The following is a 55530-nucleotide window of genomic DNA, read 5'->3' as shown; positions in this document are numbered from 1 at the left end:
GACGATCCTGCCGGCGGTCGCCGGCGGCATGCGCTGATCGGTCGCTGAGCAGCGATGCGCTACGACTCCCCGCTGGCCGCGGTGGGCAACACCCCCCTGGTGCGCCTGCCGCGGCTCTCGCCGTCCCCGGACGTCCGCATCTGGGCCAAGCTGGAGGACCGCAACCCGACCGGCTCGGTCAAGGACCGCCCCGCGCTGCACATGATCGAGCAGGCGGAGAAGGACGGCCGGCTCACCCCGGGCTGCACGATCCTGGAGCCCACCTCCGGCAACACCGGCATCTCGCTGGCCATGGCGGCCAAGCTCAAGGGCTACCGCATGGTGTGCGTGATGCCGGAGAACACCTCGCAGGAGCGCCGGGACCTGCTCGGCATGTGGGGCGCCGAGATCATCTCCTCCCCGGCCGCGGGCGGCTCCAACACCGCCGTGCGCGTGGCCAAGGAGCTGGCCGCCGAGCACCCCGACTGGGTGATGCTCTACCAGTACGGCAACCCGGACAACGCGGGCGCCCACTACGCCACGACCGGCCCGGAGATCCTCGCCGACCTCCCCTCGATCACCCACTTCGTCGCGGGCCTCGGCACCACCGGCACCCTGATGGGCGTCGGCCGCTTCCTGCGCGAGCACAAGCCGGACGTGAAGATCGTCGCCGCCGAACCGCGCTACGACGACCTGGTCTACGGCCTGCGCAACCTCGACGAGGGCTTCGTACCGGAGCTGTACGACGCCTCCGTGCTCACCACCCGCTTCTCGGTCGGCTCGGCGGACGCGGTCACCCGCACCCGTGAACTCCTCCAGCAGGAGGGCATCTTCGCGGGCGTCTCCACCGGCGCCGCCCTGCACGCGGCGATCGGCGTCGGCAAGAAGGCCCTCAAGGCGGGCGAGAGCGCCGACATCGTCTTCATCGTGGCCGACGGCGGCTGGAAGTACCTCTCCACCGGCGTCTACACGGCGGCCACCACGGAAGAGGCCATCGAGACCCTCCAGGGCCAGCTCTGGGCCTAGTGCCTCACTTGCCTCAAGCGCGTGTCAGCCCCCTCTCATGAGGGGGCTAAGTCATTCCTATAGCCGAGCAAAGATTTTCTTTGGGTACTGCCGGTGATTCCCGGGCCAGGGCTACGGTCCTCCCGTAGTGTCATGGTCATGGCTGCGCGGTCGCCGCCGCTACGCGCGTCACGGGCCTGCTCCAGTGCGAAACCCCACGTCAACCGGAGGCAGTACCCCATGCGTGAGTCACGCCCGAGCAAGCGGAGACGGAGCCTGCGACGACTCGTCGCCGTCGCTCTCCCCGCCCTCTCCCTCACCGTCGCCGGCCTCGTCGCCGCACCGACGGCCGGGGCCCAGCCCACAGCGGCGCACCCCCACACCACCAAGGCCACCCAGAACGCCAAGGCCCTCACCGCCCCCGAGCGGCAGACCTTCCACACCACCGGCAAGCCCGGCCAGAAGGTCCCCACGACCCATCTGTGCGCCACCGCCGAGCCGGGCCACGCGTCCTGCTTCGCCCAGCGCCGCACCGACATCAAGCAGCGGCTCGCCTCCGCGCTGGCCGCCGCGGCCCCCTCCGGCCTCTCCCCGGCCAACCTGCACAGCGCCTACAACCTGCCCTCCACGGGCGGCTCCGGCATGACGGTCGCCATCGTCGACGCGTACAACGACCCCAACGCCGAAGCGGACCTGGGCACTTACCGCTCCACCTACGGCCTGTCCGCCTGCACCAAGGCCAACGGCTGCTTCAAGCAGGTCAGCCAGACCGGTTCGACCACGAACCTGCCGACCAACGACACCGGTTGGGCCGGCGAAGAGGCGCTCGACCTCGACATGGTCAGCGCGGTCTGCCCCAACTGCAACATCATCCTGGTCGAGGCCAACTCCGCGAACGACACCGACCTCGGCATCGCCGAGAACGAGGCCGTCGCGCTCGGCGCCAAGGTCGTCTCCAACAGCTGGGGCGGCTCCGAGGCCTCTTCCCAGACGACCGAGGACACCCAGTACTTCAAGCACCCCGGCGTCGCCATCACCGTCTCCTCCGGTGACTCCGCCTACGGCGCCGAGTACCCGGCGACCTCCCAGTACGTGACCGCCGTCGGCGGCACCGCGCTCACCACCGCGTCCAACTCCCGCGGCTGGAGCGAGTCGGTGTGGCACACCAGCTCCACCGAGGGCACCGGCTCCGGCTGCTCGGCGTACGACCCGAAGCCGAGCTGGCAGACCGACACCGGCTGCTCCAAGCGCATGGAGGCCGACGTCTCCGCGGTCGCCGACCCGGCCACCGGCGTCGCGGTCTACGACACCTACGGCGGCTCCGGCTGGGCGGTCTACGGCGGCACCAGCGCCGCCGCCCCGATCGTCGCCGGCGTCTACGCCCTCGCGGGCACCCCGGGCTCGACCGACTACCCGGCGAAGTACCCGTACCAGCACACGAGCAACCTGTACGACGTGACCAGCGGCTCCAACGGCTCCTGCTCCACCTCGTACTTCTGCACCGCCGGCACCGGCTACGACGGCCCGACCGGCTGGGGCACCCCGAACGGCACCACCGCCTTCACCGCCGGCACCACCAGCGGCAACACGGTGACCGTCACCAACCCCGGCAGCCAGTCCACCACCACCGGCGGCTCGGCGAGCCTGCAGATCCACGCCACCGACAGCGCGGGCGCGGCCCTCACCTACAGCGCCACCGGCCTGCCGACCGGCCTGTCCATCAACAGCTCCACCGGCCTGATCTCCGGTACGGCGTCCACTGCGGGCACCTACCAGGTCACCGTCACCGCGAAGGACTCCACAGGCGCCTCCGGCTCGACCTCCTTCACCTGGACCGTCTCCTCCACCGGCGGCACCTGCACCTCGGCGCAGCTGCTCGGCAACCCGGGCTTCGAGTCGGGCAGCACCACGTGGACCGCGAGCAGCGGCGTCATCACCAACGACACCGGTGAGGCCGCGCACGGCGGCTCGTACAAGGCCTGGCTCGACGGCTACGGCTCCTCCCACACCGACACGCTCTCCCAGTCGGTGACCGTCCCCACCGGCTGCCGGGCCACCTTCACCTTCTACCTGCACGTCGACACCGCCGAGACCACCACCAGCACCCAGTACGACAAGCTGACGGTGACCGCCGGTTCGACCACCCTGGCGACCTACTCGAACCTCAACGCCGCCACCGGGTACGCGCAGAAGACCTTCGACCTGTCCTCGTTCGCGGGCCAGACGGTCACCCTGAAGTTCAGCGGAGTGGAGGACTCCTCCCTCCAGACCAGCTTCGTCGTGGACGACACCGCCCTGACGACCAGCTGACCCGTACGCCACCCGGTCCCGCACACGGAAGCCGTCCGTGTGCGGGATCCGCGCGTCGCGAGGGATCCGTTCGCGCCGGTGGTACGTCTCATCCGCACACGACCGAAGCGGAGACGGAAGCGGAAAGGCGGACCCCATGCGCCGTACGACGCCCCTCGCCCTCGCGGCGGCAGCGCTGCTCCTCGCGGGCTGCGGCTCCCAGAGCGGAGGGGGCCCCGGCAGCGGCACCGACGACAACGGCAAGGTGTCGCCGTCACCCTCCGCCACGACGTCCGAAGGCGGCGCCTGCGTCAGCCACGCGGAACTGACCGCCGCCGACAACGGCCGCACCGTCTGCCTGACCCTGGGCGGCGAACTGCGGCTCACCCTCGACGGCACGAAGAGCCGCCCCTGGAAGCCGGTCATGACGAGCGGCACCGCCCTGGAGGCGATCAACGCGGGCTTCGTCATCCAGCCGGGTGACGCCACGGCCGCCTACAAGGCCGTACACCCCGGCACCGCGAAGCTGACGTCCTCCCGCCCGCTGTGCGCCGAACCCACCGCCCCCGGCCAGGTCTCCTGCGAGGGCATCCAGGAGTGGACGGTCACGGTGACGGTGAAGCAGTAGGAGGCGGTCAACGGGCGAGGTGCCGTACCTGGTCCCACAGAACGGGGTCCACCACACCCACCCGTCGCCGGAAGTCGCCGACCGGCACCTCGCGCAGCTCGTCGGTCCGCAGGAAGCTGGGGCGGCCCTGGGCGTCGCCGACCGCGCCGGGCGGCAGCGGGATCACCCCGGCGCGCTCGTCGTGGTACTTGCTGGTGATCTTCGCGACCGTGGCCCGGTTGCCGCGCACGGCCAGCACCAGACAGGGCCGGTCCTTCACGTCCGGGCGGTCCTCGTAGGGCACGCTCGCCCACCAGATGTCGCCGGGACGCGGGCGGGCCGCCGTCCGGTCCCGGCCGCCGGGGAGCCCGGGCGGCCGCAGCCGTCGCCCGCCGGGCCGGCGGCCGCGGCCCCAGCCGTCGACGAGCGTGGCGACCAGCGCGAGCAGTACCACCGCCGCGAGCGCCAGCCACCAGGACGTGTCCATGGTCTCGACGTTACCGGCGCGCGCCGCACAACGCGCGCCCTCTGTCTGTTCTCACGCACCCCGGGTCCAGCCGAACCGGTGACAGCACAGGTGAGTTCGCCCACAACGGCCCCTGGCGGAGGAGCGACCCGTGCTTTCGCGCCTTACGCTCGACGAACCGCACGACCCCTGTCATCCCCCCTGCCCATCGGTTTCCGCCAACGGAGGTTTCTGCTTCATGAAGCTCACCGTCGTCGGCTGCTCGGGGTCGTTCCCGTCCGCGGAATCGGCCTGTTCGAGCTACCTCGTCGAGGCCGACGGCTTCCGGCTGCTTCTCGACATGGGCAACGGCGCCCTCGGCGAGCTGCAGCGCCACTGCGGTCTCTACGACCTCGACGCGATCTTCCTCAGCCATCTGCACGCCGACCACTGCATCGACATGCTGGCGTACTTCGTCGCGCGCTACTACCGCCACGACGGCGGCCGCTGCGAACCGATCCCGGTGTACGGCCCCGAGGGCACCGAACACCGTTTGACCACGGCGTACGACGACGTCCCCTCCGCGTCCTCCATGAGCGAGGTCTTCGACTTCCACACGGTGAAGCCGTCCACGTTCGAGATCGGCCCGTTCACGGTGCACACCGAGCGGGTCCGTCATCCCGTGGAGGCGTACGCCATCCGGATCGAGCACGCCGGGAAGTCCCTCACGTACTCCGGTGACACGGGCGTCAGCGAGGCGCTGGACGCGCTGGCCCGCGACACCGACCTGTTCCTGTGCGAGGCCGCGTTCACGCACGGCAAGGAGAACATCCCCGACCTGCACCTCAACGGTCGCGAGGCGGGCGAGTCGGCGGCCCGCGCGGGCGCCCGCCGCCTCGTCCTCACCCACATCCCCCCGTGGACCGACCCCCAGGTCAACCTCGCGGACGCCCGCGAGGCCTTCCCCGGCCCGGTCGAACTGGCCGCCCCGCGGACGACGTACGAACTCTGACCCCCACGCACGCCGAAGGCCCCGGAACCGAACGGCGGGTTCCGGGGCCTTCGTCATGCCGTGGCGGCGGGCCTCACGCCTTGGTGAGGTCCTCGACCTCCTCCTCGGGCTCGCGGCCCGGGGTGGGGAGGTTGAACTTGATGATCGCGAAGCGGAAGACGACGTAGTAGATCGCTCCGAAGACCAGGCCGATCGGGATGATCAGCCAGGGCTTGGTCGCCAGGTTCCAGTTGAGCCCGTAGTCGATGACGCCCGCGGAGAAGGTGAAGCCCGCGTGCACCCCGAGCGCCCAGGTGATCGCCATGGACAGGGCGGTGAGCACCGCGTGGATCGCGTACAGGATCGGCGCGATGAACATGAACGTGAACTCGATCGGCTCGGTGACACCGGTCACGAAGGAGGTCAGCGCCATCGACATCATCATGCCCATCACGGCCGAGCGGCGCTCCGGGCGGGCGGTGTGCGCGATGGCAAGGGCGGCGGCCGGGAGGCCGAACATCATGATCGGGAAGAAGCCGGACATGAACTGGCCCGCGGACGGGTCACCGGCGAAGAAGCGGGTCAGGTCACCGTGGACGATGGCGCCGGACGCGTCCTTGAAGTCGCCGATCTGGAACCAGGAGACGGTGTTCACGAACTGGTGCATGCCGACCGGGATCAGCGCGCGGTTGATCAGACCGAACAGACCGGCACCGAAGGCGCCCAGACCGGTGATCCACTCACCGAAGTTCGAGATGCCCTCGCCGATCGGCTCCCAGACCAGGCCGAAGAAGACGCCCATGAGCGTGCCCACGAAGGCCATGATGATCGGGACGAGCCGGCGGCCGTTGAAGAAGCCCAGCCAGTCCACCAGCCTGGTGCGATGGAAGCGCTGCCAGACCACGGCGCCGAGCAGACCCATCACCAGGCCGCCCAGCACACCCGGGTTGTTGTAGGTCGCGGCTATGTCCGCGCCCTTCTGGACCTGCGCCTCGGTGACCGGGAACGCCTTGAGGACGTTGCTGTAGACCAGGAAGCCGACCAGGGCGGCCAGCGCGGTCGAGCCGTCCGACTTCTTGGCGAAGCCGATCGCGACACCGATGCAGAACAGCATCGGAAGGTTGTCGAAGATCGCGCCACCCGCCGTGGCGAACACTGCCGTGACCTTGTCGGGCAGGTGCAGCTTGTCGTGGATGTCCTGCTGGCCGAAGCGGAGCAGCAGACCCGCCGCCGGCAGCACGGCGATCGGGAGCTGGAGACTGCGGCCGACCTTCTGCAGGCCCTGGAACAGGCCAGATCCCCACTTCTTTGTGGGGGCCGCCGTTGCGGTGGCGGTGCTCATGGTTCCTCCAACGGGTGGTGGTCTACACCACTCAGTGGTGTAGACCTGTTGTAGCACGAGGGTCCGGGTATAAGGAACCCGTGAAATCCGCAACCGGAGGGCTACGCGGAGTGCCCGGCCGGAGGCTCGTCGTGGCCTGGCGGGGGCATGACGAAGGCCCCCGGACCGGGTGGTCCGAGGGCCTGGATGCCTGGTGAGGCCGGGGCTGTCAGAGCTTGGTGACGTCCTCCACCTCCTCCTCCGGCTCCCGGCCCGGCGTCTTCAGATCGAACGTGGTGATCGCGAAGCGGAAGACGACGTAGTACACGACGGCGAAGCACAACCCGATCGGGATGATCGCCCACGGCTTCGTCGCCAGGTTCCAGTTGATGACGTAGTCGATCAGGCCCGCCGAGAAGCTGAAGCCGTCGTGCACCCCGAGCCCCCACGTCACCGCCATCGACACCCCGGTGAGCACCGCGTGCACGGCGTACAGCACGGGCGCGATGAACAGGAAGGAGTACTCGATCGGCTCGGTGATGCCCGTGACGAACGACGTCAGCGCCACCGACAGCATCAGCCCGCCCACCTCCTTGCGCCGGTGCGGCTTGGCGCAGTGCGTGATGGCCAGCGCGGCGGCCGGCAGCGCGAACATCATGATCGGGAAGAAGCCCGAGGTGAACTGCCCCGCGTTCGGGTCGCCCGCCAGGAACATGTTGATGTCGCCGTGCACCACATGCCCGTCGGGCGCCCTGTAGGTGCCGAACTGGAACCAGATGGGCACGTTCAGGAACTGGTGCAGACCGATGACGAGCAGCGCCCGGTTGGCGACCCCGAAGATGCCCGCGCCCCACGCCCCCGCGTCCCGGAGCCAGTGCCCGAAGCTCTCCAGCGCGCTGCCGACCGGCGGCCAGATCCACAGGCACAGCGCCGCGAAGACGATGGCCACGAACGCCATGATGATCGGCACCAGCCGGCGCCCGTTGAAGAAGCCCAGCCAGTCCACCAGCCTGGTGCGGTGGAAGCGGGCCCAGAAGAACGCGGCCAGCAGACCGATCACGATGCCGCCGAACACCCCCGGGTTCTGGAAGGTGAACGGCGTCACCGACCCGTCCCGCACCACCTGGCAGCCCACGTCCTGGATCGCCTTCGAGCCCACCGGGCAGTCCGCCGGGAAACGGTGCAGCACGCCGTAGTAGACGAGAAAGCCCGCCACCGCCGCCAGCGCGGTCGAGCCGTCCGACTTCTTCGCCATGCCGATGGCCACGCCCACGCAGAACAGCAGCGGCAGTCCGAGCGACCCGTCGAGCAGGGCACCGCCCGCGCCCAGCATCACGTTGGAGACGGTCGTCCAGCCCAGCCCCTTGGCGCCGACCAGGTCCGGCTGGCCCAGGCCGATCAGAATGCCCGCCGCCGGCAGCACCGCGATCGGCAGCTGCAGGCTGCGGCCCATCTTCTGCAGGCCCTGAAAGAGGGTGTTCCATCGGGCGCGCGCGGGGCTGACCGTGCTGTCGGCGCTCATGGACGTCCTCCCGGACCGCTCGACTCGGACGCGGTTTGGCGACCGTCCCTACGGTGGTGTAGACCAGTTGGCGGACGGTTCCGCTGTCGTGATCGCCATCCTTCGGCACGCACGGCATGACCGCTCGCGAAGATGGGCCAACTGTGGGTTACTGCGACAAAGCGGTTCGGATCAGGGAGTACGAGCATGGCCAGCAAGGCTGAGAAGATCGTCGCCGGCCTCGGCGGCATCGACAACATCGAGGAGATCGAGGGCTGCATCACGCGGCTGCGCACCGAGGTGTCCGACCCCGCGCTGGTCGACGAGGCCGCCCTGAAGGCCGCCGGAGCCCACGGCGTCGTCAAGATGGGCACCGCCATCCAGGTCGTCATCGGCACCGACGCCGACCCGATCGCCGCGGAGATCGAAGACATGATGTGAGCCCACCGGGTTCACCAGGACAGGGGCTCTTCCCGCCGCGGGAGGAGCCCCTTCCGTCGCTCCGGATAGGCTCATCGCCATGTCTCGAATCGACGGCCGTACCCCCGAACAGCTCCGCCCGGTCACCATCGAACGCGGCTGGAGCAAGCACGCCGAGGGCTCCGTCCTCGTCTCCTTCGGCGACACCAAGGTCTTCTGCACCGCCTCGGTCACCGAAGGAGTCCCGCGCTGGCGCAAGGGCAGCGGCGAGGGCTGGGTCACCGCGGAGTACGCCATGCTGCCCCGCTCCACCAACACCCGCGGCGACCGCGAGTCCGTCAAGGGCAAGATCGGCGGCCGCACCCACGAGATCTCCCGCCTCATCGGCCGCTCCCTGCGCGCCGTCGTCGACTACAAGGCGCTCGGCGAGAACACCATCGTCCTCGACTGCGACGTCCTCCAGGCCGACGGCGGCACGCGTACGGCGGCGATCACCGGCGCGTACGTCGCGCTCGCCGACGCCGTCGCCTGGGCCCAGGGCAAGAAGCTGATCAAGGCCGGCCGCCAGCCGCTCACCGGCACCGTCGGCGCCGTCTCCGTCGGCATCGTCGGCGGCGTCCCGCTCCTCGACCTCTGCTACGAGGAGGACGTGCGCGCCGAGACCGACATGAACGTCGTCTGCACCGGCGACGGCCGCTTCGTCGAGGTCCAGGGCACCGCCGAGGCCGCACCCTTCGCCCGCGATGAGCTCAACTCCCTGCTCGACCTCGCCGTCGCCGGCTGCGCCGAGCTGACCGCGCTCCAGAAGGCCGCCCTGGGCGCCGCCCTCGCAAAGTAAAGGGCGCGCCAAAACGAGGGGTACGGGACGGCAACCCCCGTCTCCTCCCCGGCGTCCCTATGGATACGGGCGCACGGCGGATCACCGTGCGCCCGCCAACCATGAAAAGGGGAGGAAACACCACCATGGCCGCCAGTCGTCGCAGAGGCCGTCTCACCACCGTCGCCGCCGTCGTGGCGACCGCCGCGTTCACCATCGGCCTCACCACCGGCTGCGACGCCGTGAACAAGGCCCTGGACTGCGTGCAGACCGCCGACTCGATAGCCGACAGCGTCACCGACCTCCAGCAGGCCGTGGAGAACGCCGCGAACGACCCGACCCAGGCCGACGACTCCCTGGACTCCATCCAGCAGGACCTCAAGAAGATCGGCGACAAGACCGACAACGCCGACGTCAACAAGGCCGTCGACGACCTCAGCAAGGCCGTCGACAACGTCCGCACCGCCATCAAGAACGGCGACAAGAACCCCGACGTCAGCCCGGTCACGGACGCGGCGGGCGAACTCACCAAGGTCTGCACGCCGTAAGGCGGATCGACCCCGGACGAGCGGGAACGGCGCCTACTCGGTCTCAGTGCCCCTCGAGCTTGCGCCGCTCCTTGCGCTCCAGCCGCTCCTGGCGGCGCTGCTCCTTCAGGCGGCGCCGTTCCGCACGCGTGATCTTGCGCTCCACACCGACGCCGCCCCAGAAGGCGAAGCCGCCGATGATCACGCGCGGAGCGCCCGGCTCACCGGGCTCGTCCCAGTCGGGGTGCTCGAACCCGCCCATGACGCCGATGCCGCGCACGACGACCTCGACGCCCGGCGGCACGATCACCTGCATCCCGCCCATGATCGCCACACAGTTGATCTCGACCTCGCGGTCGGCGAAGTTCGCCTCCCGCAGATCGATCTCGCCGCCCCCGCAGAACGCGAAGCAGTTGAACCGCTTCGGCACCGTCCAGCGCCCCCTGCGCTCGAACCCCGACAGCACCGCGAACGCACCCGTGGACGTGCCCTCACCGCCCACGATCCGGCCCGCCCAACTCCCGCTCTCCACCGGCTCCTTGCTGAAGGAGACCGGGCCCGGCGCCACGACCCCGGCCACCGGCAGATCACGGGTCAGCGGCGCCAACTCGGCGTACGTACGCGCCTTGTACGTCGCCTCCAGCCGCTCCTCGAACTCCTCCATGTCCAGCCGCCCCTCGGCGACGGCGTCCCGCAGCACCTCGGCCACCCGCTCACGATCGGCGTCGGAGGCACGAAGGTCCGGAGCGGCAGCGGAGGCAGGAAGGTCCGGGGCGGCAGCGGAGGCACGAAGGTCCGGGACTGCGTCGTCGGTCATGAAATCAGCCTACGAGACCGCCTTCTCGGCGTACATCTTCGCGATGACGGCCTCGATGTCCGGCTCCCGCACCGACAGGTCCACCAGCGGATACCCCGCCGCGATGTGCGCCACGAGCGGCGCCGCCGACTGCCCCGCCGGGAACGCCAGCCACTGCCGCGGCCCCTCCACCCGCACCACCCGCGCCGACGGCACCTCGATCGGCGGCAACTCCCGCTCCAGGTCCACCACCAGCGTCCGCTCACCGTCCCCGGCCTCGTGCAGCCCGGCGAGCGGGCCGTCGTACATCAGCCGCCCGTGGTCGATCACCATCACCCGCGAGCACAACTGCTCGATGTCCTGCAGGTCATGGGTGGTCAGCAGCACGGTCGTCCCGCGCTCGCCGTTCAACTCCTTCAGGAACCCCCGCACCTTCGCCTTCGACACGACATCCAGACCGATCGTCGGCTCGTCCAGGTACAGCACCTCCGGATCGTGCAGCAGCGCCGCCGCGATGTCCCCGCGCATCCGCTGCCCCAGCGACAACTGCCGCACCGGCACGTCCAGCAGCGCGCCCAGCTCCAGGAGTTCGACACACCGGTCCAGGTTCTCCCGGTAACGGGCGTCCGGGATCCGGTACATGCGATGCGCCAGCCGGTACGAATCGATCAGCGGCAGGTCCCACCACAGCGTGGTCCGCTGCCCGAACACCACCCCGATCCGGTGCGCGAGCCGCGTCCGCTCCCGCGACGGATCGATCCCCGCCACCCGCAGCCGGCCCGCGCTCGGCGTCAGGATGCCGGTCAGCATCTTGATCGTCGTCGACTTCCCGGCGCCGTTCGGACCGATGTAGCCGACCATCTCGCCGCGCGCCACGGTGAACGAGATCGAGTCCACCGCCCGCACCTGCCGCCGCTCCCGCTTCAGGAACCCGGTCTTCTTGCGCACCTCGAAGACCTTCTCGACCTTCTCCAATGCGATGAAGTCACTGTCCGCCATCGCGCTGACTCCTAGCTCCCCGTGCTCCGATACGAACGAAGTCCCGCCCGCCACGCGAGCCCCGCCAGCGCGCAGCACGCCACCGCCACCAGCGGAGACGTGAACGCCGTCCACTCCGGCAGCCCCAGCGGATACGGCCGCCCCAGCACATAGGTGCCGGGCAGCCAGTTGACGAAGGCCAGCGGCAGCACGAACGTCACCCCGCGCACCAGCTCCTTCGCGAAGATCGTCGGCGGATACTGCAACAGCGTCGTCCCGCCGTACGTGAAGGCGTTCTGCACCTCGGAGGCGTCCTGCGCCACGAACTGGAACGCCGCCCCCGCCACGAACACCGCGCAGAAGATCCCGAAGCCGCTCACCACCATCACCGGCATCAGCAGCAGCTTCGCCGCCGTCCAGTCGATGTCCACCCGGGTCAGCGCCCAGCCCAGCACCAGCGACCCCTGCAACACCCGCCCCAGCCGCCGCAGCCCGAACCGGTCCGCCGCCACCTGCGCCAGCACCGGCGCCGGCCGCACCAGCAGCGAGTCCAGCGTGCCGTCCCGCACCCGGCGCCCCAGCCGGTCCATCGAACCGATCATCAGATCGGCCAGCCCGAAGGACAGCGCCGACATCCCGTACAGGAACGCCACCTCCGGCAGCGCATAGCCGCCCAGCGCGTCCACCCGCGAGAACATCAGCATGATCGCGACGAAGTCGAAGAAGGTCGCCGCGAAGTTCCCGAACGTCGTCATCGCGAACGAGGCGCGATAGGCCATCGTCGACCGCACCCACATCCCCGCGATCAACCAGTACGCCCGCGCCCCCTCCACCAGGCGGCCGCGCTCACCCACCCTGGACCACCACCCGCCGCGTCGCCACGGACTGCACCAGCCGCCCCAGGCCGAGCAGCGCCACCGCCCACGCCGTCTGGAACAGATACGTACCCAGCGGATCCGCCTGCCCCAGCAGCACATCCGCCGGCGCCTGGAGCAGCGAGGACCACGGCAGAGCCCGTACGACCTCCCCGAACGCGCCCGGGAAGACGTTCAGCGGCAGCAGCATGCCCGAGCAGAAGAACGCCAGCAGCCACGCCATCTGCGACACCCCCGTGCCGTCCAGCAGCCAGAACGCGCTCAGCGCCACCAGGTACCGGATCCCGAACCCGACCAGCATCGCCAGCACCACGGCCACGGCGAAGGCCGCCCAGGTGCCCGCGTCCGTCGGCAGATACGCCGGGAAGAACAGCGCCCCGAACAGGAACGGGATCACACCCCGCCCCACCAACTGGAAGAAGGCCCGGCCGAGATCCGCCGCGAGCCACCACAACTGCAGATCGACGGGCCGGTACAGATCGATCGCCACATCCCCCGTACGGATGCGTTCCATCAACTCGTCCTCGACGCCTCCGCCGCCGATCGCGAGCGTCGACAGGAGCGCCTGCCCCAGCCACACGTAGGTCACGGCCTGGGCCTGGTCGTACCCGCCCAGATGCGGCCGCTCGTCCCACAGCGCGCGATACGTGTAGACGAGGATCAGCCCGAAGACCGTGTTGGTGAACACCCCTGCCGCAGTGGCGGCCCGATACGTCGCGTACCGTCTGAATCCCCCCGCTGCGACGGCCACGTACAACCGTCCCGCGCCCACGCCAGTCCACCTCCCGGGACCGCTCGACACCGAAGCGCAGGAGCCTAGTCCGGAGGCGAGGCTGCCGGCCACGCAATTTCCGTCCCGGAAGCGTGCCGGAATCCGGGAACGGATCGCCAGGTGCGAGAGTCTTCAAACTGGGGGCGCAGAAGGCGTACGAGGCGTACGGGAACGTACGACGAAACAGGAGTCCGTGCACGACATGAGCGACGAGCCGCAGCCGCAGCAGCCGAACGAGGGCGGGGCGCCGAGAAAACCGCTGCCGGCTGAGGAACCCGGAAAGCCGGGCCACCGCGAGAACCCGCCCACGGACGCGGCGATTTCGCCCACCCGGCGCCGGCCCGAGGGAGCCGACCGAGGCACCGAGCGAGGCGTCGAGCGGCCCGCCGCAGCGGCCGAGCGATCCACCGAGGACTCCGGTTCCGCCAAGGACTCCGGCAAGGGCGCCGGTGCGGGCTCAGCCAAGGGCGCCGGTGCGGGCTCAGCCAAGGGCTCCGGTGAGGACTCCGCCAAGGGCCCCGGTGAGGGGTCCGGCAGGGGATCGGGCAATGGGTCCGGCGAGGGTGCCGAGCGGAGCGGCCGGAGGCCGGGCGGCCCGGGCGAGCAGCGCGAGGCCGAGGGGCTGGGCGGCCGGGTACCCGGAGCGGACCGGCCGGAACGGAATCAGTCGTCACGGAATCAGGCGGAACGGAATCAGGCGGGGCCCTCGGGCCGTGACGGCGACCGGGCGGATTCGGCTGCCCGGGCACAGTCGTCGGGTTCGGCGACCTCGGGTGGCGGGGCGCAGTCGGGTTCGGCGGCTTCGGGTGGCCGGGCCGAGCGCGGCCCGGCGGACCGAGATGGTCGGCCCGGTGCCGGTCGTCCGGCCGCGGGCGAGACGTCCCCGGCGGAGGACCGGGCAGCCCAGGCGACCCGGACCTCCCAGAACCCGACCATTCCGGCGGCCCGCACCGGTCGGCTGGACCAGGTGCGCCGTGCGGCGCAGGCGGGCCGGGCCGGGCGGCCCGACGCGGGCGGCCAGGCCGCCGAGCAGTCGCAGGCGCCGACGCAGCAGCCTTCCACACCGACCGGCGCCGGCCGCTCCGACACGGGAGGCGGCCGCGCCGCCGACCAGGGGCCGGCCTCCGAGAAGCCCGAGGCACCGAAGAAGCACCAGTCCTCCGACCAGCCCCAGTCGGCGGAAAGCACCCAGGTTCTGCGGCGTATCAAGGCGCCGCAGGGAACCGGCGTGCCCAAGCAGGCGGGGGAGGGGCAGGCTCCCGAGACGACTCAGGTGCTGCGGCGGGTGAACGCGCCGCGGAAGGGCGACTCGGCGCAGCCCGGCCAGGGCGGCAAGCCCGCTTCCGGCGCCTCCCAGAGCGGAGGTATCGGTGCTGGTGCCGGGGCCGGTGCGGCTCACGCAGCCAGTGCCGGCGCCGCTGCCAGGGCTGCCCGGGCCGGACTCGCGGGTGCCGCCGCCCAGGCGGGCAAGCCCGCGGCGGCGAGCCCGTCCGGACCCGCGTCCCCGGCCGCCTCCACGGCCCCCTCGCCCCACGCCTCCCGTACCGGCGCCACCCCGGCGGCCTCCGCGGCCTCCCCGTCCGCCGGTGCCCCCACCACCCCCGCCACCGACCCCGCCGCCCCCGCGACCGGCGGCAGCGGCGACGGCAACGGCAAGAAGCCCAAGCGCCGCAAGCGCACCGGATGGCGGCGGATCATCCCCACCTGGCGCATGGTGCTCGGCACCTTCCTCGTCGGCGTCCTGCTGCTCATGGGGCTCTTCTTCCTCGGGTACTCCCTCGTGAAGATCCCGCCCGCCAACGCCATGGCCACCAAGCAGAGCAACGTCTACCTCTACGCCGACGGCTCCCAGCTCGCCCGCGACGGCAAGATCAACCGCGAGAACGTCACCCTCGCCCAGGTCTCCAAGGACGCCCAGCACGCCGTACTGGCTGCCGAGGACCGGGACTTCTACACCGAGTCCGCGGTCGACCCCAAGGCGATGATCCGCGCCGGCTGGAACACGGCCACCGGCAAGGGCAAGCAGTCCGGCTCCACCATCACCCAGCAGTACGTGAAGAACTACTACCTGGCCCAGGAACAGACGGTCACCCGTAAGGCCAAGGAGTTCTTCATCGCCATCAAGCTGGACCGCAACAAGTCCAAGGACGAGATCTTCGAGGGCTACCTCAACACCAGCTACTTCGGCCGCAACGCCTACGGCATCCAGGCCGCGGCCCAGGCCTACTACAGCAGGGACGCCATCGACCTCGACCCGGCCCGCGCCGCCTACCTCGCCGCGCTCGTCAACGCGCCGAGCGAGTACGACGTCGTGGCGCACCCGGAGAACAAGCCCGCCGCCCTCGCCCGCTGGAACTACGTCCTCGACGGCATGGTCTCCAAGGGCTGGCTCAGCGCGTCCGAGCGTGCCGGCATGAAGTTCCCGATGCCGAAGGAACAGACCATCTCCACCGGCCTGTCCGGCCAGCGCGGTTACCTCGTCGAGGCGGTCAAGGACTACCTCACCGAGAACAACATCCTCACCAAGGAGCAGCTGGAGCGCGGCGGTTACCGCATCACCACCACCATCCAGAAGGACAAGCAGGACGCCTTCGTCAAGGCCGTGAACGACCGGCTGATGTCCAAGCTGGACAAGAAGAACAACAAGGTCGACGCCTCCGTCCGCGCCGGCGGCGCCTCCGTCGACCCGAAGACCGGGAAGATCGTCGCCCTGTACGGCGGCATCGACTACGTGAAGCAGTACACCAACGGCGCCACCCGCGGTGACTTCCAGGTCGGCTCCACCTTCAAGCCCTTCGTGTTCACCTCGGCGGTCCAGAACGGCTCGACCACCCAGGGCGGCCAGACCATCACCCCGAACACCTACTACGACGGCACCAACAAGCGGCCCGTCCAGGGCTGGAGCGGCGGCCCCTACGCCCCCGAGAACGAGGACTCCAAGTCCTACGGCGACATCACCGTCCGCAAGGCCACCGACCTGTCGGTGAACTCCGTGTACGCGCAGATGGCCGTCGACGTCGGCCCCGCCAAGGTCAAGCAGACCGCCGTCGACCTCGGCATCCCCGAGGGCACCAAGGACCTCCAGCCGTACCCGTCCATCGCCCTCGGCACCGCCAACGCCAGCGTCCTCGACATGGCCGAGGCCTACGCCACCCTCGCCAACCACGGCAAGCATGGCACGTACACGATGATCGAGAAGATCGCCAAGGAGGGCAACGAGCAGGTCCAGCTGCCCGACCGGAAGATCAAGCAGGCCGTCAGCCGCGAGGCCGCCGACACCACCACGTCCATCCTGCAGAGCGTCGTCCAGAGCGGCACCGCCACCGCCGCGCAGGCGGCGGGCCGCCCGGCCGCGGGCAAGACCGGCACCGCCGAGGAGGACACCGCCGCCTGGTTCGCGGGCTACACCCCCGACCTGGCGACCGTGGTCTCCGTGATGGGCCAGGACCCGGTGACCGCCGCCCACAAGCCGCTGTACGGCGCGCTCGGCCTGCCGCGCATCAACGGCGGCGGCGCCCCGACCGAGATCTGGGCCCAGTACACGCGGGACGCGCTGCAGGGCAAGCCGGCCACCGACTTCGACCTCCAGCTGCAGCAGGGCGCCGAGATTCAGGCTCCGGGCACCCGGTCCCCGAGCCCCACGCCCGGCACGGACAGCGGCGGCCAGGACAACGGCGGCACCACCGGAACCCCCTCCGGCACCCCCACCGGCGGCGGCACGCCGACCGACGGCGGCCAGGTCAACGGCGGCACCACCACCGGCACCACCACCGACGGCGGAGCGACCACCACCGGCGGCGGGACCACGACCGGCGGCACGCCCGCGGGCGGCACCACCACCGGAGGCGGCACGGCCGACGGCGGAACCACCGCCGGCACCCCGGGCGGCGGCACGATCGGCGGAGGCACCACCGGCACGACCACCGACGGCGGCACCACGACAGGCACCACAGCGGGCCCCGGAGGCCAACAGCTCACCAGCCGACGTCAGTGACCGCTGGTCGCCTTCAGCCCCACCACGGCGACCAGCAGCAGACACACGAAGAACACCCGGGCGGCGGTGACCGGCTCACCCAGCACCACCATGCCGAGCACCGCCGCCCCAGCCGCCCCGATCCCCACCCACACGCCATAGGCCGTACCGATGGGAAGCGACCTCGCGGCGTACGACAGCAGCACCATGCTGGCGGCGATCCCGGCACCGGTGAGCACACTGGGCACGACCCGCGTGAACCCGTCGGTGTACTTCATGCCGATCGACCAGCCGACCTCCAGCAGACCGGCGACGACGAGCAGAACCCAGGCCATGACAGGCACCTCCGAGACGAACGACGACACTTCTTCCGGTGCGTCGTCTTTGCCTGCATCCCGGTACGGCGCGTCTCGTCGGGCTCCCTTCCGAACATAGCAAAAGGCATGCAAAAGGGGCCGGTGACGACGATCACCAGCCCCTTCGGTCGCTGTCGCTGTCGCTGCTCTACAGATACAGGCCCGTGGAGTCCTGCGACCCCTCGAACCGGTCCGCGGCCACCGCGTGCAGATCACGCTCACGCATGAGCACGTACGCCACGCCCCGCACCTCGACCTCGGCCCGGTCCTCCGGATCGAACAGAACCCGGTCACCGGGCTCCACAGTCCGTACGTTCTGCCCGACCGCGACGACCTCGGCCCAGGCCAGCCGCCGCCCGACCGCCGCGGTCGCGGGAATCAGGATGCCGCCCCCGGACCGCCGCTCACCCTCACCGGTCTCCTGCCGCACGAGAACCCGGTCGTGCAGCATCCGGATCGGCAGCTTGTCGTGCTGGGGGGTGCTCTGCTCGTTTCTCTTGGCGCTCACGCCTCGAACCTACCTGTCCTCACCACACCTGTACGCGTCCGGGTCAGCCCCTGCGCCGCCGGGAGCCCACGGCGAGCAGCCCGACGACACCGACGGCCAGCAGCGCGGCCGGCACGACCCGCTCCATCCGCAGCCCGCCCTTCTCGTCGACGAACTGCGCCCGGACCTCGCTCACCACCCGATTGACCTGCACATACGCTCGGCCCACCGTGTGGTCGAGGTTCGCGACGACCTTCGCCTTGGCGTCTCCGACGATCGTCTTCGGATGCACCCGCACCCCGATCTCGTCGAGCGTCTCGGCCAGCACGTCACGGCGGCGCTTGATGTCCGCCTCGATCTGCGCCGGGGTTCTGGTGTCCGACGTGTCCGCCACCGTACGGCCTCCGAAGTCTCCTGATGCTGTTCCGGACAGTCTGTCAGCTTCTCCTCCCGGCGCACCGCAAGGGGCCCCGGTTACGCTGGCCAGATGAGCGAGCGACTCCAGCCGGGGGACGTGGCCCCCGCCTTCACCCTCCCCGACGCCGACGGCAACGAGGTGTCCCTTTCCTCCCACAAGGGCCGCAAGGTCATCGTCTACTTCTACCCCGCCGCCCTGACCCCGGGCTGCACCAAGCAGGCCTGCGACTTCACGGACAACCTGGAGGTCCTGGCCTCCGCGGGCTACGACGTGATCGGCATCAGCCCCGACCAGCCGGAGAAGCTCGCGAAGTTCCGCGACAAGGAGTCCCTGAAGGTCACGCTGCTGGCCGACCCGGACAAGAAGGTCACCGAGGCCTACGCCGCCTATGGCGAGAAGAAGAACTACGGCAAGACGTACATGGGCGTCATCCGCTCCACGATCATCGTCGACGAACAGGGCCACGTCGAACGCGCCCTCTACAACGTCCGCGCCACCGGCCACGTAGCCAAGATCATCAAGGACCTGGGCATCTGAGGACCTGAATCCCCCACAGGCGGCTCGCACCGGAACAACCCGGCACGAGCCGCTTCCTCATTTCCGTGCGTGACTGTCCGATAACCGGTTCGTTACTCCGTACGAGCTGCGAACGTGCAGCCGGAACGGAGGGGGCATGGCCGTCAGGTACACCCGCGAACTGCTGGAGGAAGCCGCCCGCGAGACGGGGCACATCGACGACGCCGTTCGGTGGTGCGGCGGCAGACCAACTCCCGGGAGCAGGCGCTACCTGCGCGAGAAGATGGCCGAGGCGGGCGTAGACATCTCGCACCTCGCGACGAACCAGATCCGGCATACGGAAGAGCGCCTACGCGCGGCCGTGGCGGTGTCGACCAGCATCAAGGACGTCGTGCGCCATCTCGGAATCAGCCAGGTAGGGGGCAACCAAACGCACATCAGTCGCCGCATCGCTGCGCTCGGAATCGACACCCGGCACTTCACACCTGCAGGCAAGCGGCGCCCGAAGGGATCACTCGGCGGCCTGCTCACCCTGCGCAGCCCCGAAGACGGAAGGCTCCCTGGTCAGCGGCTGCTCCGAGAGCTTCTGCGAATTGGAGTCCGTGAGGTCTGCGCGGTGTGCGGCACAGGACCGGAGTGGAACAGTAAACCGCTCCGCCTCGAGGTCGACCACATCAGCGGTGACTGGTGGGACAACCGCCCGGAGAATCTGCGGCTGCTGTGTCCCAACTGTCACGCTACGACCGACACTTACCGGGGACGCCGGAGGCGGAGGGGCGCATGAGTACTCCCAAGTACCCCAGGGACCAGCTGATGAGGACCGCCGCCGTCTCGGCCAGCCTGGTGGATCTGATGCGACGGCTGGGCACGCCATTGGGCAGCGGTCCTCGGAGCTACCTGCGCCACAGACTGGAGCACTACGGAATCGACACCTCGCACTTCGTCGAAGAGCCACTCCCGCCCCGGGAGAAGCGGTCCTACGCACGCGAACTGCTGGAAGAGGCGGCAGCCCGGTCGCACAGCATTCGCGAGATGTTCGAGTACCTGGGCTATCCGCCCGAGGACAGTCCCTATGGGCTCGTCAGAAGGCGACTGGACCAATTCGGAATCGACACATCGCACTTCACCCGTGGACGGGGGCGCAGTCTCGAAGACCTTCCCCGGGACGTTCTCGCTTCGGCGGCCGCACGAGCCACCAGCGTTTCCAGCCTGCTCAAGATCCTCGGCTACCGCGATACCAATGGCGCCGCCCGCGCACGAGTAAAGCGCAGTCTGGAGGCGCACGGTATCGCCACTGGTCACTTCACCGGGCAAGGCCACTTTCGCGGCTCCGTATCTCGGCATCGAAAGTCCGCCGACCAGATTCTGCGACGAGAGGAACCAGGTTCGAACCGCACCAAGACCGCCCTGCTGCGACGCGCCCTCGACGACCTCGGTGTGCCGCACATCTGCGCTGGGTGCGGCATCAGCGACATCTGGCAAGGCAAGCGCCTGGTGCTGGAGATCGATCACATCAGCGGTGACTGGCTGGACAACCGCCGCGAAAACCTCCGGTATCTGTGCCCTTCCTGCCACAGCCAGACGGACACCTACGCGAATCGATCTTGTCGCACACTGGCTCGCCGAGGGCCGGTAGAGTAGGCGGCGCTGCGGGCCCGTACCCCAGCTGGCCAAGAGGGCGCCGGTTTAGGTCCGGTGTGTCGTGGGTTCGAGTCCCACCGGGCCCACAGAAAAAGTAGGCCCCGCACCTTCGTTTCAAAGGTGCGGGGCCTCTCCGCAATCTCAGCCCATCAGCTCCCGAACCACCGGCACCAGGGCCCGGAAGGCTTTGCCGCGGTGGCTGATCGCGTTCTTCTCGGCCGGGGTCAGCTCGGCGCACGTCCGCGTCTCGCCGTCCGGCTGGAGGATCGGGTCGTAGCCGAAGCCGTTGGTCCCCGACGGGGCATGGCGCAGGACTCCCCTCAGCTGCCCCTCGACCACGCGTTCCCGCCCGTCCGGCAGGGCCAGGGCCGCGGCGCAGGCGAAGTGGGCGCCTCGGTGGGTGTCGTCGATGTCGGTGAGCTGGGCGAGGAGCAGGTCCAGGTTGGCCTTGTCGTCGCCGTGGCGGCCGGCCCAGCGGGCGGAGAAGATGCCGGGGGCGCCGTTCAGGACGTCGACGCAGAGACCGGAGTCGTCGGCGACGGCGGGCAGTCCGGTGGCCTGGGCGAGGGCGTGGGCCTTGAGGAGGGCGTTCTCGGCGAAGGTGACGCCGGTCTCCTTGACGTCGGGGATGTCGGGGAAGGCGTCGGCGCCGACCAGTTCGTGCGGCAGTCCTGCCTCGGCGAGGATGGCCCTCAGCTCGGCGATCTTTCCGGCGTTGCGGGTGGCGAGGATCAAGCGGGTCATGGGGCCAGTATCCCGGGGCTCGCGGGGAGCCTGCTGACCCGGCCGGCTACAGCTCGGCCTGCCCCGCTCCCTTCAGCGTGCTCAGGTCGAAGACCTCGCCCATTCTGCGGAAGCCCAGGTCGCTGGGGTGCAGATGGTCGCCGGAGTCGTACTCGGGGCGCAGCCGGCGGGGGTCGTACGGGTCCCTCAGGGCCCGGTCGAAGTCGACGACGGCGTCGTACACGCCCTCGGCCCGGATCCGGGCGTTGACCTGCTGGCGTACCGCCTCCCGGGCGGGGGTCCAGCCGTCGCGGCCGCGGAAGGGCATCAGGGTGGCGCCGACGACCTTCAGTCCGCGGGCGTGGGCCTGCCGGACCAGGGTGCGAAGTCCTTCGGTGATCCGGTCCGGGTCGGCGACTCCGGGCGTGCGCAGGATGTCGTTGATACCGAGGTCGATGACGACGACCTTGACGTCGGTGCGGGAGAGCGCGTCGCGGCCGAAGCGGCCGAGTCCGCTCTGGTTCTCGGCGGGCCGGCCGAGGCCGTCGGTGAGGACGCGGTTGCCGCTGATGCCTTCGTTGACGACGCCGTAGCGGGGCAGGGTCTGGCCGCTTTCCAGGGCGGTGCGCAGGCGGCCCGCGAGGACGTCGGTCCAGCGGCGGTTGGCGCCGACGGTGGAGGTTATGCCGTCGGTGATGGAGTCGCCGAACACGACGACCGTGCCGTCGGCCTCGTTGCTCAGCACGTCAAGGGCCGTCAGATAGCGCCAGTACTGGGTCTGTTCGGTGTACGGCGTGCCGGTCGCGTCTTCGGTGCGGTCGCCCTCGGCGACGTACGACACCTGCCGGGCGTGCGGGTGGTAGGTGACCGGGCCGGACGGGGTGGGGGAGTAGGTGGTGACCAGGACGTCCGTGTCGTGCGGGATGACGATCCGCACGGCGTCGCTGAGCACCTGGCCGCCGGGCGGGATGACGACGCCGGTGCCGCCGTCGAAGGTGAGGCGGCGCATCGTCTCCGCGTCGGCCGCCGCGGTGCCGGTTCCGGCGGCGAGGGCGAGGGAGGCGTGCGTGATGGTCAGCGGGGTCTGGCCGTAGAGGTTGGACAGCGTGATGCGGGCGCTCGTCCCGCCGGTGCTCGCGTGGACGACGTTGCGCACCGAGTGGCCGGCGAGGCCCTCGGTCTCGGTGCCCGGTTCGCCGCCCACGGGCGCCGTGGCCCAGGAGCCGACCCAGGTGCCGGTGGAGGCGGGGGCGACCGTGGAGCCGCGGTGGGGGCGGTTGCCGGCGAGGGTGTTGCGCGGGGTGCCGTCGTCGGCGGCCACGGTGACGTAGATGGCGGCGGACAGGGCCACGACGAGCGCGACGAGCGCACTCAGCACCGCAATGTGCCGTGCGGGGGTCATCCCCGCACCGCCGTCATGACGCTTGGTCACGCTTTTGTTGTTCTCCTCGGGAGGTGGGAGCCCGAGGCTCCGATGTGATGAGCCCATGATCCTTCATGGGTCTGGCAGAGCTGACAGGACCCTGCCCAAAACTCCTTTCCGACAGACGCCGGGAACTCCTGTTCCGTTCCGGGAGTCGTGCAGGAAGGGACAATGTGTGTGCGGGATCACCGAACGGGCGGAGCGAGATGGAACGCACGGAAACGGAAACACGGGGAACACCAGGGACGCCGGGGGCCCCAGGAGCCTCGGGTGGCACCCCGTCCTACCGGACCATGACCGCCTTCACTCCCGCCGACGAGGAGCGCCGGCGCGGGGTGCGGCGCATGAAACTCACCGCCACCGGGATGCTGCTGTTCGTGGCGGTGGTGTACGTCCTGGCGAAGTGGGCCTCCGAGGAGGGCGCGGGCGCCTGGGCGGGCTATGTGGCGGCGGCCGCCGAGGCCGGCATGGTCGGCGCGCTGGCCGACTGGTTCGCGGTGACCGCGCTGTTCCGGCACCCGCTGGGCCTGCCCATCCCGCACACCGCGATCATCCCCACCAAGAAGGATCAGCTCGGCATCTCCCTCGGCGAGTTCGTCGGCGAGAACTTCCTCTCAGAGGACGTCGTACGACAGCGCCTGCGCGCCGTCGGCATCGGCAGCCGGCTGGGCGCCTGGCTGGCCGAGCCCGAGCACGCCGACCGCGTGACCGCCGAGCTGGCCACGGCGCTCAGGGGCGCCCTGACCGTGCTGCGCGACTCCGATGTGCAGGCGGTCGTGGGGGAGGCGATCACCCGGCGGGCGGACGCGCAGGAGATCGCGCCCGGCATCGGCAAGATGCTGGAGAAGGTCGTCGCCGACGGCGGCCACAGACGTGCCGTGGACCTGCTGGTGACCCGCGCCCACGACTGGCTGGTGCTGCACCAAGGCGAGATCATGGACGCCGTGGAGGGCGGGGCCCCGGGCTGGACCCCGCGCTTCGTGGACCGCAAGGTCGGCGAGCGCGTCTACAAGGAGCTGCGGCGTTTCGTCACCGAGATGCGCGACATGCCCTCCCACCCGGCCCGCGGCGCCCTCGACCGCTTCCTCAACGACTTCGCCTCCGACCTGCAGTCCGACACGGACACACGCGAGCGCGTGGAGCGCCTGAAGACCGAGGTGCTGGGTCGTGGCGAGGTGCAGGACCTGATCGCGTCCGCGTGGGGCGCCGTACGCTCCATGATCGTCGCGGCGGCCGAGGACGAGCGCAGCGAGCTGCGCCTCCGCGTGCGGGCCGCCTTGCTCTCCCTCGGCACGCGGATGGCGACCGAGCCGAAGGTGCAGGACAAGGTCGACAGCTGGGTCGAGGGCGCGGCGGTCCACGTCGTGACCACGTACCGCAAGGAGATCACCTCCCTGATCACCGACACCGTGGCCGGCTGGGACGCCGAGCACACCACCCGCAAGATCGAGGCCCACATCGGCCGCGACCTGCAGTTCATCCGGATCAACGGCACGGTGGTGGGATCGTTGGCGGGGTTGCTGATCTACACGGTGACGCAGACGCTGGGTGCGTGAGCAGCGGGGTGGGCCGCGTGTGCCGTGTGAGCTGCCTGAGCTGCATGAGCTGCCTGAGCCGACTGTCCGCTCAGGCTCCGGTCGTCGACCCCGGTCGTACGACCATCAGGACCGTCACCGCGGCCCACAGCAGGTTGAACACCCCGGTGAACATGGCCAGCCGCACGGTCTTCGCACGCGTGCCCATGCCTTCCATGGGACCTCCCACGGGACCTTCCCCGAGGCCGTCCCCGAGACCCTCCACGAGCGCGGTCTGGGCCGGCAGCACCAGCGCGGCCAGGACGACGGCGGCGAGGGCCGTCAGCGCGATCGACACGATCAGCCAGGCACTGCCGAGCACCCCCATCTCGCTCGCGGTGGCGAACCCGAACACCGGGACGACGACCCCGGCGACGGCGTAGACCCGGCAGATCCGGTGCAGCAACTGGAGCGTCCCGGCGGCGCGGGCGTCGTCCGGGTCGGCCAGGACCCGGCGGGCGGCCGGCGGGAACATGCTGGCGGCGACGGTGACGGGCCCGATCGCGACGATCGCGGCGAGGACGTGGACGGCGAGGAGGAACTTGGTCACGGGCCGACGGTAGGCGGGCGGCGGATCTTGGAGAAGTGGCGGGATTGCCAGGGGTCGACGGATTCTCGCCAAACCCTGCCGGGGACTCGGCAGGTCGGCAGGGGCCGGGGCATCCGTCATGGGGCGGCGGCCATCAGGTGTGCCAGCGATGGCCGAGGTGCCACGGATGGCGTAGGTGCCAGGGGTGGCGGCAATCCGTCGTACCGCTAGGTTCTTGCCATGCACACCGTGGCCGTCCTGGCGCTGGACCAGGTCATCCCGTTCGACCTCTCCGTCCCCGTCGACACCTTCGGCCGGGCCCGGCTGCCGGACGGCCGCCCCGCGTACCGGGTACGGGTCTGCTCGCCTGCCGGGGAGGTGAATGCGGGCGCCTTCGCGGTGCGTGCGCCGTACGGCCTGGAGGCGATGGCGGACGCGGACACGGTCGTCCTGCCGGGCGTGGCCGACCCGACCGCACCGCTGCCGCCGGGCGTGGCCGAGGCGTTGTGCGCGTCGGCGGCAAACGGCACGCGGATCGCGTCGATCTGCGTGGGCGCGTTCGTCCTCGCGGCGACCGGCCTGCTGGACGGGTGGCGTGCGACGACGCACTGGATGGCGGCCGGCGACCTCGCGGAGCGGTACCCGAAGGTGACCGTCGACCCGAACGTCCTCTACGTCGACAACGGCCAGCTCCTCACCTCGGCGGGCGCCGCCGCGGCGATGGACATGTGCCTGCACATGATCCGCAAGGACCACGGTTCGGCGGTCGCCGCGTATACGGCCCGGATGTCCGTGATGCCGCTGGAGCGGGAGGGCGGGCAGGCCCAGTTCATCGTCCAGGACCCGCCCCCGACCCCGGCCGGCGCGACGCTGGAGCCCTTGCTGCGCTGGCTGGAGGACCACTGCGACCGCGATCTCACGCTGGACGAGATCGCGGCGCAGGCGGGCATGAGCGCCCGCACCCTCAACCGCCGCTTCCGCGAGCAGACCGGTACGACGCCGTTGCAGTGGCTGCACCGGGCGCGGGTGCGGCGGGCGCAGTATCTGCTGGAGACGACGTCGTACCCGGTGGAGCGGATCGCCGCCCAAGCGGGCTTCGGCTCGCCGACGGCCTTCCGTGAACGCTTCCGCAGGGTGGTGGGGACGAGCCCGCAGACCTACCGTCGCTCCTTCAGACCGACGGGAGACACGGCGACACCAATCGCCTGACCTGGGCCTTCCGCTCTCATCCCCGCCGGTCGGCGATGGCCCAGGAGGCGAGGGCGACGGCGCCGGCGACCCCGAACACGGACGGCCAGGCACCGACCTTCTTGGCCAGCGGGTGGGACCCGGCGAACGCGGCGACGTACGCGGCGGTCAGCGCACCGGCGGCCTTCCCGCCCGCCTGCTTGCGCCACTGCTGCGCGGCGGCGGCACCCGCGACGGCCAGGACGGCCCCGCCGAGCTGCCGCTTCTTGGTCCAGCGGGCGACCCCGTACCCGCCGACGAGCCCGGTGGCGGCGACGACCGCGCTGGGAACCCTGGCCATGAGTGCCTCCTGTATGCCTGTGTCTGCCCGTGTCCGACGTTTCGTCCTATCTCGGCCGAGGCTAACGCGCGAGGGTCGTCAAGCTTCCGGCAGCCCCCAACCAACAGACTCTTTCGGCAGAGATCGCTCAGACCCGCTCGAGCGGCCACAGAGGCCCCTCGGGAAGCTCCACGACGATCCCGTCCCCCGGCCGCACAACACCCCCCACGGTCACGACACCCATGACCCCGCCCTTGTAGACGACGCGCCCGTCTTCCCCTCGTCCCACGACTTCCTTCAGCAGTCCCCGCTGGAAGTTGTCGATCTGAGCACACGGATTCCGCAGCCCTGTCACTTCCACGACAGCCTCGTCCCCGATCCGCAACAACGCCCCCGTGGGCAGCCCCAGCAGATCGATCCCCCGGGTGGTGATGTTCTCCCCGAGCTCCCCGGCCGCCACCCGGAACCCGTTCCCGGCGACCGCCTCGAACAGCTCCTCATGAAGGAGATGCACCTGCCGCAGATTGGGCTGCGTGGGATCCTGCGCCACCCGAGACCGATGCTTCACGGTCACCCCGGCATGCACATCCCCCTCGACCCCGAGCCCGGCGAGCAGCCGGATGCTCTCCCGGTTCGGCTTGGTGAAGGAGTACTCCCCGTTGCTACTGACAGCCGCGACCGTGGCACCCATGACCCAACCCCCGCTTTCCACTGACCACTTCAAGACACCCGAAGCCTAATTCGTCGATGACACCCCCATGCCATCCTTCCCCAGGCCCGTCCCGTCCCCGAACAGACCGGCGGTGAATCCCTGTGAGCGACCACGACCTGGTTCCCGACCTCGACCTCTCCCAAGCCCTGGCCGTCGCAACCGACCTGGCCACCTGGGCATCGGAGGCGATCCGCGGTCCACGTGGCGACGACGGCGTACGGGAGAAGGCGAGCCCAGCGGACCTCGTCACGCAGACGGACGAGACAATCGAGTCACACGTCCGCTCGGTCCTGAGGGCAGTCTTCCCGTCCCATGGAATCGAGGGCGAGGAATACGGCACCGACGAGCCGGCAACCCCGAACGCCCCCTACTGGGTCGTGGACCCGGTCGACGGCACCACGAACTACGCCCACGGCATCGGCTGGTGCTCCTTCTCCCTCGGCCTGGCCGCCCCCGACGGCACCCCCTTGCTCGGCCTGGTGACCGACCCATGGCGCGCCGAAACCTTCACCGCGATCAAAGGCAAGGGCGCCCACCTGAACGGCCACCCCATCCACGCCGCCACCCATACCACCCTCACCGGCCACCTCTTCCTGACCGAATGGGCAGCCCACTCCCACTGGCCCGGCCTCGACCCCCTCCTCACCACCCTCTCCGCCCGCCACTGCACAGCCCGTGTCATGGGCTCCACCGCCCTCTCCCTAGCCCAAGTAGCCGCCGGCCGAGCCACCGCCGCCGCCATCGGCGAATTCCACGCCGTAGATGGCCTCCCGGCCTACCTGATCGCGACGGAGGCAGGCGCGGTGGCACTCCCATCGGTCCCGGCATACGACGAACCCTTGCTGCTCTCGGCACCAGGGGTTGCGGCGGAACTGGCTGACCTCTGGCACAGGATCCTCACGCAGTGAGGAATCGGACATTCCCAAGCGGAAAGGAGCCAGAACGGAACGCCGTCCCGCCCGGATTTGATCTCCCCTCACGCAGGCTGACGACGATCAGTCAGCTCATGATCAGGAGGTCTCATGCGTCCTGCGCAGCGCGGACTCGCCTTCGCCACGCTCGCGTTACTGGCACTGTCCGGCTGCTCGTCGGACAAAGTCGGAGCCACACCCACTGCCTCACCGACCGACGGCGCACGCCAGGCCGTCACCGACTACATCTCCGCTCTCAACGCACGCAGTACGACCGGCCTCGTCCGGATCGCCGGCGTCAAGGACGAGCCCTGGTCGCGACGGGAAGCAGCGAAGATCCTCGCCGACAAAGGCGGACGAGGATGGAAGATCAGCAACCTCGAGATCAACCACGACATGGGCCCCAACACCGGAAGCGCCCATCTCTCCGCCACCGACAAGGTGGGCAAACCCATGACCGACACCTTCACGGTGACCCGGGACAACGGAATCTGGCACCTCGCCGTCTTCACCGGGCAGCCCACCCAGCCCGGGAAAACGCCGGCCTCAACCGGCACACCGACAGCGTCCTGACGGGCGACCAAGCGCGAATCGGCCCACTCCGGGCTGTGCGGGCCGATGCCCAGGCCCGCCGTGACGTCCGTCACCGGCAGACATTGGAGGTGGCCGCAGAAAGCCACTGACAGGCCACCCGGCCACGAACCGCAACTCATTGCCCAGCATCTCCGCCGCCCCCACCCCTGGGCCGCCCGGCTGCACATAACTCCGCGGTGGAGGGGCGAGGGTCAAGAGTGAGCGAAGCGAGTCGGCGAAGCCGACGCCCGAAGGGCGCTCTTGACGCTCGCCCCGGAACCGCCACCCTCAGAAAAGCCGGGCGGCCATGGGCACGTCACAGCCAACGGTCAGTCCAGCATCGCTCTTCAGGCTTCGAGCGGATCCGGCCGCGAGTTACTCCAGGTAGAGAGCAGCCATACGCGGCAGGCGGCGAGCCATTTCGTTCGAGTCGGAGCAGTCGAAGGCCCAGGCAGGGTCCAACTGCGGGTAGCGGATGGTGGGTGAGCCTGGGGGAAGCTGATCACCGGTCGCTGTGATGTGCGCGTTCCAGGCGATGCCCAGCATGTCCTCCCCCTCCAGGTCGACGCCGTCGACCGCGGAGGCTTGAACGACGGGCAGTTCCGCGAGGGCATCAGGATCAGCAACTGCACGCTCGAAGACCTCACGCCCCTGAGCGATCAGCCAGCCGCGGAAGTAGTCGAAGCCGTCGTCGGAGCATCCGCCGTTGGCGATGTAGGCAGCGGCCCAGAGAGGGCTGGTGTAGGACTCAACCATCAGGTCCCACAGCACCTGCTCAGCGGCGACGATCTCCTCGACCGGCCGGCTGGACAACAGCGAGGTCGCCTCGCGAGCGACTGCTTCGCTTTCCTGCGGGTCGATCACCTGCTCACGGGCCGCCGCGATGAGCTCCCAGAACTGCTGCTTGTTCATGGCGGCAGAGCATGTCACCTGGCACTGACAGAGCAGTTCTCGACGGTTGGAGATCACGGTGCCGCCTTCTCCCCCCTCCAGGCTCGGGGCCGGATAGGCGGACTCTTCCCGATCAGGAGAGTTGGTAGTCGGCGTGGGGGATTCCCAGTTCCCACACCACCTCAAAGGCGCTCGCGCAAAGTTTGATCTCCTGGGGGTCGGAGCTGAGAGCGGTCTCCAGCCACTCGCCCTCGCCATCGAAGTGGTTCACCAGCAGCAGGGACGAGTCGAACAGCCAGAAATCGTTGCCTGGCAAGGCGACGCCGGTGGCCTTCCTGCGCGGCAGCCAGCGCACTTCTTCGCCAGCGGCGATGTTCAGGCCGTTCGTCACCTCGTACTCGAACCGGATGTACTTGCTCACCGGCTCGGACACGATACGGGCGCGGCGGACCGTCACTCCTCGGCTCGTCGCCTTGGACACCAGGGCGAGCCAGTCCGCCCACCTTTCGCCGGGTTCGATCACCACGTCGGCGTCCCAGTCGACGTACGCCGGGTCCGACTTCATGTAGGCGTCCCGCATCTCCAGATGGACAGCCGATTCACGGCAGTCGCGGAACAGTTCCTCAAACGTCGGAACCGCGGTCACGCTGTACCTCCACGAAGAACTGGATCACGAGTCGGGGGATCTCCACCACGAACGCGTGACCGGTAATGCCAGAGTCGTGTCGTACATGGTGAAGGTGTTGAACGGAGCCTCGGAGGCCTGGGCCGACAGTGGAAGCACCTTGAGTTGCTCACGCATGACAGCGCCTCCCGAGGGCGGTCGACGTCGGCCCGCTTTCCTCAGGTGTCCTGGCCGGCTACGTCAGCGACCGTAGGACCGCCTCGACCAGTATCGCCGCACGCTCATCGCCGGTACCGCCGATGACGTGGTTCATCACGTAACCGAAGGCGATGCCGTGCTCCGGGTCGGCGAAGCCGAGCGAGCCGCCTCTGCCGGTGTGGCCGAAGGAATCCGAGCCCGCCATGGGGGTGGCCTCGGTGGGAAGCATGTATCCGGAGCTGAAACGGCTCGGGATGAGCATCACCTGGTCTCTCCCGCAGGCCTGTTCTTTGGTCGCCGACTCCAGGGTTTCCGGGGTGAGCAGGCGCACGCCGTCCACCTCGCCTATCAGCGCGGCATACATGCGAGCCAGTCCGCGTGCCGTGCCGATGCCGTTGGAGGACGGGAGCTCCGCGGCCTGCACCTCGGGCGAGTCGAAGTTGATTTCGGGAGGGTTGGTGACCGCGTACGCCCTGTTGCTGAACGAGTTCGGGTCTCGCCAAGCGGCGACCACTTCGCGGAGTTCTTCGGGAATCGACTCGGCGGGCACGGTGGTGAGGTCGACGTCCGGGCGCTGGTACACCATGCGGCTGACCCGGTCGCGTTCTCCCGTCGGCAATCCGATGAAGAAGTCCAGCCCCAGGGGGGCTGCGATCTCGTCGGCGAAGAAGCGGCCCGGCGTGCGGCCGGAGACTCTGCGGATCACCTCGCCGACAAGCCAGCCCCACGTCCGGCCGTGGTACCCGTGAGCCGTGCCCGGAGTCCAGAGGGGGCGCTGCGCGGCCAGCGCGGCGACCATCGGGCGCCAGGCCAACGCTTGGTCCAGCGGCACAGGTCGGTCCAGTGCGACCAAGCCGGCCTGGTGGGCCAGGAGCTGGCGCACCGGGATGTCCGCCTTGCCGTTCGCGGCGAACTCCGGCCAATACTTCGCCACCGGCGAATCCAGGTCCAACTGGCCGCGCTCCGCCAGCATGTGCGTCGCAGTCGCAGTCGCCCCTTTGGTCGCCGAGTAGACCAGCTGCAGCGTGTCGCGCGTCCACGGACGACCGGTCTCCGGGTCGGCGACCCCGCCCCACAGGTCCACCACCGGTCGGCCGTACTGGTACACGCATACCGCCGCGCCGATGTCCCCGTTCCGGACGAAGTTCTCTGCGAACGCCTCGCGCACCGGTTCGAACCCTGCCGCGACCTCACCGTCGATCGTCGTCATGGTGCCAATCCTGGCATTCGAGCTGCCTGCTGCGACGGGTCGGGCTCGCCCTCGAAGGCCGAGTCAGCGACTGTCAGGCTGCGACGGACAGCGCCTGAAGACGCTCGCGGAATTGACGGACGAACGAGACGTCCTTGTGTGCTTCGAGCCGCGCGGAGAACTCCTTCAGACGATCCAGGGCCCGGACGGAGCTGACACTGTCCTCCAGGAGGCGGGCACCGTAGTTCGCGGCGTCCAGTGCCCCCTCCAGGTCACCGCCGGCGAGCCTGGCCTCGGCCAGGCGGCTGGACCGTACGGCCTTGTCCCGAGGAGCCGCGCTCTCCACGGAGGTCTCCAGGGAACTCGTCGCGCGCTCCACCTGCCCGCAACGCAACAGGACTTTGCCCTCGGTCGACTTCAACTGAGCCTCGCCGAACCAGTCGAGCCAGTCCGGGTTCTCCTCCGCCGTGTGGCGGTCCCAGAGGGACACGGCACGGTTGAGTGCCGTTCCGGCCTTGCGATGGTCGCCGTCGCGGGACAGTGCCTCGGCCTGGTGCAGGTAGAGGAAGGACTGGGTGTAGGGCGACAGCGAGCGGGGAGCGTTGTCGACGGCGGTCGAAATGAGGTCGACGCGCTCGGCGGTCCGTCCGGCCTCGGAGACGTGCACCCCCATCTCCGCGAGGACGAAGGCGCCGAAGGCATCGTCTCCAGCAGTGCGGGCGCTGCGCAGCGCTCCGACGTAGTACCGCTGACCGGCGGACCGCAGACCCGCGTCGTAGGCCATCCACCCAGTCAGGTGCGAAACCCGGGCTGCCAGTGCGTAGAGGCGGACCCGGACCCTGTCCGTGTACCGTCCGGCGCTGAGGAGACCGGTGACCAGGGCGAGGTCGCCGCGTGCCTGCTCGAGGAGGCGGGCGCCTCCCAGGTGGTCGTCGAGCGTGCGAAGCGTGCCGATGCGCTGCTCGATCGTCGTGACCATAGTGTCCGTGACTCGATCCCCGTTGAGCGCCGAGGCAAAGGCGGAGGGCGCTTCCACCCAGCTCGCCGCGAGCCCTGTAAGGGCGGCGCCGGTGATGGTGAGAAAGCCTCGGCGATCCATGCGGCCGCTCCCCACCAGTTCGGACAACGCCTCAACGGTGCCGAGCTCGGTCCACGGGGCGGCGAGTCCCGTCACCTCCCAGACAGGGAGCCAGCGGGGCCACGTTTCCACACGCACCTGCTCGTACGGGACGCGCAGCAAGTCAGCGAGTACGCGCTGGGCATCCGTGTCCGGCTCCTGCCCCTGTTCCCACTTCCATACGGTCGTCCGGTTGGTCGCCAGTGGTATTCCGAGTGACCTTCCGTGCGCCTGCATGAGCCGCGCGAATTCAGCCTTCCCCCATCCGTGGGTCTGACGGACAAAGCTCAGCGGGTGGACCGCTAACGGCTCACCAGGCACGTCATCACTCCCGTCATCTGCTCATGGCCTAGATGGTGGGTTACTCCCTGTGCCGTTCACGGGAAGGGCGTCCCCAACAGAAACCCCCTGGAAACGTTCCGGCATGCGTTCTGGGGCCGTTGACTGGGCTTCAGCCGCCCAAGGGGCATCGGTCGGGCAGTGCCACTGATCGGACCCGCTCTGCCGAGCGGCATGCACTCGATCATTGGGCCGCGAGCCGCTGACTTGCCCGGTCGTCGGTCCAGGACTGCGGCTCATCGCGCAGCCCAATGACCGCCGTCCCACTGCAGCCCACCCTTTCCCACGGCTGCGGGCGGCCACCCACCTCCCGCCGTAGCTCCGGCGGGACAACCGAAGAGGAAGGAGCACGAGGTGGCAGAGCGTACGACACCGCCTCCGGCCCGGAGCGGCCTCCTGGTGGCGGTGGAAGAACTGACCGCCGTCCACGATCGGTACGACAGCCTGCGGTCCGACAACACCGGAAGTTCCGGCGACGCGCCGTGGCCGGGCGGTGACGGCAACCTGCACGACAGCGAGTAGGCACCGAGCGGTGGGGTCGGAGCGGTCGGCTGCGCCGGCCCCACCGTGTCCGTGACACGAGGTCGAACCCATGGAGGACGCAGCGATGGAACATCGGTTGATCAGCGCCATCGAGACAGCGCTCGGGTGGAGCGGAGTGGAGGAGCTGGGCGAGGGCTTCGTACGCGGGAGCCTGGGTGACCCCGCACTCGTTTCCCGCGTCATGACTCCGAACCGCCTGCTCGACATCGCGATGCGCAGGAGCCTGAGCCGCCCGCAGTTCCGGTGCTTTCAAAAGGGCGAGGAGGTCCATCCGGCCATCTACTACACCGACAGCGTCAGTCCCAGGGGACAGAGTATCCCCATGGTCAACATGCGCAGCCTGGGCCGGGTCTTGCGGGAGGGCGCGACGCTCATCCTGGACCAGGTCAACGTCTTCGACCCGACGATGGAGGTGGCGTGCCGGGCCTTGCAGTGGTGGTCCCACGAACGGGTCCAGGTCAACGCGTACCTGACGACGAACGACGCCGCCGGCTTCCCCCTGCACTGGGACGACCACGATGTGGTGATCGTCCAGGTCGCGGGTGAGAAGGAGTGGGAGGTGCGCGCGCCCTCCCGCACGGCCCCGATGTATCGGGACTCGGACCCCAACAACACCCCGAGCAGTGAGATCATCTGGTCCGGCGTCATGCGGACCGGCGATGTCATGCACATCCCCCGAGGCCACTGGCATCAGGCGACACGGACGGGCAGTGGCTCCGGCAAGAGCCTTCACGTCACCTTCGGCATCACCAAGCGCACGGGAGCGAGCTGGCTCGCCTGGCTGGCCGACTGGTGCCGCGAGCGCGAGATCTTCCGCCACGACCTCGACCGCCGGCACGGAAGGGGCGGTGAAGCCCTGACTGCGGCGGCCGCCCAGCTCGTCGGCGAACGCTCTCCGACGGACTTCCTGACCGCGTACGAGCAGGAGACGACGCTGCCTCGACATGTGCCGTACCTCGACATACTCGGGCCGCTCGACGCCGTGGTGTGCACTACCCACTTCCCTCCCCGGATCCAGGAGTGCGGGGAGACCGTCGATGTCGTGGCCTCGGGGAAGAAGCTCACCCTCGCGACAAAGGCCCTGCCCGCACTACGTCTGCTGCTGAGCGGCAGGCCGGTGGAGTTGGAACGTGCTGCGGCCGTCGTCGGGGCGGAAGTGACGGAGGTCGCCGAGATCCTGGTGAAGGAGGAGCTGTGCGCGGTGCTGACCCCCGAGTTGTCCTCGGGCTACACCGGTCTCGTCACGAACGCCGTCTCCTGACCGGAGCGCTGGACCTCGGCGTCATTGCGCTCGACACCAGCACCAATTACCTCGGCTTCAGCTCGCATCGGGTCCTGGCGCGGACGGCCGGTGACCTGCTGCCCAAGTTCACGATCTCCACGAAGGTCGGCTACTTCCTGGGGCCGGATGGGGTGGAACACTCCCTGGACCCCGTACGACTGCGCGCGGCTGTGGAACAGGCGGCCGAGGACCTCGGACGGGAGCCGGACCTGGTGTTCCTGCACAACCCGGAACACTCGCTCCGCGAAGCCGCGTCTCACCACCGGGACGTACTGGCACAGGCATGCACCGCGCTCGATGACGCGACAACGGAGGGTCTGTGCGCCGCATGGGGCGTGGCGTCCTGGGACCCGTCACCGGTGCTCAGCCTGATCGATGCGACCGCACCGAGGCCATCGGTCCTCATGGTCCGCGCCGGCCTGCTCGTCGGAGGCAGAACGCTGGATGCAGCGGAGGCCCTCATTCAGGCATGGGACCTCGGCGACGGTGATGTGTGGGGGATGAGCCCCTTCGGAGGCAGCACCGGCGCCCCGGTGTGGGCCAGGATCGACCCACGCGTCTTCCTACGAGACCGCAGCAGGCTCTCCCGCGTGCAGGCAGCCTTCAGGGCCGCCTACCACTTGCCGAAGGTCGACTCCATCGCCGTGGGCACCGATGAACCCACCCATCTGGGCGAACTCGTCGGCGCCTTGGTCGGCGAAGTCGAGGAGCGGACCATCCAGGAGTACCGGACTCTCCTTCGAGACCGCCTGCGCGATCAGCCCGCCTGAAGCTCCTTGACGACCTGCTCCGCCATGCGCCGCGCCGGCTTCAGCCGAGGGTCTTCCGGGTGCGCGTACGGCCCGAGGATCTTCGAGCAGACGAACAGCGTCATCAGCTTGCCGTCCCGGCTCTCGAAGTCGGACCGACGCTCGTGCCGTACACGATCGGCCAGAACCGGGACGGCAAGGGAACTTGCCCACAGCGAAGCGGAGTCCAACCCCAGGGGTGCGATCCCCCAGTCCTCCCAGTCGAAGAGGCTGAACGTCGGCGCGGTCACATTGGCCCAGTTCAGATCCGCGTGGGCAGGCACCCACCGCTCGACTGTCGTATCGAATCCGTCAGAGAAGACGCTGCGGATGGACTTGGTGACGAGCGCCTGGGTGATGGTGACGGTGTCGGGCGTGGCGACGCGTTTCGTGTTCTGGGCTGCGAGGGCGTCCAACGAGGCGTTCAGCCCTTGCCACCATTCAGCCGGCAATACCGGGGCTTCGCTGAGCACGGCGGTTCCGACCGGCGTTCCAGGCAGAAGCCCGGTCTCGTCGGCCCGCCACATGACGGGCTCCTCCGCGTCCTGCCAGACCATGCACCCGAGCCATGCGGGCTGCGCAATGCCTTCAAGGCGAGCGGCGCACTCCGTGCCGTTCCACCCCTGGACCCCGATGCTGTCGATCGCCCGTCTCTCGACACGCACCCAGGTGTCGCGGTCCGTTCGCGCTCCGACGGTGCGGCGCTTACGCACCATCGTGTCGCGATCCAGGACAGTCCGAAGCGACCGCTCCACATGGTCGAGCACTTGATCAACCGAGTCGACCCGTAGGTCGACGGATCGAGCTGATGCCGAGAGCGTCATGAGGGTGACCGTAGCAGCGGGACTCATCCAAAGGCTCTGCTCGCTGAGAACGGGTGTCGTATCCAGGATGGTCTCACTGCAGCAGGTGATCCGTCTTGCCAACGGCGGAGACGTGTGATGGGAACCCCGAGCCAGTCGGCCCGAGCTCCATGCTCTCGGGCCTCGTCTGAGAGACACTCACCAGCGAAGACGACTCCACTGATCACGCGAGAGTTCAGTCTTCGAACGTCCCATTTCGCAGTGCCCACGAGAACGCGTGCCAGGCCGGGCCCCGGACAGTGACGACGGGTCCGCTGCCGCTCTTCGAGTCACGTACGAGCACGCCAGAGGAAACGAACGCCGCCTCCACGCACTCAGTCGCGTTGCCACCGCTGTACGACGACTTGAACCATCTGGGCTCGGAGGCGGGCTGGGGGCCGGTGGACATTCACAGCTCCTTGAGGGCGCGATGGATCATGGCGGAGGATGCCTCCATGTCCAACGCTTGAGCCTGGAGGTACTCGAACGCAAGTCTGTATCGGTTCAGTTCCTCGTCCTTCTCCAGGAACAGGGAGCCTGTGTGGAAATCGACGTACACCACATCGAGGGCCGGCTCGGGGCCGCCGATGATGACGAAGCTCCCCAGCGCGGCGGCGTGGGCTCCCTTGGAGAACGGCAGCACCTGGAGAGTGATGTGAGGGGAGTCGTTCGCGTCGAGCAGGCGCGCGAGCTGTTCCTTCATGGTCTGGGGTGACCCGACGACGCGGCGGATGACGGACTCGTCGAGGATTGCCCACAGTCGCGGTGGCTTCGGGCGGGTGAGGATCTCCTGCCGCTTCATACGGATGTCGACCAGGCGCTCGATCTCCGTTTGGTCCAGGGGCACTTCGTTGGCCTTCTGCAGTGCCGTGCTGTAGGCACGCGTTTGCAGGAGACCGGGGACGTAGACGCAGGAGAAGTGACTCTCGCGTACTGCTTCGTCCTCAAGGGTGAGCAGCAGGTTCATGCTCTCGGGAATGGAGTCTGCGAAGGAGTTCCACCAGCCTTGTTGCTTGGCATCCTTCGCCAGGCCTACAACGGTCTTCCGCTCGGCATCAGTTGCTTCGTACGCGCGACACAGCGCCTCAACGACGATCCACTTGACTGGTCCCGCCTGGGTTTCGTAGCGGCTGACCGTCGCCTTGGAGACGCCGACGAGTCGTCCGGCCTCTTCGAGGGTCAACCCCTTGCGAGCACGCAGCTTGCGCATCACGGCGCCTAGTTGGCGGCGACGCGTTGTGGTCCGCTCGGACATCTGACTCCTTCAGCGTGCGCCGGGGTGATAGCCCGGAAATCCTCATCAGGCTAGGCAGCGGCGAACCAGGCGCACCATCGGTTTCACCCGATCGATTCTCATGAGAAGTTACATGGCAAGACTTCTCTTGTGCCATGCTCGACTCCAGACCGCTACGCACTGCAGCCGTTCAGATACGGCGGGCGCAGGCATGTGTGTGGCCTGGGAGGGAGGACTGGGCATGCCCGTCTCCGGAACGACCGATCCCCGACTCCGTTGCGTCCTGCCCTTCGAGGCCGTCCCGGGAGAGGTAGTGCTCTTGAGAAGAGCTGCCGCAAGGCAACTGGTCAGGTGGGGAATGCCGGTAGCTGTCGACGAAGCCGAAGTCATCGTCACGGAGCTAGCGACCAATGTCGTCAAGCATGTAGGGGAGGGCGCCTTGGCGACATTGGTGCTGGAGTGGAGGGGTGACCGGCTACGGCTGGAGGTCCACGACAGGAGCCCTGCCCTCCCGTCCCCCAGGACCGCGGAGTGTTACGAGGAGTGTGGCCGAGGCCTGCACCTCGTGGCAGGACTGGCCATTGACTGGGGTGCGGTTCTCACCGCCATCGGCAAGGCGGTTTGGTGCGAAATGCCGCTCAGCGCGAGGAGGGGCTGCCGACGGATCCAGCGAGCCGTGGAGGTGCTGGAGAGCTACCAGAGCGTCGGGAACCATGCGAGCCGGCAAGGTCGGACCCGGGATGCCGGCCTGGAGGAGTCGGCAGTCGAGCTGATCGCTGACTTGCTCCACTGGACCGCTGCACGCGGGCACGACCCGGACGACATCCTCGACCGTGCCCAGATGCACTACGAGGCCGAAGCGGATGCGGCCTGACAAGTAGGTGCGGCGCCGACGTGCTACCCAAGCGCGGCTCGCAGTATGGCGCCGGCATCATCTGTCGCCCCTTCCTTGTGCAGTTCCAGTGCCACTGCCATAACGTCCTCTTTCTCCTGGTCCCGCCCGTAGACGTGGATCAGGTCGTCGGCCAGCCGGCCTCGCTCACGCTGCCTCAGCTCCACCACGACCTGCGCGGTCTCAGCCGGGGTGAGTAGCTCTGTCGTGCTCTGCCGGAGCAAGGTGAACGCGAGGTCCTCCCGTCCGTCGCTGTCCAGCTCCCCGGCCTGTGCCACCAGCTGCCGTGCCGCCGACACGTCTTTCATGCTCTGCTGCCGGTCCCCTGGCCGACGGGGGACCGGCAGCAGAGTCCTGGTTGCCTGTGCCGCCGCCAGACGCTCTCGCAGGCCGGCTTCATTGGCCAGCATTTCAGCTTGCTCGGCTTTCATGTCCGTCACCGCTGCCCGCAGTCTTGCGGCTTCTCTCTTGGCTGACCGCAACCGCATGGCGTCCTGTTTCCGCTGCCGCCGACAGGTTTCCTGCTCTCGCTGGTGCGCCATGCATGCCGGGCACGGGGCGTTGAGCTGCTGGGTGAGCGAATCGATTCGTCCGCCCAGCTCCGGGCAGTGCTCGCAGCCTCGCCGCTCCCCTGCGGCGCTGGCGTGGAGGGCCAGCAGCGCTTCGCGGGTGAAGCCGACGTTCTGACCGCTGGCGGCTGCGTCAGCGCAAGCCTCCTTGTACAGACGCTCGACGAAATCCCGGCCCGGAACCCTGAGGCGGTTCAGGTACCGCGACAACATATCCGCGGTGCAGCCCAACCGTTTTGCCGCCTCTGCCTGTGTAGGTAGGCCTTCTCCTGATTTATCCGGGTCTTCCGGTTTCAACAGACGGCACAACGCCCGAAGAGCGAACGCAAGTTGTCGCTTCCTGGGGGGTACGTCGTCTGCGAACCCCTTCGCGGGGGCCAGCCAGCCAAGTCTGCCAGTGCTGCTTCCGGCTGATGACATGCGATTACCCCTCCCTGGACTACTCAGGCAGGGTGAGGCCAGCTGCCCCAAGCTCTGCCTGTGACTGGGCAATTGTGCCTCAGGGTGGTGTCGCTACTCCTGTAATTCCCGGCTTTCTTCGAGGTGCCGGACTTGCTTTTCGTGAGCAAGTCCGGCACCTCGGGATTGCTTTACTCGAGCAAGCCGTGAAGGGCTGGACGTCTGCCCGTGTTGTGGTGTCAGCTGGACGAGCCGCTGAGGAGCGGGGGGAACGCGGAGTCCATGTGCCGTGTACTGTCAGTCGCAGTTGCTGCACTCTCCGAAATAAAAAGCGTGTCATTGGCGCGAGTTCGCGGAGGCGTTAGTGGAAGCAATGCCGTCCTTTCAGGACAAGAAGCTCGGAAGCATGGCGCGGGCCGCGCTGTGGCTGGCCACCGTGGTGGGGGAGGGGAACATCTTCACCAAGGCTCAGCTGCGCGAGGCGATTCCGGACGTCGCGCAGATCGACCGCAGGCAGCGGGATCTGCGTGACCACGGCTGGCGCTTCGACACGAGCCGGGACGACCCCTCCCTGCGCCAGCAGGAGCAGCGGTTCGTGGCCAGGGGTGCCGAAGTCTGGATCCCCGGCAAGTCGAAGGCGCCGAAGCACAAGGTCGGCCTGACCGCCGCCCAGCGTGCCAAGGTACTCCAGGACGACAACCACCTGTGCCGGTCCTGCGGGATTGGTGCCGGCGAAGCGTACGGCGACGACGGCGGTGTTGAGCTTTCCAAGCTCAATGTCTCCCGGCGTAAGGTGCTCCACTCCGACGGTACCGCTGAACATCAGCTCGTCACCGAATGCAAGAGGTGTGGGACCGGTGGAGGGGCTGACCGTGAGGTTGACCTCGGGGCTCTGCTGGAGCTTGTGGAGAACCTCTCCTCGATGGAGCTGCGCCTCTTCGCGAAGTGGATCGACGCCGATCAGCGCTCGTTCAGCCCCATCGAGAAGATCTGGGGCATCTACCGGACGCTGCCCCAGGAATCTCGCGCTGCGGTGGCGCAGGCCATCGACGACATGGCCGACTGATCCAAGACCGGCAACGGAAGCTGACAGGACCGGCGACAGAAGGGACGGGGAAGACATGGTGCGGGAGTTTCCGCCGCCGCCGCGGGCGGGGCAGTTCAGTGAGCTGATCAAGAAGAGGCTGGAAGAGGTAAGGGCTACCGGAGGCACCCGGGAGACGGTCACGGTCGACTGGAACGGGCAGCAGATCCACGTCGATGTGATCGACCTCCCTTTGAACGACCTCTACCTCAACCCCGGTACGCACCGGATCCGCGCCCAGCGCTCCCACAAGCCGGACCAGGACCGGAATCTGGACAAGGACCCGTTCGGGGAGGCTGGCCAGGACTACCTGCGCAGCCTGCTTCAGGCGAAGCCCTCTGACCCGGAGCTGCGAGACCCCGACTTCGACAAGCTGAAGGAGGATCTGGATAAGTTCGGCCAGAACGAACCGGGGCTGGTCACCCATCACGGCGTACTGGTGAACGGGAACACGCGCGCCGTTGCCCTGCGGGAGCTGCGCAAGAAGTCGATGAGGGTGGGCGTACTCCCCTCGTCGTTCACCCGGGACGACATTGACGCTGTAGAGCTGGCGCTCCAGCTCCGCCAGGACCAGCGGCGTGACTACTCGTACATCAACCGGCTGCTCGCCATGGAGGAGCAGGCGGCGCTGGGCCGGACGCCCGAGCAGATTGCCAAGGAGTTCCGGATCCGGACGGCGACGTACCACCAGGAGCGGTGGATCCTCAGCACCATCAAGGAGTTGAACGACCGCAGCGCGAGCGGTGGGGGCGTCGCGCTGAGGCTGGTTGACTGGGAGGGAGCGCAGGAGCGCCTCAAGGAACTCCAGCGGCTCTACATGAAGTTGGAGAACCTGGACCGGGACCAGGCCGAAATCCTGAAGGAGCGGCGTCTGGCGGCGATCCTGCTGAACTTCTCGAAGACGGACGTGCGGCACATCGACGAGACCTTCCTGACCGAGGGGTATCTGGAGAAGGAGCTGCCGACGGAGCTGGCGGACAACGGGACGGCCGCCCAGCCCGAGTCGGTGTCCATCCCGGGGCTGGGCCTGGAAGTGCCGGCCGCCTCGTCGGCCGTATCGGCGGCCCGTGCGTTGAATGACCGTATCCTCCGGGCGGCGGCTGCCGTCCGGAGTACTACTCCGGGGCTGCCCGACAGCGAAAAGGCCTCGGCTCAGGTGCTGCTCGATCAGGCCAGGGACGCCTTCGACCGGGCGATCGAAAACTCGGGCCGCGACGCCAGGCTCCGCAAGCGCAAGCAGCTCGCGCCGGCCCGGCTCGCGGACGCGTGCGTCAACATCGACCAGTGCGTCATCGAGCTGGTTCAGGCCCGTACTTCGAACAGCCTGGATGAGGAGGCCTTCGACGAGGCCGTACTCAAGCTCCGGGGGAGTCTGCTCAAGCTTGCCCAGCAGGCTGGGCGCGGGATCCCGAACCCCGGCGACGGCGTCTCCTGGCTCCTGGCGGCCGTCGCTGCGGAGGGCACCCGGTGACGGAGACGTCCCTGCACCTGGGATTCGACGATTCGCGAACCCGTGTGGTCCTCCGGATCACCGACCGGTACCGGCAGGACCTCGTCCAGCTGGCCGCCCGGTTCCGTACCGGCGGCCAGCTTGGCCCACTGGCAGCCTCGATCGCGCTCGATGACCTCCTAGCCAACTTGACCTTCCTCAGCAGCTGGCCGGACCCTGCGGGTGTCGTGTGGGCTCCGGAACTGCTGGACCTCGTGTCCGGTGTGGTCAAGGACGCCAGACTGGTCGAGGAGCGACTGGCCGGCTCTGGCGCACCTCCGGAGGTCGCCACTGGCGATGTGCTGAGCATGCTGGGAGACACCTGGAAGGAAGATCTCAATGCCTTTCAGCGCCGGGACGTCGCCAAGCTGCTCTCGCTCGGGCACGGCGCGAACTTCAGCGTGCCTGGCGCTGGTAAGACCCGCGTGGCGCTCGCCGTGTACGCCGCGCAGCGGGCTAAGGGCGCCGCCAGCAGGTTGCTAGTCGTCTGCCCCAAGTCCGCCTACGAGTCCTGGCGTTATGAAACCGCCGTCTGCTTCAGCTACCCGCTGCGCACCCATGTACTGGACGGCTCCCTGGACGAGTGGGCCGAGGTTCTCATCGTCAACTACGAGCGGCTGGACCGCTCGCTGTCCCTGCTCGCGAACTGGCTGAAGTCCGCCCCCTCAATGATCATCCTCGACGAGGCCCACCGCATGAAGCTCGGCGCGCGCGGTACGTACGGTGCCGCGTGCATGGCGCTGGGCCCGCTCGCAAAACGTCGGCTGATCCTTACCGGAACGCCGGCCCCGAACGGCTCCAAGGACCTGGAGAACCTCCTGGGCTTCGTTTGGCCGGGCCACGGCCAGCGCACGGTCACGCGGGCGGTGGCCGGCGGCGACCTCGCCTACGCAAGCACGGTCCTGCGTCCCTTGTTCACCCGAACGACCAAGCAGGAGCTCGGCCTGCCGCCGATGACCCTGCGGATGCGCTACGTCGATATGCCGGACCTGCACGCCGAGATCTACAGCTCTCTGGTGGGCGGCATGACCAACGGCACGGCGCGGGACGACCTGAGCGCGCTCGGCAAGACGGCGTTGCGTCTGCTGATGGCGGCGACCAGTCCGGCACTGCTGCTGGAGGGCGCCACTAAGTATGAGCCGCTGGCTTACCAACTGCCCCCGCTCCCGATCCCGGCTGGAAGCTCGCTGTATTCGCTGATGCAGAACCTTCCGGACTACGAGCTGTCCCCCAAGTACAAGGAAGCGCTGGCGATCGTCGCCGAGAACGCCGCGCAGGGCCGCAAAACGCTTGTCTGGACGACCTTCGTACGCAGCCTGACGACCTTGGAACGGATGCTGGAGAAGTACAGCCCGGCTGTCGTGTACGGAGGTACGCCTGACAGGGAGGAGCAGCTGCGCCGCTTCCGTGAAGACCCCAGCTGCATGGTGCTGGTCTCCAACCCGGCGACTCTGGGCGAAGGGATCAGCCTCCACCACGTGTGTCACGACGCCGTGTATGTAGACCGGGACTTCATGGCCGGCCGATACCTCCAGAGCCTTGACCGTATCCACCGGCTCGGTCTAGCACCGGACACGGAAACAAGGGTCACCGTGATCGCCGCGAGCAAAACGATCGATGAGGTGGTCAAGGTGCGCATGGACCAGAAACTTGAGTTCATGGGGAAGATCCTTGACGACCCCACGGTCCAGCAACTAGCTGACCTGGAGGAGGAGCCATCCGTGGCGGCCGGACTCGCGCCGGGGGACATTGAGGCGCTGCTGCGGCACATGGGCGGTGCGTAGTGCGGGCACCACCCCCTCGGCTCGTGGGATCACGGGATCGCGCCAAGCCGATCGGCTGATCGGCTTGGCTTCCGCTGCTCATGAGTCCGATCGGCCAGGCCCCGCTGTGAGTGGGGCGGAGAAGAACCCTCGACGCCAGCCGCCTCAAGCGTGCGCGGCCTGAATCGCTTGCCGAAACTCTGGTGAGTGAGATCACAGGGATGCCGAAGTGTTCGATGACTTCAGCCCTGCCCCCCTGGATGGCCAGGGCTGAGACAGTGGGAGACTCGTGGGTGTCGAGTGCTCAAGAGCCTGCACGTGATCACGGCCTCTGGGACACTTGGGATCAGTTTTGAGTCACTCCTGGAAGGAACACTATGAGCGCCAGCGGTCGTGAGCGTCCGCAGTTCACCCGGCCACTGACCTCGGTGGAGATCTGTGCCGGTGCGGGCGGCCAAGCCGTTGGGTTGCATAACGCGGGGTTTGACCACTTGGCTCTCGTGGAGTGGGATCCACATGCGGTGGACACCCTGCGGGCGAATGTTGGTGACTGGCCTGGGTGGAGTGAAGAGCGGGCTAAGGAGCTCAGGTCCATGGACGTGCGGGAGTTCCTTAAGCCTGGCGGGATTGAAAATCCCGGGATTGAAAGAAAGAAACTGAATCTTCTGGCAGGTGGTGTGCCGTGCCCGCCCTTCTCGCTGGCAGGTAAGCGGCTGGGGAAGGATGACGAACGTGATCTTTTTCCGGATGCTCTGAGGATCATCGACGAGCTCATGCCAGAGGCGGTCATGATTGAAAATGTCCGGGGGATTCTTGAGCCTCCGGAGGTTTTCATCGACTATCGCAGAGATATCTTGGGTGAACTTCGGGACCTCGGTTATGCGGTACCGGAAATCAAGAAGAGCTGGTCGGCTGAGCAGCAAGACCGTGCCATGCGGAAGGTTTGGCGCCGGATCGATGCAAGCAACTTCGGTGTCCCTCAGTTGCGCCCCCGGGCTATCCTGGTTGTAATTCGTGAAGATGTGCTTAACGATTCCGGCATCGAATTCGTATGGCCGTCCAGGGTTAAAGGTAAGCAGGCAACGGTAGTCGGAGAGCTTGCTGTCAGCATGGAAGCGCGCTGCCGGAAGTACTGGACGAAAAACAAGAATGGTGAGCGCGCAAAACCGGGGGAGCGCACCGGGAAAGACGTTTACCAGGACTGGCTGGATAAGGCTTCCAAGGCTGCCGAGTTGGGCAGGGGTATCGCTCCGACCCTGGTTGGAGGGTCGAAAAAGCACGGTGGTGCAGACCTCGGGCCGACCAGGGCCAAGCGGGCTTGGGAGGCTCTGGGGGTCGATGGCATGGGCCTTGCCAACGACCCCGAGAAGTGCGATCCGGAACGGGACCTCTTCCGTCCTGCGGGGCCCATGCTCACTGTGGAGCAGGCCGCACTGATCCAGGGGTTTCCGCCGGACTGGAAATTCCAAGGAAGGAAGACCGCACAGTACCGGCAGGTGGGGAATGCCTTTCCGCCTCTTGTTGCCGAAGCAGTGGGTCGAGCAATTGCTGCGGTTCTGCGGTCGGAGTGCCGTGATGAGCTTCTCCGTGATTACGAACTGGACAGTAGGGACTCTGTCGTAGACCTTCCGCAACAGGAACAGATGGCCTTGCCGGTATCAGGTAGGGCGTCTGAGAGCAGCGCGCCGTCGGTTCACTACCGCAGCGATCTTGTCCGCGCAGGCGTCTGATGGCTCGTGCTCCCAGAAGCGGAGCACCAGCCAGCCCGCCTCGTTGAGGCGCCGGTCGGTGTCGCGGTCTCGTGCGACGTTTCGCAACACCTTTTCTGACCAGTAACCGGAATTAGTCCTCGGCGGAATGTAATGTTCGGGGCATCCGTGCCAGTAGCAGCCGTCGACGAATACGGCGACCTTCACGGGACGGAATACCATGTCTGCCGTCCGGCGCAGGTCAGGCAACGGGCGTGCGCAGACCCGGTATCGCAGGCCACGGGCATGGATGAGTCTGCGGATCAGCTGTTCGGGCTTTGTGTCGCGGCTCCGGATCGCCTGCATGTTGCGGCGGCGAGCCGCGGACGAGGCCCACGAACCGGCTGGTGCTTCCCACTGCGTTTCTTCGGACACATCTAGAGCCTAGAGGCCGGCATACCGCCGCAGCGCGTGGAAGGCAGGCCTGGGTGCTTGCCGACCTCCCACGCGAGACTTACTCAGGACGCAGCGTACGGAATCGTGGCCTCGTCCTCGTATCGCGAGTTCTTGGCGCGGAAGCGGACCAAGCGACGGTCCCCGCTCGTGGCCGAGGTCGGCGGGATCAAGGTGAATGCCATGACGATCTTCGCGGGGTCGGCCGCGCCGTTCCGGACGACCGCGTGGACGTCACTGTGGCTGTCTCCTTCTACGACGGGGTAGAGGAGCACCACACCTGTTGTAGGGCTAATGGCGGGCCCGCCGTCAGCAGGCGCGACCGGCGTCGAGGAGGCTGTGTCGATCAGGCGTTGCGCCGCGGTGCGGTGCTCGACACTGGCAATGCGGCCGAAGGAGGTCTTGCCAGTCTGCCGGCTTCGCCGGACCAGAGACAGCGGCAGGGAACCGAGAATGCTGGCCTCGACACGCGTGCTCGCTGCCAAGCGGGGCGAGATGAGAAGCCAGTCGTCCACCTTGGCCAGCGTGCCGTCCAGTTGGCTGAGGTAGGTCAGGTGGGGCGCGAAGTGCCCGGATCGCTCCCATTCAAGTTGGGACAGCACGCCGACAAGTCCGCTGTGAGAGACGGTGCCGGTCAGTGCCTCAAAGGTCCGGGTGAGAGAACTGGAGTCATCCGGCGGATTGCTGAACGAAACCGGTTCTGGCGTGAATGCGTCGAGCAGAGGTCGCCAGCGTTCCGTGTTCTGCTTGAGTACCGCGTTGCTCAGGGGATACGAAGCAGGCTCGATGGGACGGCCGGGCGACCGGACCTCGACCAGCTCGGCGTTGAACATCTTGTTGCGCGCCGATGGCCTGATCCAGGGCAGGTGCTGCGCCACCAACGGAGGCACCTGCGTAGGTGTGATCTGCGGCTTGCCGTCGACCACAACGGCGTACTGTTCCAGCTGCTCACGGAACGTTTCCTCATCGCGGCAGATGGCTTCGTATGCCTCATGCAGGTCGGCGTACTTGTCGCGCCCGAAGGGCTCCTCCCTGCCGATGTAGAGGCGCACCAAGTCCCGGTAGCCGGGCCGGAAGCCAAACCAGCGACCCATCTGCATCAGGGTGTCCGCCTGCTGGGTGGTACGCCGGTAGTAGGTGACAGTGAGGCCTTCCACCGTGAAGCCGCGAGACAGCTTCGTGCCGCCGACGAGGATCTTCCAGACGTTCGCGGTCCCGTCGAAGTCGAGATCCAGCTGGTCGAAATAGCGGTCCGAGTCTCCGTTCACGACGATGACGGGCTGGCCTCCTGATCCGATGCGCTGACGTGCTGCGTTCACGTACGGGCGCAGCTCCTCGTACGTGGCAGGAGCCGGGAGGTCTGAGGCGCGCGCCTCGCTCACGGGAGCGAAGTCGGATGCCCACAATGCCGCGAGGCGTTCGTGTCCGGCTGACGAGCTGTAGCCGGCCTCATGCCACATGGAATTGATGCGCAGCGCCAGATCTGCGTGATCATCCTTGCGCACGGACTGATGGACGAGCATCGTGTGGTGCCGGAACGGCCCGTCGGGCACACCATGGTCGGCCCGGTACAGCTTCAGTGCGCCGGACAGTACGAAGGCATCCATGGCCTCCTGGAGACGGTCACCCGTGGAATCGTATATGCCTCGTATATGCGCCTTCTCCTGGGAGTTAGCGTACGTGCGCTCCTCTTGCGGTATGCCGGAATCCAGGTCGTGAAATTCCTGGGCGCCCATGTACCCGGCAGGGCGCGGAAGAGAGATCAGGAAGTCGCTGGGGAAGAGGTCTTCGTCGTCGCCAGGGTCGATGAAGACGTTGGCGAACGGGGTAGCCGTGTAACCCACGTACTGTGCGCGCGGCAGAAGCTGGAGGAGTTGGGAGAGGAGCCCGTTGATGGCCGTCCGCTCAGTGCTTCCCTGCTCCCACTTCTTCGGGTCCAGAGTGTTAACGGAGGCTTGGTCGGACTCGTCATCGATGATCAGGGCGGGCAGTTCTCCGAGCAGTCCGTGAATCTGCTTGAGGTCCTTCACCAGCTTCGTCAGCACCGACTTGTTCTTCTTCACCACGAGGACGCGGGCGGCCGTGTGATGGAGGTTCGCCGGATCATGCAGCGGACGTGTGGGTTCGCGCTTTTCGAACTCGAGCGCCCGGATGCCCTGTGCCAGGCTCTTGTAGTCGTTGTCGCGGGTTGTCAGCCGCTCGATGTCGAACGCACCCAGTGCCGAAGGACGTCCCCCGTGCCGGACGAATGTGGGCCAGTCCTCGTCGTCGCCTACGTAGTCGATGCCTACGAGCGAGTCGAGGTCCGTGATATCGGCACCGCGCAGAATGTTCTCCTGCCCGATCAGCTCCATGTCGAGTCGGCGCTGGGTCTGGCGGCGCAGCAGGTTAAGCGTGCCGCCGAGCACGATGACCAAGCGGTATCCAGCATCAATCGCCTTGGCGGCGACGCCGGTGAAGTTCGCCGTCTTGCCCGACTGGACATACCCGACGACCAGACCCTTGGCCTGACGGGCCGCCGACTGCTCCGGGTCCGTCAAACGTTCGACAACGGCACGGCTCGCCTCGTCCAAGCTCGCGATGGCGGGTTCGGACCAGCCCTTGGCCCGGAGCTTCTGCTCATACGACGTCCAGTAGAAGGACCGGGCGGCCGCTCGCTCAGGCGCGTACCAAGGAGTGAACTCACGAGTGATCACAGTCGGGCCCGGTATTTTTGCCACAGGCACCAAGTTGTCCAGGGCCTTGCGCAGATCGCTGCCGAAGCGGAGACGGTCGTACACGGCTGCACGCCGGTCGTCGGTACGGGCCGGGATGCCGAGTGCCCAGCGGGGCTCCTCGGTGAAGTCCCAGGTAGTGAGATGGCGGCTCCACAGAGCCGTGAGCGCCTCGTCGCCGCCTGCGAGATGGGTGTGGAAGAGTTCCTCGCTCAGGTCCGCGTCCGGGTAGTCCTCGTCGGCAGCAAGCGCCGCCCATCGCGCGAAGTGCTTTGGGACGCTCCCCATGCCCGCCAGTGCGGAGGTGTGAATCTCAAGGAGTGCGCTTGCTGGGGTCTCGCTCATGTGAAGTCCTCGGTCAAGGATCAGTGGTGAACTGGGAGTAGCTGCGCTGCGTCAGGAGAGCGCTTGCGCACGCCGCGCGCGCTGCGCTTCCGCCGACGCCAGGAGGATGGTGTTCCAGTAGTCCACCCGGTCCTGGCGGCCACGCTCCCAGCGTCCAAGCCCGAAGCAGTCCTCAAGGAGCAGGTACAGCAAGGTCTTTGTGACGGGTGCGTCATTTGCGCCGCCCCGCCGTCCGTCATTGAAGTCCTCGCGGTAGCTCCTGTTCAGGATGACAGCGTTGTGTTCGCGGTCCAGGGTGAAGAACTGGTCAGGGGGAAGCGCATCCCACGTGAAGCTGATGGGCTCTTCGCCATGCTTCTCGGGCAGCTCCTCCTTGACCACTCGCTTGATCTTCGGGTCGATGCCCTTGCCGGGAGGAGTCACCGGCTTGCGGACGATTTCGCTGCGTCTTGAGCCATCCCTGTAGGCCGTCTCCGCGTCAGAAAGGTACGCGTGGAAGGTGTGCCCCGCAAAGTCGGTCGCCTTCTCCACGCCAAGCGTGAATGCGGGGGTGACGGTGACGCGTTCCTTCTTCACGTCGAGGCTCAGGACGTTGTTGTCGGCAGTAGGGAGATCGACCACGACCCGTGCGAGAACGAGGTGCCCCTCGGGGTTGCGCAGGCCGTTCCATCCGCCGGCCTGTACCAGGCGGTCGTTCCTGTAGAAGTAGAAACCCTGTCTCTCAGTGAGCGCGCCGATCTGCCGGAAGCCCGCCAGCTTGGACTTGGCTGGCCAGATGTGGGCAGTCAGCCGCACGTCCCCAAGGCCTTCTACGGGGGCCGTGAACTCGCGTGGGTAGCCGGCTTTGCCAGGCACCTTGTAGCCGAAGGGATCGAGGGCCTCCACGGCGATGTGGTCCACCTCCTCGCCGAGGCCGTCCTCTCCGCTGGTCACGTCCCATACGGCGATGTCGAGCTTGAGGCCGCGTTGCAGATAGCGGTGAAGGTAGAGGCCGAGATGGGTCTCGAGGCGGGATATCGCCTTGGACAGGAACTGGTCGCTCTGGCCCCGAGCGACTGTTTCGAAGGCGCGAACGCCGTCCCACCGCACGATGGTGCCGTGCCATTCGATGATTCCGTCATAACGGTCCACGAGATCCTGCGCATAGCGCGGATCGACCGTGTCGCAGCGGAAGCTGTCTTCTATGCCCTCAGCCGTGAGGCGGCGTCCTGCCGCACGGCTTCGCTTCGTGCGGCTGACGACGGTTAGTGAGGACGCGTGGGACAGTGAAGCGGCCTTCAGCCCCGTGCCGTACATGCCAAGGGCGTTTTCGCCGTAGGCACGGCGGCGCCCTACGGTCATCGCCGAGTCCAAGCCTTCTTCATCCATACCTGTGCCGTTGTCGATGATCAGGAGGGTGAGGATGCGGCCGGCATCACGCAGGAAGTGCACGACGATCGTGTCGGCGCCCGCGTCGATGGAGTTGTCGATGAGGTCCGCAACGGCGACCTCGAAGCCGTAGCCCTGATTGGTCAGAGCCCTGCCGTAACCCGCATCTGGCGGCAGGTGTGTGCTGCCGGTTGTCGGGACGTCGTACTGCCACTCGGCGCCGGGCTTGTAGGCCATGTTTCCTCAGGATGCACAGGTCAGGGCATGCTCCGTAACTAGCAGCCCCTTACAACGGTTCCGATGTGACGATACTGCAAAGGTTGGACATAGGGGGAGGTGAATGCCGAAGCAGGGCGATAAGTCCCTTATCAGATAGGGGGCTTCGGCATGCCAATCTCGTCGGGTCCCCAGACCGCCCTTGTGCCCGGCTGCACGAGCACGGCAAGGGTGGTCCCGGGAAGGCGGTATGCGGTGCCCCTTGGCGGTTGGGCTCGCGGTTACGATCCGTGGCACCTCTCGTAAGGCTGGGCGGACTTACACCAACACTCCACCCCCCTCTGCGGCGGCCAAGCCACAGCCCGTCCCCGCGCCGCCAGTGTCGTCGCGTACTGCGGGAGCAGGGTCACGTCTGCCGGGGATGAGCCCTCCGAGGCCGCGAAGGCCTCGTAGGAGGGGACCGTGCCGGTGACGATGCCGAGGTTGGGGGTGCCGGAGGAGGAGAGTTCGCGCAGCGAGGACTCTATGGTCGCGAGGTGTTCCTCGTGGGAGGGGTATTCCGTGGAGAGGGTCGGGTACGCCGAGAGGAGTTCGGCCAGTTCGGGGGCCGGCCAGTGGAGGACGGCGACGGGGAAGGGGCGGGAGAGGGCTTCGCGGTAGGCGCCGAGTTCGGCGCGGAGGCGGGAGATCTCGGCCTGCAGTTCCGCCGGGTTGTTCGAGCCGAGGGACCAGACGCGCTTGGGGTCGTGGAGTTCGTCCAGGGATACGGGGGACGTGTGGAGGGAGTCCGCCAGGGTGTCCCAGTCGTCGTGGGGCAGGCCCAGCATGCGGCGGACGCGGTGGCGGCCGTAGAGGAGGGGGTGGGTGGGGTACGGGGCTTCCGTTGCGTCCGTCAGCAGCAGCCTCGCCGCCTGAGTGAACGTCTCCGCCGCTGCTTCCAGCTCGTCGTGGGCCTCCAGGGACTCCGCGACGATCACCCAGGGGGCCGGGTCGCGGGGGGCCGCGGTGCGGATGCCGTCGATGATGGCTCGCGCTTCGGCCTCGTGGTCGTACTCCCAGAGATTCGAGGCCTTCAGGGCGCGGACGAGGTGGGGGTGCTCCAGCGCGGCGGGGTCGGACAGCAGGCGGTCGTAGAGCGCGGTCGCGGCGGGGCGGTCGCCGGAGAGTTCCAGGTGGGCGGCGGCGCGCAGCAGGAGGGCCTCGGCGTCCTCCGGATACAGGCCGGCGGTCCGCTCCAGGCGTGCCGCTTCGGCGGTGTGGTCGACGTTCTCGGCAGGCGTGTCGGGGCGCATGGGGGACACGGTACTGCCGACCAGTGACGGAGGTGGAGTACGTGCTGGTCATCGGTGGTCGTCGGTTCGGCCGCCGGGGCGGAAAGAGGGTCGCTGTCGCGATCGGCCTTTTGTGTATGGCCAGTTGAAGCCCGCGCCCTTATCGTGCGGGCGGCTTCTGGAGAGGCGGGTGTACGGATGATGCGGGTCGTGCGGCACCGTGATCGGCGGAGGCGGGCCAGGTGGCGGCGCGGGGTGTGGGGCGGGGGTGAGGTGCTCGTCACCGTTGGTGTGGTGGTGATGCTGCTCGTCGTGCATCAGCTGTGGTGGACGAACCGGGAGGCTCGGCGGGGCGCCGAGCGGAAGGTGGAGGCGCTGGAGGAGGAGTGGGGGGAGGGAAAGGGCGGGGGTGGGGGTGGATCTGTAGGTGGGGATGCGGCGCCTTCCGGTTCCGTTTCGTCGCCGTCTGCGGGGTCCGCCGCTCCCGAGCGGGCGCGGGGGCAGTCGTCGTACGGCTCTCGCTCTGTTGTCATCGGGTCCGGTCCGCCTCGGTTCTCCCAGGCCTACGCCATCCTCACCATCCCCCGGTTGCACCTCCGTGTCCCGGTTGCCGAGGGTGTGAGCAAGGCGGACGTGCTCAACAAGGGGTACGTCGGGCATTACCCCGGGACGCAGCAGCCCGGCCAGGCGGGGAACTTCGCGGTGGCCGGGCATCGGAACACGCATGGTGAGCCGTTCCGGTATCTGCCGAGGCTGCGCCGCGAGGACACCGTCCAGGTGGAGACGAAGGGGGCGGTGTACACGTATGCGGTCGACAAGATCCTGCCGCACACGTCCGCCCGGGATTCGGGGGTGGTGCGACCGGTACCGCGCTCGGTCGTCAGGGCGGGCTACGGGTACGACGAGCCGGGGTACTACATCACCCTGACCACCTGTACGCCGGAGTTCACCTCGCGGTACCGGATGGTGGTGTGGGGGAAGTTGGTGTCGATGCGGCCCAGGGGGTAGTTCCCGGCCCCCGGCCAGGGAGGGGGTAGCCCCCGGCCCCCGGCCAGAGGGGTGCCTGTCGTTTCGCCCGGGCCGGCTCAGCCCCGCTCCCGCAGCAGGCCTACGGCCGCCGCTCCGAGCACGGCCAGTCCCGCCGACACCACCATCGCGACGTCCGCCCCGCGGGCCAGGCCGCCGCCGGACGACGTGACGAGGGCGATCGTGAGGGCCACGCCCGCGCAGGAGCCGATGTAGCGGAAGGTCTGCTGGGCGCCGGAGCCCATTGCGGCGCGGGCGGGCGGGACGGATTCCACTGCCACGAGGGGGAGTGCGGCGTTGAGGAGGCCGCTGCCCACGCCTCCGATGACGAGGCCGGGCAGGAGCCGGGTCCAGGAGTCCGCGCCGATCGAGCCCAGCATGGTCAGCGTGCCCGCGGCGTGGAGGAGGAAGCCCAGGGCCAGTTGCCATCGGGGGCTGACCCGGCCGGCCAGGCGCTTCGCCTGGAGGGCCACCGTGAAGGACAGGCCGGACCAGAGGAGGAGCAGCCAGGCCGTGTTGATCGCCGACATGTGCCGGGCCTGCTGCAGCAGGGGGGAGAGGTAGCTGAAGAAGCCGATCACCGTCAGGCCGGTGAAGAGGCCGCCGGCCGAGGAGGCCAGGAAGCGGGGGTGGCGGAGGAGGGAGAGGTCGATCATGGGGGTGCGGGAGCGGTGTTCGACGAGTGTGAACAGGGTCAACAGGACCACGGTGGCCGCCAGCAGCAGGCCCACCGGTGCCCGTAGCCAGCCGTCCCGGCCCAGGGTGAGCGCCGCGACCAGGGCCACCAGCGCCGCGCCGAACGTCAGCGCGCCGAGGATGTCGGGGCGTCCGCCCCGAGGCGCCTTCGACTCCCGCAGGGCCCGGACACCCAGGGCCGCCAGCAGCAGTGCCGCCGCGCCCAGGACGCCGTACGCCACCCGCCAGGACGGCATCGCGCCGGCGACCAGCGGGCCCGCCGCGATGCCGCCGCTCACGAACGCGCCCCACACGCCGGTCGCGTGCAGCCGGCCGCGCGGGGAGGGGAACGCCGCCACGATCAGGCCCAGACTGCTCGCCAGGATCGCCGCGCTCGCCGCGCCCTGCGCGATGCGGGCGAGGGTGAAGAGCCAGGTCGAGGTGGTCAGGCCGCCGAGGGCCGTGGTCACGCCGAGGGCCAGCGTGCCGGCGAGGAAGACGCGGCGGCGGCCGTAGTCGTCGGCCAGGCTGCCGGCGACCAGCAGCAGGGCGGCCAGGCCCAGCGGGGTGCCGTTCAGCAGCCAGGCCTGGGCGGAGAGCGGGGTGTGCAGGGCGGCGGCAGTGTCCGGGAGCGTGACCATCGGGGCGGTGTACGTCATCAAGGTCACGGCCGTCACCGCGCTGGTCAGGGCCAGGGTGGCGCGGGGATGGCCTGCGGGGGCGGGGGCGGAGGAGGCCGGTGCGGCCTTGGCGGTCGCGGTGGCCTGCTGCGCGGAGAGGGTTCGTTCACTGAACTTGGTCATGCCTCGTACCGTACACCTGTCGGTTCGTTCATTGAACTGATAGCCGGAAAATGGTTACAGTGGACGGCATGGCACTGGGTAAGGACTACGTGACGCAGGAATGCTCGGTCGCCCGCGCGCTCGAGGTCGTCGGCGAGCGGTGGACGCTCCTGATCGTCCGCGACGCGCTCTACGGCGTCCGGCGCTACAACGACTTCCTCGTCCACCTCGGCATCCCACGCGCCGTCCTGTCCGCCCGGCTGAAGACGCTCACCGAGGAGGGGATCCTCGTGAAGCGCCGGTACCAGGAGTCGCCGCCGCGTGACGAGTACGTCGTCACCGAGCGCGGCATCGCGCTGTGGCCGGTGCTGCGGGCCCTCGGGCGGTGGAGCCGCGACAACATCGAGGAGGCCCATCTGCGGTTCTTTCAGCACGCGGACTGCGGTACTGAGATCGGCTCGCACGGCGAATGTCCCGCGTGCGGAACCTTCGTGGCGGCTCCGGACGTTGTCATGGTGCCGGGCCCGGGACTCGATCCCGACCCAGCGGATCCGGTCAGCAGGGCGCTGCTCAAGCCGAAGAGGCTCCTGGAGCCCCTGGAGATCGATCAGGTATAACCGAGAGACAGAAGCAGCGCGGCCGAAGTGCGGGAGAAGCACAGGTCAGCGGGATGGGGGGTGAGTCGTGGTGCGTAGTCGTGTCGGCGTCGCGCGTCCCGTCGCCCTGATGCTCGTCCTGGTGAACCTGCTCCTGCTCCAGGCCGTGCTCCTCGACACCGGCAGCCTCTCCACCACCGTCGCGCTCGCCGCGACCGCCGCCGCAGGGTCCGCGCTCACCGTCTGTTCGCTCGTCATCTCCCGCTGCGCACCCGCCGTCCCGCCCACCCGCGTCCGTACGGCGATACGCGACCGGGCCAGACGTACGGCCTTCCTGCCCCAGCGCGATCCCGACGCCTCCGGACGCCCCCGGCCCCGGGCACCCGGACACGCCCTCGCGACGACCTGCGCGTAGGGCATCCCGACCGATCTCCGCTCCCTCACGTGAGCACGTGAGCGCGTGATCGCGTGATCACGTGGCCCCCG

At 68.4% G+C, this 55530-nt stretch carries 55 protein-coding genes, 1 tRNA gene, 1 pseudogene and 1 riboswitch (1 of these 58 cut by a window edge); of the genes and pseudogenes, 28 read left to right on the top strand and 29 right to left on the bottom strand.

The window, feature by feature from the left end; all coding sequences use genetic code 11:
- From ABZ865_RS28115 to ABZ865_RS28100, 4 genes are all read left to right on the top strand, one after another.
- Window positions 1-37, top strand: the 3' end of a protein-coding gene (locus ABZ865_RS28115; protein ID WP_361236047.1) for a MoaD/ThiS family protein. Its footprint begins 242 nt before the window's first position; the window shows 37 of its 279 coding nt (coding positions 243-279); its start codon lies beyond the left edge, outside the window; the stop codon is at window positions 35-37.
- A 17-nt stretch (window positions 38-54) separates the two neighbouring features.
- The gene (locus tag ABZ865_RS28110) at window positions 55-1005 is read left to right on the top strand and encodes a cysteine synthase (RefSeq protein ID WP_361236044.1); all 951 of its coding nucleotides are present in this window, start codon (window positions 55-57) and stop codon (window positions 1003-1005) included.
- Window positions 1006-1224: 219 nt separating this feature from the next.
- Complete coding sequence (locus ABZ865_RS28105) at window positions 1225-3294, top strand: putative Ig domain-containing protein (protein ID WP_361236041.1); 2070 nt, start codon at window positions 1225-1227, stop codon at window positions 3292-3294.
- A gap of 136 nt (window positions 3295-3430) precedes the next feature.
- Window positions 3431-3901, top strand: a complete 471-nt coding sequence (locus ABZ865_RS28100; RefSeq protein WP_361236038.1) for a hypothetical protein — start codon at window positions 3431-3433, stop codon at window positions 3899-3901.
- Between the two features lie 7 nt (window positions 3902-3908).
- On the opposite strand, the gene ABZ865_RS28095 is transcribed toward ABZ865_RS28100, so the two are convergent.
- The gene (locus ABZ865_RS28095; RefSeq protein WP_361236034.1) at window positions 3909-4367 is read right to left on the bottom strand and encodes a type II toxin-antitoxin system PemK/MazF family toxin; all 459 of its coding nucleotides are present in this window, start codon (window positions 4365-4367) and stop codon (window positions 3909-3911) included.
- Window positions 4368-4584: 217 nt separating this feature from the next.
- Between ABZ865_RS28095 and ABZ865_RS28090 the strand changes: the two genes are divergently transcribed.
- The gene (locus ABZ865_RS28090) at window positions 4585-5337 is read left to right on the top strand and encodes an MBL fold metallo-hydrolase (protein ID WP_361236031.1); all 753 of its coding nucleotides are present in this window, start codon (window positions 4585-4587) and stop codon (window positions 5335-5337) included.
- Between the two features lie 73 nt (window positions 5338-5410).
- On the opposite strand, the gene ABZ865_RS28085 is transcribed toward ABZ865_RS28090, so the two are convergent.
- Both ABZ865_RS28085 and ABZ865_RS28080 read right to left on the bottom strand, forming a co-directional pair.
- Window positions 5411-6658: a PTS transporter subunit EIIC gene (locus ABZ865_RS28085; protein ID WP_361236028.1), complete on the bottom strand. Its 1248-nt coding sequence runs from the start codon at window positions 6656-6658 to the stop codon at window positions 5411-5413.
- 208 nt (window positions 6659-6866) lie between these two features.
- Complete coding sequence (locus tag ABZ865_RS28080) at window positions 6867-8159, bottom strand: PTS transporter subunit EIIC (RefSeq protein WP_361236025.1); 1293 nt, start codon at window positions 8157-8159, stop codon at window positions 6867-6869.
- 186 nt (window positions 8160-8345) lie between these two features.
- Here ABZ865_RS28080 and ABZ865_RS28075 point away from each other — a divergent pair, with 186 nt between their 5' ends.
- The 3 genes from ABZ865_RS28075 (at window position 8346) to ABZ865_RS28065 (ending at window position 9923) form a co-directional block, all read left to right on the top strand.
- Window positions 8346-8579, top strand: a complete 234-nt coding sequence (locus tag ABZ865_RS28075) for a glucose PTS transporter subunit EIIB (RefSeq protein ID WP_014672981.1) — start codon at window positions 8346-8348, stop codon at window positions 8577-8579.
- 79 nt (window positions 8580-8658) lie between these two features.
- The gene (gene rph / locus ABZ865_RS28070) at window positions 8659-9396 is read left to right on the top strand and encodes a ribonuclease PH (protein ID WP_361236021.1); all 738 of its coding nucleotides are present in this window, start codon (window positions 8659-8661) and stop codon (window positions 9394-9396) included.
- 125 nt (window positions 9397-9521) lie between these two features.
- On the top strand, window positions 9522-9923 hold the full coding sequence (locus tag ABZ865_RS28065; RefSeq protein WP_361236018.1) for a hypothetical protein: 402 nt from the start codon (window positions 9522-9524) through the stop codon (window positions 9921-9923).
- Window positions 9924-9966: 43 nt separating this feature from the next.
- Here ABZ865_RS28065 and ABZ865_RS28060 read toward each other — a convergent pair whose 3' ends face one another.
- From ABZ865_RS28060 to ABZ865_RS28045, 4 genes are read right to left on the bottom strand one after another with little or no spacing between them, the layout of a single operon-like run.
- Window positions 9967-10719 (bottom strand): DUF1707 domain-containing protein, encoded by a 753-nt coding sequence (locus ABZ865_RS28060; RefSeq protein WP_361236015.1) that lies wholly within the window; start codon window positions 10717-10719, stop codon window positions 9967-9969.
- A 9-nt stretch (window positions 10720-10728) separates the two neighbouring features.
- On the bottom strand, window positions 10729-11697 hold the full coding sequence (locus ABZ865_RS28055; RefSeq protein WP_361236012.1) for an ABC transporter ATP-binding protein: 969 nt from the start codon (window positions 11695-11697) through the stop codon (window positions 10729-10731).
- 11 nt (window positions 11698-11708) lie between these two features.
- Window positions 11709-12473 carry an ABC transporter permease gene (locus tag ABZ865_RS28050; protein ID WP_361236374.1) on the bottom strand — a complete coding sequence of 255 codons (765 nt, stop codon included), beginning with the start codon at window positions 12471-12473 and terminating at the stop codon, window positions 11709-11711.
- Window positions 12474-12522: 49 nt separating this feature from the next.
- Entirely contained in the window at window positions 12523-13323 is an 801-nt protein-coding gene (locus ABZ865_RS28045) for an ABC-2 family transporter protein (RefSeq protein WP_361236009.1), read from the bottom strand.
- Between the two features lie 1195 nt (window positions 13324-14518).
- Here ABZ865_RS28045 and ABZ865_RS28040 point away from each other — a divergent pair.
- Entirely contained in the window at window positions 14519-17317 is a 2799-nt protein-coding gene (locus ABZ865_RS28040; RefSeq protein ID WP_361236371.1) for a transglycosylase domain-containing protein, read from the top strand.
- Here the strand turns inward: ABZ865_RS28040 and ABZ865_RS28035 are convergent.
- The 3 genes from ABZ865_RS28035 to ABZ865_RS28025 all read right to left on the bottom strand — a co-directional run bounded on the left by ABZ865_RS28035 (window position 17311) and on the right by ABZ865_RS28025 (window position 18533).
- Window positions 17311-17631 carry a multidrug efflux SMR transporter gene (locus ABZ865_RS28035; protein ID WP_361236006.1) on the bottom strand — a complete coding sequence of 107 codons (321 nt, stop codon included), beginning with the start codon at window positions 17629-17631 and terminating at the stop codon, window positions 17311-17313. The genes ABZ865_RS28040 and ABZ865_RS28035 overlap by 7 nt on opposite strands.
- A gap of 37 nt (window positions 17632-17668) precedes the next feature.
- A riboswitch (guanidine-III (ykkC-III) riboswitch) is annotated at window positions 17669-17743 on the bottom strand.
- A gap of 57 nt (window positions 17744-17800) precedes the next feature.
- Window positions 17801-18160 carry a co-chaperone GroES gene (locus ABZ865_RS28030; RefSeq protein WP_361236003.1) on the bottom strand — a complete coding sequence of 120 codons (360 nt, stop codon included), beginning with the start codon at window positions 18158-18160 and terminating at the stop codon, window positions 17801-17803.
- A gap of 43 nt (window positions 18161-18203) precedes the next feature.
- A complete protein-coding gene (locus ABZ865_RS28025) occupies window positions 18204-18533 on the bottom strand; it encodes a DUF3618 domain-containing protein (RefSeq protein WP_361236000.1) in 330 nt (109 codons plus the stop codon).
- Between the two features lie 93 nt (window positions 18534-18626).
- On the opposite strand from ABZ865_RS28025, the gene bcp reads away from it, so the two are divergent.
- From bcp to ABZ865_RS28005, 4 genes are all read left to right on the top strand, one after another.
- Window positions 18627-19094 carry a thioredoxin-dependent thiol peroxidase gene (gene bcp, locus ABZ865_RS28020; protein ID WP_361235997.1) on the top strand — a complete coding sequence of 156 codons (468 nt, stop codon included), beginning with the start codon at window positions 18627-18629 and terminating at the stop codon, window positions 19092-19094.
- A 136-nt stretch (window positions 19095-19230) separates the two neighbouring features.
- Window positions 19231-19857 carry an HNH endonuclease gene (locus ABZ865_RS28015; RefSeq protein ID WP_361235994.1) on the top strand — a complete coding sequence of 209 codons (627 nt, stop codon included), beginning with the start codon at window positions 19231-19233 and terminating at the stop codon, window positions 19855-19857.
- Window positions 19854-20714, top strand: coding sequence for an HNH endonuclease (locus ABZ865_RS28010; protein ID WP_361235991.1), 861 nt, complete (start codon window positions 19854-19856; stop codon window positions 20712-20714). The genes ABZ865_RS28015 and ABZ865_RS28010 overlap by 4 nt, the downstream gene beginning before the upstream one ends.
- Window positions 20715-20724: 10 nt before the next feature.
- Window positions 20725-20800 (top strand) — tRNA-Leu (locus ABZ865_RS28005).
- Between the two features lie 55 nt (window positions 20801-20855).
- Here the strand turns inward: ABZ865_RS28005 and rdgB are convergent.
- Complete coding sequence (gene rdgB / locus ABZ865_RS28000; RefSeq protein ID WP_361235988.1) at window positions 20856-21458, bottom strand: RdgB/HAM1 family non-canonical purine NTP pyrophosphatase; 603 nt, start codon at window positions 21456-21458, stop codon at window positions 20856-20858.
- 46 nt (window positions 21459-21504) lie between these two features.
- Window positions 21505-22839 (bottom strand): SGNH/GDSL hydrolase family protein, encoded by a 1335-nt coding sequence (locus ABZ865_RS27995; RefSeq protein ID WP_361236368.1) that lies wholly within the window; start codon window positions 22837-22839, stop codon window positions 21505-21507.
- A gap of 314 nt (window positions 22840-23153) precedes the next feature.
- Between ABZ865_RS27995 and ABZ865_RS27990 the strand changes: the two genes are divergently transcribed.
- The gene (locus tag ABZ865_RS27990) at window positions 23154-24416 is read left to right on the top strand and encodes a DUF445 domain-containing protein (RefSeq protein ID WP_361235985.1); all 1263 of its coding nucleotides are present in this window, start codon (window positions 23154-23156) and stop codon (window positions 24414-24416) included.
- Between the two features lie 70 nt (window positions 24417-24486).
- Here the strand turns inward: ABZ865_RS27990 and ABZ865_RS27985 are convergent, their stop codons facing one another.
- Window positions 24487-24984 (bottom strand): hypothetical protein, encoded by a 498-nt coding sequence (locus ABZ865_RS27985; RefSeq protein ID WP_361235982.1) that lies wholly within the window; start codon window positions 24982-24984, stop codon window positions 24487-24489.
- Window positions 24985-25203: 219 nt separating this feature from the next.
- Here ABZ865_RS27985 and ABZ865_RS27980 point away from each other — a divergent pair, with 219 nt between their 5' ends.
- On the top strand, window positions 25204-26172 hold the full coding sequence (locus tag ABZ865_RS27980; RefSeq protein WP_361235979.1) for a helix-turn-helix domain-containing protein: 969 nt from the start codon (window positions 25204-25206) through the stop codon (window positions 26170-26172).
- A gap of 16 nt (window positions 26173-26188) precedes the next feature.
- Here the strand turns inward: ABZ865_RS27980 and ABZ865_RS27975 are convergent, their stop codons facing one another.
- Entirely contained in the window at window positions 26189-26491 is a 303-nt protein-coding gene (locus ABZ865_RS27975) for a hypothetical protein (RefSeq protein ID WP_361235976.1), read from the bottom strand.
- Window positions 26492-26618: 127 nt separating this feature from the next.
- Window positions 26619-27161: an MOSC domain-containing protein gene (locus ABZ865_RS27970; protein WP_361235973.1), complete on the bottom strand. Its 543-nt coding sequence runs from the start codon at window positions 27159-27161 to the stop codon at window positions 26619-26621.
- A gap of 122 nt (window positions 27162-27283) precedes the next feature.
- Here ABZ865_RS27970 and ABZ865_RS27965 point away from each other — a divergent pair, with 122 nt between their 5' ends.
- Window positions 27284-28090 carry an inositol monophosphatase gene (locus tag ABZ865_RS27965; protein ID WP_361235970.1) on the top strand — a complete coding sequence of 269 codons (807 nt, stop codon included), beginning with the start codon at window positions 27284-27286 and terminating at the stop codon, window positions 28088-28090.
- 114 nt (window positions 28091-28204) lie between these two features.
- Window positions 28205-28666, top strand: coding sequence for a hypothetical protein (locus ABZ865_RS27960; RefSeq protein WP_361235967.1), 462 nt, complete (start codon window positions 28205-28207; stop codon window positions 28664-28666).
- 375 nt (window positions 28667-29041) lie between these two features.
- On the opposite strand, the gene ABZ865_RS27955 is transcribed toward ABZ865_RS27960, so the two are convergent.
- The 4 genes from ABZ865_RS27955 to ABZ865_RS27940 all read right to left on the bottom strand — a co-directional run bounded on the left by ABZ865_RS27955 (window position 29042) and on the right by ABZ865_RS27940 (window position 33007).
- Window positions 29042-29578: a DUF4240 domain-containing protein gene (locus ABZ865_RS27955; RefSeq protein ID WP_361235964.1), complete on the bottom strand. Its 537-nt coding sequence runs from the start codon at window positions 29576-29578 to the stop codon at window positions 29042-29044.
- Between the two features lie 112 nt (window positions 29579-29690).
- Window positions 29691-30203, bottom strand: coding sequence for a DUF6879 family protein (locus ABZ865_RS27950; protein ID WP_361235961.1), 513 nt, complete (start codon window positions 30201-30203; stop codon window positions 29691-29693).
- Between the two features lie 214 nt (window positions 30204-30417).
- On the bottom strand, window positions 30418-31590 hold the full coding sequence (locus tag ABZ865_RS27945; protein ID WP_361235959.1) for a serine hydrolase domain-containing protein: 1173 nt from the start codon (window positions 31588-31590) through the stop codon (window positions 30418-30420).
- Between the two features lie 73 nt (window positions 31591-31663).
- Window positions 31664-33007 (bottom strand): transcriptional regulator, encoded by a 1344-nt coding sequence (locus ABZ865_RS27940; RefSeq protein ID WP_361235956.1) that lies wholly within the window; start codon window positions 33005-33007, stop codon window positions 31664-31666.
- A gap of 372 nt (window positions 33008-33379) precedes the next feature.
- Here ABZ865_RS27940 and ABZ865_RS27935 point away from each other — a divergent pair, with 372 nt between their 5' ends.
- The 3 genes from ABZ865_RS27935 (at window position 33380) to ABZ865_RS27925 (ending at window position 35620) form a co-directional block, all read left to right on the top strand.
- The gene (locus ABZ865_RS27935; RefSeq protein WP_361235953.1) at window positions 33380-33547 is read left to right on the top strand and encodes a hypothetical protein; all 168 of its coding nucleotides are present in this window, start codon (window positions 33380-33382) and stop codon (window positions 33545-33547) included.
- An 85-nt stretch (window positions 33548-33632) separates the two neighbouring features.
- Window positions 33633-34829 (top strand): cupin domain-containing protein, encoded by a 1197-nt coding sequence (locus tag ABZ865_RS27930; RefSeq protein ID WP_361235950.1) that lies wholly within the window; start codon window positions 33633-33635, stop codon window positions 34827-34829.
- Window positions 34763-35620 carry an aldo/keto reductase gene (locus ABZ865_RS27925; protein ID WP_361235947.1) on the top strand — a complete coding sequence of 286 codons (858 nt, stop codon included), beginning with the start codon at window positions 34763-34765 and terminating at the stop codon, window positions 35618-35620. Before ABZ865_RS27930 ends, ABZ865_RS27925 begins: the two co-directional genes overlap by 67 nt.
- Here the strand turns inward: ABZ865_RS27925 and ABZ865_RS27920 are convergent.
- The 4 genes and pseudogenes from ABZ865_RS27920 to ABZ865_RS27905 all read right to left on the bottom strand — a co-directional run bounded on the left by ABZ865_RS27920 (window position 35608) and on the right by ABZ865_RS27905 (window position 37735).
- Entirely contained in the window at window positions 35608-36462 is an 855-nt protein-coding gene (locus tag ABZ865_RS27920; protein WP_361235944.1) for a hypothetical protein, read from the bottom strand. The genes ABZ865_RS27925 and ABZ865_RS27920 overlap by 13 nt on opposite strands.
- Before the next feature lie 119 nt (window positions 36463-36581).
- Window positions 36582-36668: pseudogene (locus ABZ865_RS27915) on the bottom strand (haloacid dehalogenase); the annotation flags it as partial.
- Between the two features lie 8 nt (window positions 36669-36676).
- On the bottom strand, window positions 36677-36889 hold the full coding sequence (locus tag ABZ865_RS27910; protein ID WP_361235941.1) for a DUF397 domain-containing protein: 213 nt from the start codon (window positions 36887-36889) through the stop codon (window positions 36677-36679).
- Window positions 36890-37735, bottom strand: a complete 846-nt coding sequence (locus ABZ865_RS27905) for a helix-turn-helix transcriptional regulator (protein WP_361235938.1) — start codon at window positions 37733-37735, stop codon at window positions 36890-36892.
- A 220-nt stretch (window positions 37736-37955) separates the two neighbouring features.
- Here ABZ865_RS27905 and ABZ865_RS27900 point away from each other — a divergent pair, with 220 nt between their 5' ends.
- Window positions 37956-38588: an ATP-binding protein gene (locus ABZ865_RS27900; RefSeq protein WP_361235935.1), complete on the top strand. Its 633-nt coding sequence runs from the start codon at window positions 37956-37958 to the stop codon at window positions 38586-38588.
- Between the two features lie 23 nt (window positions 38589-38611).
- On the opposite strand, the gene ABZ865_RS27895 is transcribed toward ABZ865_RS27900, so the two are convergent.
- Window positions 38612-39472, bottom strand: coding sequence for a helix-turn-helix transcriptional regulator (locus ABZ865_RS27895; RefSeq protein WP_361235932.1), 861 nt, complete (start codon window positions 39470-39472; stop codon window positions 38612-38614).
- Window positions 39473-39947: 475 nt separating this feature from the next.
- On the opposite strand from ABZ865_RS27895, the gene ABZ865_RS27890 reads away from it, so the two are divergent.
- The 4 genes from ABZ865_RS27890 to dcm all read left to right on the top strand — a co-directional run bounded on the left by ABZ865_RS27890 (window position 39948) and on the right by dcm (window position 45640).
- Window positions 39948-40640 (top strand): hypothetical protein, encoded by a 693-nt coding sequence (locus tag ABZ865_RS27890; RefSeq protein ID WP_361236365.1) that lies wholly within the window; start codon window positions 39948-39950, stop codon window positions 40638-40640.
- 55 nt (window positions 40641-40695) lie between these two features.
- Window positions 40696-42129, top strand: a complete 1434-nt coding sequence (locus ABZ865_RS27885) for a hypothetical protein (protein ID WP_361235929.1) — start codon at window positions 40696-40698, stop codon at window positions 42127-42129.
- Window positions 42126-43931 (top strand): DEAD/DEAH box helicase, encoded by a 1806-nt coding sequence (locus ABZ865_RS27880; RefSeq protein WP_361235926.1) that lies wholly within the window; start codon window positions 42126-42128, stop codon window positions 43929-43931. The genes ABZ865_RS27885 and ABZ865_RS27880 overlap by 4 nt, the downstream gene beginning before the upstream one ends.
- A 356-nt stretch (window positions 43932-44287) precedes the next feature.
- Window positions 44288-45640 carry a DNA (cytosine-5-)-methyltransferase gene (dcm, locus tag ABZ865_RS27875; protein WP_361235923.1) on the top strand — a complete coding sequence of 451 codons (1353 nt, stop codon included), beginning with the start codon at window positions 44288-44290 and terminating at the stop codon, window positions 45638-45640.
- Here the strand turns inward: dcm and ABZ865_RS27870 are convergent.
- The 4 genes from ABZ865_RS27870 to ABZ865_RS27855 form a co-directional block, all read right to left on the bottom strand.
- Complete coding sequence (locus tag ABZ865_RS27870) at window positions 45569-46033, bottom strand: very short patch repair endonuclease (RefSeq protein ID WP_361235920.1); 465 nt, start codon at window positions 46031-46033, stop codon at window positions 45569-45571. The genes dcm and ABZ865_RS27870 overlap by 72 nt on opposite strands.
- 83 nt (window positions 46034-46116) lie before the next feature.
- Window positions 46117-49110, bottom strand: a complete 2994-nt coding sequence (locus tag ABZ865_RS27865; RefSeq protein WP_361235918.1) for a Z1 domain-containing protein — start codon at window positions 49108-49110, stop codon at window positions 46117-46119.
- Window positions 49111-49161: 51 nt separating this feature from the next.
- Window positions 49162-50715 (bottom strand): ATP-binding protein, encoded by a 1554-nt coding sequence (locus ABZ865_RS27860; protein ID WP_361235915.1) that lies wholly within the window; start codon window positions 50713-50715, stop codon window positions 49162-49164.
- Window positions 50716-50975: 260 nt separating this feature from the next.
- On the bottom strand, window positions 50976-51986 hold the full coding sequence (locus ABZ865_RS27855; protein WP_361235912.1) for a hypothetical protein: 1011 nt from the start codon (window positions 51984-51986) through the stop codon (window positions 50976-50978).
- Window positions 51987-52166: 180 nt separating this feature from the next.
- Between ABZ865_RS27855 and ABZ865_RS27850 the strand changes: the two genes are divergently transcribed.
- Window positions 52167-52973 carry a class E sortase gene (locus ABZ865_RS27850; RefSeq protein WP_361236362.1) on the top strand — a complete coding sequence of 269 codons (807 nt, stop codon included), beginning with the start codon at window positions 52167-52169 and terminating at the stop codon, window positions 52971-52973.
- A gap of 77 nt (window positions 52974-53050) precedes the next feature.
- On the opposite strand, the gene ABZ865_RS27845 is transcribed toward ABZ865_RS27850, so the two are convergent.
- A complete protein-coding gene (locus ABZ865_RS27845) occupies window positions 53051-54469 on the bottom strand; it encodes an MFS transporter (RefSeq protein WP_361235909.1) in 1419 nt (472 codons plus the stop codon).
- A gap of 68 nt (window positions 54470-54537) precedes the next feature.
- On the opposite strand from ABZ865_RS27845, the gene ABZ865_RS27840 reads away from it, so the two are divergent.
- A complete protein-coding gene (locus tag ABZ865_RS27840; RefSeq protein WP_361235906.1) occupies window positions 54538-55065 on the top strand; it encodes a helix-turn-helix domain-containing protein in 528 nt (175 codons plus the stop codon).
- Window positions 55066-55174: 109 nt separating this feature from the next.
- Complete coding sequence (locus ABZ865_RS27835) at window positions 55175-55459, top strand: DUF6412 domain-containing protein (protein WP_361236360.1); 285 nt, start codon at window positions 55175-55177, stop codon at window positions 55457-55459.
- Window positions 55460-55530: the final 71 nt, after the last annotated feature.

Origin of the sequence: Streptomyces sp. NPDC047085 (assembly GCF_040643735.1) — a bacterium.
Classification (GTDB): Bacteria; Actinomycetota; Actinomycetes; order Streptomycetales; family Streptomycetaceae; genus Streptomyces.
The sequence above is the reverse complement of the archived record's forward strand: the minus strand, read 5'-3'. Positions and strand labels throughout refer to the sequence as shown.

Coding starts and splice junctions, on each gene's coding strand:
- ABZ865_RS28110 (WP_361236044.1), top strand. CDS start 55: ATGCGCTACGACTCCCCGCTGGCCGCGGTGGGCAACACCCCCCTGGTG.
- ABZ865_RS28105 (WP_361236041.1), top strand. CDS start 1,225: ATGCGTGAGTCACGCCCGAGCAAGCGGAGACGGAGCCTGCGACGACTC.
- ABZ865_RS28100 (WP_361236038.1), top strand. CDS start 3,431: ATGCGCCGTACGACGCCCCTCGCCCTCGCGGCGGCAGCGCTGCTCCTC.
- ABZ865_RS28095 (WP_361236034.1), bottom strand. CDS start 4,367: ATGGACACGTCCTGGTGGCTGGCGCTCGCGGCGGTGGTACTGCTCGCG.
- ABZ865_RS28090 (WP_361236031.1), top strand. CDS start 4,585: ATGAAGCTCACCGTCGTCGGCTGCTCGGGGTCGTTCCCGTCCGCGGAA.
- ABZ865_RS28085 (WP_361236028.1), bottom strand. CDS start 6,658: ATGAGCACCGCCACCGCAACGGCGGCCCCCACAAAGAAGTGGGGATCT.
- ABZ865_RS28080 (WP_361236025.1), bottom strand. CDS start 8,159: ATGAGCGCCGACAGCACGGTCAGCCCCGCGCGCGCCCGATGGAACACC.
- ABZ865_RS28075 (WP_014672981.1), top strand. CDS start 8,346: ATGGCCAGCAAGGCTGAGAAGATCGTCGCCGGCCTCGGCGGCATCGAC.
- rph (WP_361236021.1), top strand. CDS start 8,659: ATGTCTCGAATCGACGGCCGTACCCCCGAACAGCTCCGCCCGGTCACC.
- ABZ865_RS28065 (WP_361236018.1), top strand. CDS start 9,522: ATGGCCGCCAGTCGTCGCAGAGGCCGTCTCACCACCGTCGCCGCCGTC.
- ABZ865_RS28060 (WP_361236015.1), bottom strand. CDS start 10,719: ATGACCGACGACGCAGTCCCGGACCTTCGTGCCTCCGCTGCCGCCCCG.
- ABZ865_RS28055 (WP_361236012.1), bottom strand. CDS start 11,697: ATGGCGGACAGTGACTTCATCGCATTGGAGAAGGTCGAGAAGGTCTTC.
- ABZ865_RS28050 (WP_361236374.1), bottom strand. CDS start 12,473: ATGTGGGTGCGGTCGACGATGGCCTATCGCGCCTCGTTCGCGATGACG.
- ABZ865_RS28035 (WP_361236006.1), bottom strand. CDS start 17,631: ATGGCCTGGGTTCTGCTCGTCGTCGCCGGTCTGCTGGAGGTCGGCTGG.
- bcp (WP_361235997.1), top strand. CDS start 18,627: ATGAGCGAGCGACTCCAGCCGGGGGACGTGGCCCCCGCCTTCACCCTC.
- ABZ865_RS28015 (WP_361235994.1), top strand. CDS start 19,231: ATGGCCGTCAGGTACACCCGCGAACTGCTGGAGGAAGCCGCCCGCGAG.
- ABZ865_RS28010 (WP_361235991.1), top strand. CDS start 19,854: ATGAGTACTCCCAAGTACCCCAGGGACCAGCTGATGAGGACCGCCGCC.
- rdgB (WP_361235988.1), bottom strand. CDS start 21,458: ATGACCCGCTTGATCCTCGCCACCCGCAACGCCGGAAAGATCGCCGAG.
- ABZ865_RS27995 (WP_361236368.1), bottom strand. CDS start 22,839: ATGACCCCCGCACGGCACATTGCGGTGCTGAGTGCGCTCGTCGCGCTC.
- ABZ865_RS27990 (WP_361235985.1), top strand. CDS start 23,154: ATGACCGCCTTCACTCCCGCCGACGAGGAGCGCCGGCGCGGGGTGCGG.
- ABZ865_RS27980 (WP_361235979.1), top strand. CDS start 25,204: ATGCACACCGTGGCCGTCCTGGCGCTGGACCAGGTCATCCCGTTCGAC.
- ABZ865_RS27975 (WP_361235976.1), bottom strand. CDS start 26,491: ATGGCCAGGGTTCCCAGCGCGGTCGTCGCCGCCACCGGGCTCGTCGGC.
- ABZ865_RS27970 (WP_361235973.1), bottom strand. CDS start 27,161: ATGGGTGCCACGGTCGCGGCTGTCAGTAGCAACGGGGAGTACTCCTTC.
- ABZ865_RS27960 (WP_361235967.1), top strand. CDS start 28,205: ATGCGTCCTGCGCAGCGCGGACTCGCCTTCGCCACGCTCGCGTTACTG.
- ABZ865_RS27955 (WP_361235964.1), bottom strand. CDS start 29,578: ATGAACAAGCAGCAGTTCTGGGAGCTCATCGCGGCGGCCCGTGAGCAG.
- ABZ865_RS27945 (WP_361235959.1), bottom strand. CDS start 31,590: ATGACGACGATCGACGGTGAGGTCGCGGCAGGGTTCGAACCGGTGCGC.
- ABZ865_RS27930 (WP_361235950.1), top strand. CDS start 33,633: ATGGAACATCGGTTGATCAGCGCCATCGAGACAGCGCTCGGGTGGAGC.
- ABZ865_RS27920 (WP_361235944.1), bottom strand. CDS start 36,462: ATGACGCTCTCGGCATCAGCTCGATCCGTCGACCTACGGGTCGACTCG.
- ABZ865_RS27910 (WP_361235941.1), bottom strand. CDS start 36,889: ATGTCCACCGGCCCCCAGCCCGCCTCCGAGCCCAGATGGTTCAAGTCG.
- ABZ865_RS27905 (WP_361235938.1), bottom strand. CDS start 37,735: ATGTCCGAGCGGACCACAACGCGTCGCCGCCAACTAGGCGCCGTGATG.
- ABZ865_RS27900 (WP_361235935.1), top strand. CDS start 37,956: ATGCCCGTCTCCGGAACGACCGATCCCCGACTCCGTTGCGTCCTGCCC.
- ABZ865_RS27890 (WP_361236365.1), top strand. CDS start 39,948: ATGCCGTCCTTTCAGGACAAGAAGCTCGGAAGCATGGCGCGGGCCGCG.
- ABZ865_RS27885 (WP_361235929.1), top strand. CDS start 40,696: ATGGTGCGGGAGTTTCCGCCGCCGCCGCGGGCGGGGCAGTTCAGTGAG.
- dcm (WP_361235923.1), top strand. CDS start 44,288: ATGAGCGCCAGCGGTCGTGAGCGTCCGCAGTTCACCCGGCCACTGACC.
- ABZ865_RS27865 (WP_361235918.1), bottom strand. CDS start 49,110: ATGAGCGAGACCCCAGCAAGCGCACTCCTTGAGATTCACACCTCCGCA.
- ABZ865_RS27860 (WP_361235915.1), bottom strand. CDS start 50,715: ATGGCCTACAAGCCCGGCGCCGAGTGGCAGTACGACGTCCCGACAACC.
- ABZ865_RS27855 (WP_361235912.1), bottom strand. CDS start 51,986: ATGCGCCCCGACACGCCTGCCGAGAACGTCGACCACACCGCCGAAGCG.
- ABZ865_RS27850 (WP_361236362.1), top strand. CDS start 52,167: ATGCGGGTCGTGCGGCACCGTGATCGGCGGAGGCGGGCCAGGTGGCGG.
- ABZ865_RS27845 (WP_361235909.1), bottom strand. CDS start 54,469: ATGACCAAGTTCAGTGAACGAACCCTCTCCGCGCAGCAGGCCACCGCG.
- ABZ865_RS27840 (WP_361235906.1), top strand. CDS start 54,538: ATGGCACTGGGTAAGGACTACGTGACGCAGGAATGCTCGGTCGCCCGC.
- ABZ865_RS27835 (WP_361236360.1), top strand. CDS start 55,175: ATGCTCGTCCTGGTGAACCTGCTCCTGCTCCAGGCCGTGCTCCTCGAC.